At 47.1% G+C, this 57,671-nt stretch carries 55 protein-coding genes and 2 tRNA genes (1 of these 57 running past the window's edge); 26 read left to right on the top strand and 31 right to left on the bottom strand.

The features are described from left to right. The 3 genes from CIB36_RS00300 to CIB36_RS00290 all read left to right on the top strand — a co-directional run. On the top strand, window positions 1-318 hold the end of the coding sequence (locus CIB36_RS00300) for an aldo/keto reductase (protein WP_093987648.1). Its footprint begins 813 nt before the window's first position; the window shows 318 of its 1,131 coding nt (coding positions 814-1,131); its start codon lies beyond the left edge, outside the window; the stop codon is at window positions 316-318. Window positions 319-458: 140 nt separating this feature from the next. Next, a complete protein-coding gene (locus CIB36_RS00295) occupies window positions 459-1,019 on the top strand; it encodes an RNA polymerase sigma factor (RefSeq protein WP_093987647.1) in 561 nt (186 codons plus the stop codon). Further along, entirely contained in the window at window positions 1,006-1,749 is a 744-nt protein-coding gene (locus CIB36_RS00290) for a hypothetical protein (protein WP_093987646.1), read from the top strand. Before CIB36_RS00295 ends, CIB36_RS00290 begins: the two co-directional genes overlap by 14 nt. Before the next feature lie 106 nt (window positions 1,750-1,855). Here the strand turns inward: CIB36_RS00290 and CIB36_RS00285 are convergent, their stop codons facing one another. After that, window positions 1,856-2,776, bottom strand: a complete 921-nt coding sequence (locus CIB36_RS00285) for an aldo/keto reductase (protein WP_093987645.1) — start codon at window positions 2,774-2,776, stop codon at window positions 1,856-1,858. 99 nt (window positions 2,777-2,875) lie between these two features. Here CIB36_RS00285 and CIB36_RS00280 point away from each other — a divergent pair, with 99 nt between their 5' ends. Next, a complete protein-coding gene (locus CIB36_RS00280; protein WP_093987644.1) occupies window positions 2,876-3,622 on the top strand; it encodes a 5'-methylthioadenosine/adenosylhomocysteine nucleosidase in 747 nt (248 codons plus the stop codon). Between the two features lie 38 nt (window positions 3,623-3,660). Here CIB36_RS00280 and CIB36_RS00275 read toward each other — a convergent pair whose 3' ends face one another. Both CIB36_RS00275 and CIB36_RS00270 read right to left on the bottom strand, forming a co-directional pair. After that, entirely contained in the window at window positions 3,661-5,523 is a 1,863-nt protein-coding gene (locus CIB36_RS00275) for a M23 family metallopeptidase (protein WP_093987643.1), read from the bottom strand. Between the two features lie 229 nt (window positions 5,524-5,752). Then, window positions 5,753-6,214 (bottom strand): S-ribosylhomocysteine lyase, encoded by a 462-nt coding sequence (locus CIB36_RS00270; protein WP_093987642.1) that lies wholly within the window; start codon window positions 6,212-6,214, stop codon window positions 5,753-5,755. A gap of 155 nt (window positions 6,215-6,369) precedes the next feature. Between CIB36_RS00270 and CIB36_RS00265 the strand changes: the two genes are divergently transcribed. The 6 genes from CIB36_RS00265 (at window position 6,370) to CIB36_RS00240 (ending at window position 15,972) form a co-directional block, all read left to right on the top strand. Then, window positions 6,370-6,446 (top strand) — tRNA-Arg (locus CIB36_RS00265). Window positions 6,447-7,186: 740 nt separating this feature from the next. Beyond that, a complete protein-coding gene (locus tag CIB36_RS00260) occupies window positions 7,187-7,735 on the top strand; it encodes an RNA polymerase sigma factor (RefSeq protein ID WP_158662521.1) in 549 nt (182 codons plus the stop codon). Then, window positions 7,728-8,414, top strand: coding sequence for a DUF4367 domain-containing protein (locus tag CIB36_RS00255; protein WP_093987640.1), 687 nt, complete (start codon window positions 7,728-7,730; stop codon window positions 8,412-8,414). The genes CIB36_RS00260 and CIB36_RS00255 overlap by 8 nt, the downstream gene beginning before the upstream one ends. Window positions 8,415-8,494: 80 nt before the next feature. Beyond that, window positions 8,495-8,968 carry a hypothetical protein gene (locus tag CIB36_RS00250; RefSeq protein ID WP_093987639.1) on the top strand — a complete coding sequence of 158 codons (474 nt, stop codon included), beginning with the start codon at window positions 8,495-8,497 and terminating at the stop codon, window positions 8,966-8,968. A gap of 49 nt (window positions 8,969-9,017) precedes the next feature. Then, a complete protein-coding gene (locus CIB36_RS00245) occupies window positions 9,018-15,224 on the top strand; it encodes an RHS repeat-associated core domain-containing protein (RefSeq protein ID WP_158662520.1) in 6,207 nt (2,068 codons plus the stop codon). 10 nt (window positions 15,225-15,234) lie between these two features. Beyond that, complete coding sequence (locus CIB36_RS00240; protein WP_093987637.1) at window positions 15,235-15,972, top strand: hypothetical protein; 738 nt, start codon at window positions 15,235-15,237, stop codon at window positions 15,970-15,972. Window positions 15,973-16,027: 55 nt separating this feature from the next. On the opposite strand, the gene CIB36_RS00235 is transcribed toward CIB36_RS00240, so the two are convergent. From CIB36_RS00235 to CIB36_RS00215, 4 genes are all read right to left on the bottom strand, one after another. Continuing rightward, window positions 16,028-16,381, bottom strand: coding sequence for a hypothetical protein (locus CIB36_RS00235; RefSeq protein WP_093987636.1), 354 nt, complete (start codon window positions 16,379-16,381; stop codon window positions 16,028-16,030). A gap of 57 nt (window positions 16,382-16,438) precedes the next feature. After that, window positions 16,439-16,786: a DUF5412 family protein gene (locus CIB36_RS00230; RefSeq protein WP_093987635.1), complete on the bottom strand. Its 348-nt coding sequence runs from the start codon at window positions 16,784-16,786 to the stop codon at window positions 16,439-16,441. 18 nt (window positions 16,787-16,804) lie between these two features. Continuing rightward, window positions 16,805-17,350: a polymorphic toxin type 44 domain-containing protein gene (locus CIB36_RS00225; protein ID WP_158662519.1), complete on the bottom strand. Its 546-nt coding sequence runs from the start codon at window positions 17,348-17,350 to the stop codon at window positions 16,805-16,807. 596 nt (window positions 17,351-17,946) lie between these two features. Next, window positions 17,947-18,291 (bottom strand): hypothetical protein, encoded by a 345-nt coding sequence (locus tag CIB36_RS00215; RefSeq protein ID WP_093987632.1) that lies wholly within the window; start codon window positions 18,289-18,291, stop codon window positions 17,947-17,949. 239 nt (window positions 18,292-18,530) lie between these two features. Here CIB36_RS00215 and CIB36_RS00210 point away from each other — a divergent pair, with 239 nt between their 5' ends. From CIB36_RS00210 to CIB36_RS00195, 5 genes are all read left to right on the top strand, one after another. Further along, complete coding sequence (locus CIB36_RS00210; RefSeq protein WP_093987631.1) at window positions 18,531-19,190, top strand: GyrI-like domain-containing protein; 660 nt, start codon at window positions 18,531-18,533, stop codon at window positions 19,188-19,190. 40 nt (window positions 19,191-19,230) lie between these two features. Then, window positions 19,231-19,359, top strand: coding sequence for a hypothetical protein (locus CIB36_RS13585; RefSeq protein ID WP_267872640.1), 129 nt, complete (start codon window positions 19,231-19,233; stop codon window positions 19,357-19,359). A 2-nt stretch (window positions 19,360-19,361) separates the two neighbouring features. Then, on the top strand, window positions 19,362-19,787 hold the full coding sequence (locus tag CIB36_RS00205) for a hypothetical protein (protein ID WP_093987630.1): 426 nt from the start codon (window positions 19,362-19,364) through the stop codon (window positions 19,785-19,787). Window positions 19,788-19,860: 73 nt separating this feature from the next. Continuing rightward, window positions 19,861-20,319, top strand: coding sequence for a low molecular weight protein-tyrosine-phosphatase (locus tag CIB36_RS00200; RefSeq protein ID WP_093987629.1), 459 nt, complete (start codon window positions 19,861-19,863; stop codon window positions 20,317-20,319). 22 nt (window positions 20,320-20,341) lie between these two features. Further along, on the top strand, window positions 20,342-21,130 hold the full coding sequence (locus tag CIB36_RS00195) for a Cof-type HAD-IIB family hydrolase (protein ID WP_093987628.1): 789 nt from the start codon (window positions 20,342-20,344) through the stop codon (window positions 21,128-21,130). A gap of 34 nt (window positions 21,131-21,164) precedes the next feature. Here the strand turns inward: CIB36_RS00195 and CIB36_RS00190 are convergent, their stop codons facing one another. From CIB36_RS00190 to CIB36_RS00185, 3 genes are read right to left on the bottom strand one after another with little or no spacing between them, the layout of a single operon-like run. After that, window positions 21,165-21,938, bottom strand: coding sequence for a tetratricopeptide repeat protein (locus CIB36_RS00190; protein WP_093987627.1), 774 nt, complete (start codon window positions 21,936-21,938; stop codon window positions 21,165-21,167). A gap of 32 nt (window positions 21,939-21,970) precedes the next feature. Continuing rightward, window positions 21,971-22,093, bottom strand: coding sequence for a hypothetical protein (locus tag CIB36_RS13580; protein WP_267872639.1), 123 nt, complete (start codon window positions 22,091-22,093; stop codon window positions 21,971-21,973). Window positions 22,094-22,103: 10 nt separating this feature from the next. Continuing rightward, a complete protein-coding gene (locus CIB36_RS00185) occupies window positions 22,104-22,799 on the bottom strand; it encodes a sugar phosphate isomerase/epimerase family protein (RefSeq protein ID WP_229408146.1) in 696 nt (231 codons plus the stop codon). A 208-nt stretch (window positions 22,800-23,007) separates the two neighbouring features. On the opposite strand from CIB36_RS00185, the gene CIB36_RS00180 reads away from it, so the two are divergent. The 5 genes from CIB36_RS00180 (at window position 23,008) to CIB36_RS00160 (ending at window position 30,262) form a co-directional block, all read left to right on the top strand. Next, window positions 23,008-23,700, top strand: coding sequence for a YoaK family protein (locus CIB36_RS00180; RefSeq protein WP_093987626.1), 693 nt, complete (start codon window positions 23,008-23,010; stop codon window positions 23,698-23,700). Between the two features lie 70 nt (window positions 23,701-23,770). After that, window positions 23,771-24,895 carry an ROK family transcriptional regulator gene (locus CIB36_RS00175; RefSeq protein ID WP_093987625.1) on the top strand — a complete coding sequence of 375 codons (1,125 nt, stop codon included), beginning with the start codon at window positions 23,771-23,773 and terminating at the stop codon, window positions 24,893-24,895. Window positions 24,896-25,045: 150 nt separating this feature from the next. After that, entirely contained in the window at window positions 25,046-26,092 is a 1,047-nt protein-coding gene (locus CIB36_RS00170; RefSeq protein ID WP_093987624.1) for an NAD(P)-dependent alcohol dehydrogenase, read from the top strand. Between the two features lie 184 nt (window positions 26,093-26,276). Beyond that, on the top strand, window positions 26,277-29,297 hold the full coding sequence (locus tag CIB36_RS00165; RefSeq protein WP_093987623.1) for an alpha-mannosidase: 3,021 nt from the start codon (window positions 26,277-26,279) through the stop codon (window positions 29,295-29,297). Between the two features lie 80 nt (window positions 29,298-29,377). Further along, on the top strand, window positions 29,378-30,262 hold the full coding sequence (locus CIB36_RS00160; protein ID WP_093987622.1) for a hypothetical protein: 885 nt from the start codon (window positions 29,378-29,380) through the stop codon (window positions 30,260-30,262). A 114-nt stretch (window positions 30,263-30,376) separates the two neighbouring features. On the opposite strand, the gene CIB36_RS00155 is transcribed toward CIB36_RS00160, so the two are convergent. The 10 genes from CIB36_RS00155 to CIB36_RS00110 form a co-directional block, all read right to left on the bottom strand. Further along, on the bottom strand, window positions 30,377-30,817 hold the full coding sequence (locus tag CIB36_RS00155; RefSeq protein ID WP_093987621.1) for a GNAT family N-acetyltransferase: 441 nt from the start codon (window positions 30,815-30,817) through the stop codon (window positions 30,377-30,379). Between the two features lie 102 nt (window positions 30,818-30,919). Continuing rightward, window positions 30,920-31,264 (bottom strand): phenylpyruvate tautomerase MIF-related protein, encoded by a 345-nt coding sequence (locus CIB36_RS00150; RefSeq protein WP_093987620.1) that lies wholly within the window; start codon window positions 31,262-31,264, stop codon window positions 30,920-30,922. A gap of 14 nt (window positions 31,265-31,278) precedes the next feature. Continuing rightward, the gene (locus tag CIB36_RS00145; protein ID WP_093987619.1) at window positions 31,279-31,632 is read right to left on the bottom strand and encodes an arsenate reductase family protein; all 354 of its coding nucleotides are present in this window, start codon (window positions 31,630-31,632) and stop codon (window positions 31,279-31,281) included. 17 nt (window positions 31,633-31,649) lie between these two features. Further along, window positions 31,650-33,665: a ferrous iron transport protein B gene (feoB, locus tag CIB36_RS00140; protein ID WP_093987618.1), complete on the bottom strand. Its 2,016-nt coding sequence runs from the start codon at window positions 33,663-33,665 to the stop codon at window positions 31,650-31,652. Beyond that, window positions 33,662-33,895, bottom strand: a complete 234-nt coding sequence (locus CIB36_RS00135) for a FeoA family protein (protein ID WP_093987617.1) — start codon at window positions 33,893-33,895, stop codon at window positions 33,662-33,664. Before CIB36_RS00135 ends, feoB begins: the two co-directional genes overlap by 4 nt. Window positions 33,896-34,056: 161 nt before the next feature. Next, the gene (locus CIB36_RS00130) at window positions 34,057-35,211 is read right to left on the bottom strand and encodes a phosphopentomutase (protein ID WP_093987616.1); all 1,155 of its coding nucleotides are present in this window, start codon (window positions 35,209-35,211) and stop codon (window positions 34,057-34,059) included. Window positions 35,212-35,213: 2 nt separating this feature from the next. Continuing rightward, window positions 35,214-35,606 (bottom strand): zinc ribbon domain-containing protein, encoded by a 393-nt coding sequence (locus CIB36_RS00125; protein ID WP_093987615.1) that lies wholly within the window; start codon window positions 35,604-35,606, stop codon window positions 35,214-35,216. Between the two features lie 83 nt (window positions 35,607-35,689). Then, entirely contained in the window at window positions 35,690-36,922 is a 1,233-nt protein-coding gene (gene hydF / locus CIB36_RS00120) for a [FeFe] hydrogenase H-cluster maturation GTPase HydF (protein WP_093987614.1), read from the bottom strand. Between the two features lie 186 nt (window positions 36,923-37,108). Beyond that, window positions 37,109-37,507, bottom strand: coding sequence for an SRPBCC family protein (locus tag CIB36_RS00115; RefSeq protein ID WP_093987613.1), 399 nt, complete (start codon window positions 37,505-37,507; stop codon window positions 37,109-37,111). Window positions 37,508-37,773: 266 nt separating this feature from the next. Beyond that, entirely contained in the window at window positions 37,774-38,532 is a 759-nt protein-coding gene (locus CIB36_RS00110) for a polysaccharide deacetylase family protein (RefSeq protein WP_093987612.1), read from the bottom strand. Between the two features lie 231 nt (window positions 38,533-38,763). On the opposite strand from CIB36_RS00110, the gene CIB36_RS00105 reads away from it, so the two are divergent. From CIB36_RS00105 to CIB36_RS00095, 3 genes are all read left to right on the top strand, one after another. After that, window positions 38,764-39,288, top strand: a complete 525-nt coding sequence (locus CIB36_RS00105) for a hypothetical protein (RefSeq protein WP_093987611.1) — start codon at window positions 38,764-38,766, stop codon at window positions 39,286-39,288. Window positions 39,289-39,419: 131 nt separating this feature from the next. Continuing rightward, entirely contained in the window at window positions 39,420-39,872 is a 453-nt protein-coding gene (locus CIB36_RS00100) for a PH domain-containing protein (protein WP_093987610.1), read from the top strand. Window positions 39,873-39,894: 22 nt separating this feature from the next. Further along, window positions 39,895-41,379, top strand: a complete 1,485-nt coding sequence (locus tag CIB36_RS00095; protein WP_158662518.1) for a PH domain-containing protein — start codon at window positions 39,895-39,897, stop codon at window positions 41,377-41,379. Between the two features lie 34 nt (window positions 41,380-41,413). On the opposite strand, the gene CIB36_RS00090 is transcribed toward CIB36_RS00095, so the two are convergent. The 3 genes from CIB36_RS00090 to ilvD are packed head-to-tail and all read right to left on the bottom strand — an operon-like array spanning window position 41,414 to window position 45,154. Continuing rightward, window positions 41,414-42,439: a sugar kinase gene (locus tag CIB36_RS00090; RefSeq protein ID WP_093987608.1), complete on the bottom strand. Its 1,026-nt coding sequence runs from the start codon at window positions 42,437-42,439 to the stop codon at window positions 41,414-41,416. A gap of 16 nt (window positions 42,440-42,455) precedes the next feature. Continuing rightward, window positions 42,456-43,424 carry a bifunctional 4-hydroxy-2-oxoglutarate aldolase/2-dehydro-3-deoxy-phosphogluconate aldolase gene (eda, locus tag CIB36_RS00085; protein WP_093987607.1) on the bottom strand — a complete coding sequence of 323 codons (969 nt, stop codon included), beginning with the start codon at window positions 43,422-43,424 and terminating at the stop codon, window positions 42,456-42,458. Between the two features lie 14 nt (window positions 43,425-43,438). After that, on the bottom strand, window positions 43,439-45,154 hold the full coding sequence (gene ilvD, locus CIB36_RS00080; RefSeq protein WP_093987606.1) for a dihydroxy-acid dehydratase: 1,716 nt from the start codon (window positions 45,152-45,154) through the stop codon (window positions 43,439-43,441). Window positions 45,155-45,309: 155 nt separating this feature from the next. Here ilvD and CIB36_RS00075 point away from each other — a divergent pair, with 155 nt between their 5' ends. Next, entirely contained in the window at window positions 45,310-45,867 is a 558-nt protein-coding gene (locus CIB36_RS00075) for a hydrolase (protein WP_093987605.1), read from the top strand. A gap of 73 nt (window positions 45,868-45,940) precedes the next feature. Beyond that, window positions 45,941-46,558 carry a DUF4867 family protein gene (locus CIB36_RS00070; RefSeq protein ID WP_093987604.1) on the top strand — a complete coding sequence of 206 codons (618 nt, stop codon included), beginning with the start codon at window positions 45,941-45,943 and terminating at the stop codon, window positions 46,556-46,558. A gap of 42 nt (window positions 46,559-46,600) precedes the next feature. On the opposite strand, the gene CIB36_RS00065 is transcribed toward CIB36_RS00070, so the two are convergent. After that, window positions 46,601-48,514 carry an NAD(+) synthase gene (locus CIB36_RS00065; RefSeq protein ID WP_093987603.1) on the bottom strand — a complete coding sequence of 638 codons (1,914 nt, stop codon included), beginning with the start codon at window positions 48,512-48,514 and terminating at the stop codon, window positions 46,601-46,603. 191 nt (window positions 48,515-48,705) lie between these two features. Here CIB36_RS00065 and CIB36_RS00060 point away from each other — a divergent pair, with 191 nt between their 5' ends. Beyond that, window positions 48,706-49,398 (top strand): DUF2461 domain-containing protein, encoded by a 693-nt coding sequence (locus tag CIB36_RS00060; protein ID WP_158662517.1) that lies wholly within the window; start codon window positions 48,706-48,708, stop codon window positions 49,396-49,398. Window positions 49,399-49,449: 51 nt separating this feature from the next. On the opposite strand, the gene CIB36_RS00055 is transcribed toward CIB36_RS00060, so the two are convergent. The 7 genes from CIB36_RS00055 to CIB36_RS00025 all read right to left on the bottom strand — a co-directional run bounded on the left by CIB36_RS00055 (window position 49,450) and on the right by CIB36_RS00025 (window position 57,569). After that, complete coding sequence (locus CIB36_RS00055; protein WP_093987601.1) at window positions 49,450-50,391, bottom strand: transketolase family protein; 942 nt, start codon at window positions 50,389-50,391, stop codon at window positions 49,450-49,452. A gap of 4 nt (window positions 50,392-50,395) precedes the next feature. Beyond that, window positions 50,396-51,229 carry a transketolase gene (locus CIB36_RS00050; RefSeq protein ID WP_093987600.1) on the bottom strand — a complete coding sequence of 278 codons (834 nt, stop codon included), beginning with the start codon at window positions 51,227-51,229 and terminating at the stop codon, window positions 50,396-50,398. 147 nt (window positions 51,230-51,376) lie between these two features. Next, complete coding sequence (locus CIB36_RS00045; protein WP_093987599.1) at window positions 51,377-53,731, bottom strand: cation-translocating P-type ATPase; 2,355 nt, start codon at window positions 53,729-53,731, stop codon at window positions 51,377-51,379. A gap of 165 nt (window positions 53,732-53,896) precedes the next feature. Further along, on the bottom strand, window positions 53,897-54,967 hold the full coding sequence (locus CIB36_RS00040; RefSeq protein ID WP_093987598.1) for a glycosyltransferase family 2 protein: 1,071 nt from the start codon (window positions 54,965-54,967) through the stop codon (window positions 53,897-53,899). 27 nt (window positions 54,968-54,994) lie between these two features. Beyond that, on the bottom strand, window positions 54,995-55,957 hold the full coding sequence (locus CIB36_RS00035; protein WP_093987597.1) for a collagen-like protein: 963 nt from the start codon (window positions 55,955-55,957) through the stop codon (window positions 54,995-54,997). A 132-nt stretch (window positions 55,958-56,089) separates the two neighbouring features. Beyond that, complete coding sequence (locus CIB36_RS00030) at window positions 56,090-57,118, bottom strand: zinc-dependent alcohol dehydrogenase family protein (RefSeq protein WP_093987926.1); 1,029 nt, start codon at window positions 57,116-57,118, stop codon at window positions 56,090-56,092. 375 nt (window positions 57,119-57,493) lie between these two features. Continuing rightward, window positions 57,494-57,569: transfer RNA gene (locus CIB36_RS00025), tRNA-Asn, on the bottom strand. Window positions 57,570-57,671 lie beyond the last annotated feature (102 nt).

Genomic DNA, 57,671 nt, shown 5'->3' with positions numbered 1-57,671 from the left:
TTGGAACAAAAGGATTATGAAGTGATCGAGCAGGCTGTCGCCGCATACAAGGACTTTTACACGATCCCCTGCACGGGCTGCCGGTACTGCATGGAATGTCCTGCCGGGGTAGAGATACCAAAAATGTTTGCGCTTTACAACCAGTACGCCCCGCAGCACGACACCGACGGGTACAAAAAAGCGTACTTACAGACCCCAGAAAGTGAACGCGTAAACCATTGTGTAGCCTGCGGAAAATGCGCCAAGCACTGTCCGCAGTTGATCGACATTCCGGAACGGATGAAATATCTGGCGAATTACATCAAAGAACATTTTTAATATCGTCAGCGGCAGGAGACAGCTTCTGCCGCTGTTCTCATATTTCAAAAAAACAGCAAAACCGGTGTGAGGTTTTTGCTGTTCCTTTCGTGTAAAAGTTAGAATGGGATTTGACAGCGACTTTATAAAGGGGTGAGCCAATGGACAACGGGACAGCCAGCTACCGCCGGTTTCGCAGTGAAGGGGATGAAAACGGATTGGTGGAGATCATCAGGGATTACAAGGATGGCTTGATCCTTTACCTGAACAGCTTTGTGGGAAACCTCCATACCGCAGAACGGCTTGCAGAGGACACTTTTGTGCTGTTGGGGACTAAAAAGCCAAAGGACAAAGGGAAAGCCTCCTTTAAAACCTGGCTTTACACCATTGGCCGAAATATCGCGATCGACTACCTAAGGCGCTGTTCCAAGCACAGAGAGGTCTCCCTTGATGACCGGCCGGAATTAGCCGGTGAGATGGAAAGCCTAGAGGCCTCTTATCTGCGGGGAGAGCAAAAAATCATGCTCCACCGCGCCCTGCGTAAACTCAAGCCTGAATACCGGCAAATATTGTGGCTGATTTATTTCGAAGGCTTCAACAGCAGGGAAGCCGCCGCTGTGATGAAAAAAAGTGTCCACAATACAGAAATGCTTGTATCCCGGGCGCGCAGATCTTTAAAAGCACAGCTTGAAACGGAGGGTTTTGTTTATGAAGAGTTATGAAGAAATGGCAGATCATGTTTTCCGCCGCATCAACGAGTATGAAGCCGCCCGCAAACGAAGACAAGTCCGGCTGATCCGGGTTTCCGCCTCACTGTGCTGTGTTTGCCTCGCCGCCTTGGCCGGGTTCCAGATCTGGAGCAGAAACGGCAGCGGCTATTCGGCGGATCCAGAATCTTTTCATGATATGCCCTCCTATTCCGCTGTTTCCAGCTGGGAAGACAAAGGACAGCGGGAAAACACTGTTATCATCAACCAAATTGACGGGATCTCCGCCGACAAGATCAATGTCGACCTTTCTGAGGAGGATTTTGTCCAACTGGATCAAGATCAGCTGCTGGAATATTACGGGATCGACATCTTCCCCACTGTTCCCGCCGACCTTGGCCGTGAATGGTCGGAACAGGAGCAGGTCCCCTATGGCATTTACAAGCGGGACGGCGGAACCGGCGAAGCATACTGGGATGTTCAGATCCTGAACTATTCCAACGAGGATTATACCCGCACTGTCAACATCGAATTAAAAAAGGGAGGCATGCCGTTCTCAGATTACGGCACGCTGCCCGATGACTGCGCCAAGTCCCTTATCAACAACATTGCCGTTGGGATCGGGCAAACAGAAGGCGGGATCTATCTGATCGAATTTTTATACCGCAGTGTCGGTTTCCGGCTCGTGGTCGAGGGACTGACGCAGGAAGAGCTGGTTTCAGTCGTCAGCTCGCTGACGGAATAGATTTTAATCCAACAGCGTTTTAAACAGCCTGTCGGTCAGTCGAAATATGTTGATCGTTGATCAATGATACAAAAACACGCTTTCCAATATGGAAAGCGTGTTTTTGTCATGGCAGAGTGTTTCCTGCCGCAAGATAGATCTGGTACCATTCTTCCCGGGTAAGCCGCAGGTCGGAAGCCTCGCAGATCGAAAGAAGTCTGGTAAGATCCATCGTCCCGGTCACGATCTGAATATTTGCCGGATGGCGCATAATCCATGCCGCAGCAATCGCAGTACTGGTGGTTTGATATTTTTGCGCCAGCTCCTCAAGCTTTCGGTTCAGTTCCGGGAATTTCTCATTTCCTAAGAAAACCCCTTCAAAAAAGCCGTATTGAAACGGCGACCAAGCCTGAATGGTGATCTCGTGCAGTCGGCAGAAATCCAGCACACTGCCCGTCCGGCTAATCCCTCCGTCATCAAGCATGTTCACATGGATCCCCTCTGTAACAAGCCCCGCGTGGGCAATCCCAAACTGAAGCTGGTTTGCCACCAGCGGCTGGTTTAGATATTTCTCCAACAACTGGATCTGCATGGGATTTTGGTTAGATACCCCAAAATATCGTACTTTTCCAGAAGCCTCCAGCCTATCAAATGCTTCAGCGACCTCTTCTGGCTCCATCAGCATATCCGGCCGATGCAGCAGCAGTACATCCAAGTACTCGGTATTCAGCCGCTTTAAGATCCCATCCACCGAGGATAGTATGTGTTCTTTAGAAAAATCATACATCACCCCAGGGCATATTCCGCACTTGGATTGCAAAACCATCTTCTCCCGCAGGGCAGGAGTCAGTCCCAGTCCCTTTGAAAACAAGCTTTCGCAGGCCCCTCCCCCATAAATATCCGCATGGTCAAAGTAATTGGCTCCGTGCTCCATCGCTGTGCGCACCAGCTTTTCGATCTGTGCGGTTGTGCGGTCTGCCATCCGCATACAGCCAACCACGACCTGCGGCACCATTAGCGGGCTGGTTCCCAATTGGATCTGTTTCATCCTTGGCTCTCCCTTCCATCCTTTATTTCGTTTATTATAGCATTTTTTCTTTCTCTATGCTATAATAAACAGCATAAAACATGAAAAGGAGAAATAAAAATGGCAATTGGTATTATTTGTGCCATGGAGGAAGAGATTGCGCTGTTAGAACAGGATATTCAATCTGCTGACAGTACCATAATTGCAGGAAGAACTTTTATTCAGGGAACCCTGTACGGGCAGGAGGCTGTCCTTGTCATGTCCCGGATTGGGAAAGTTGCGGTAGCCGTTACAACCACCTTACTGATCGAACGGTTTCATGTAAGTCAAATTGTGTTTGCCGGCACCGCTGGTGCAGTAGCTCCTGAATTAAAGGTAGGAGACGTCGTAGTTGCAAATCAAAGCGTCCAACACGATATGCGGCCAGATGAAGAACTGACATTCCGTGTTCCTTTAATCGAAGTAGGGTATTTCCAGTCAGATCCAGAACTGACCCAGAAAGCGTTTGGAGCCGTAGAAGAATATATCAATAATTCTCTCCACAATGATATTCCTCAACAGCACCTTCAACAGTTTGGCATCCGTCAGCCTAAAGTAGTTGTTGGTACCATTGCCTCGGGTGATGAATTTGTCTGCGACCCTGCCAAAAACACATGGCTGTACGAGCATATCGACAATCTGAAATGTGTAGAAATGGAAGGGGCCGCTATGGCTCAGGTCTGCTATGAATATGGCATCCCCTTTACGATCCTTCGCGTGATATCTGACTGTGCAGATAACGATACCCCATTTACTTTCGATTCCTTTATTGAAGGCGCCGCAAAATATTTTACCCGTGGCAGCATCCGGGCTTTGCTGCAAGCATAAGAAAAGCAGGAAGGATTATTCCTTCCTGCTTTTTATTTTTATGGCAAATAATTGATCGGGTTCCGGCGCTGGCCGTTTACACGCACCTCAAAGTGAACGTGAGGCCCTGTAACACGTCCTGTCGCCCCAGCTTTCGCAATAACTTCTCCCTGTGCGACATGGTCACCGGCGGAAACCAAGAGCTGGCTGTTGTGTGCATAATAGGTCTGCAAGCCATTTCCATGGTCGATCCGGACCAGCTTCCCAAAACTACCATTGGTCCCGGAGAACACAACAGTACCAGAAGCAGAGGCCCTAACAGAAGCGCCATAGGTCCCGCCACGCAGGCAAATATCGATTCCACCATGGTTCCCCAGACTTCTGCTTCCATAATAGGAAGAAACATAACGGTTGGAACCGCTTAATGGCCAAATAAATCCGGACGCAATTTTCCCATCCCCTGTAGATCCAGACAAGGAGACCGGGCTTGCTGTTCCCTGAATCACCTCACGGGTGACCGGCTCTGACAAAACTTTTGTGCTGAGAACCTCTCTGGACACCTCAGACCCATCAACATAGGAGATCTTTGCTGTGACCTGATTCTTCCCGTTTTCCCCAGCCTTTACCGTCTTAGTAGTGCCTTTCATATAGTCAGCGGACTTTGTGGTCTTTGTACTGTAAGGCACTTCTTCAGTATAGGTTTCCGTCCGGGTCACTTGTACCGGAAGGAACGATCCGCCTTCTGCCACAGTCAGCATCTGTCCCTCTGAAAAGGTCGTAGATTTGGAATCGATTTCTATATCCGGATTCAGCTTTTTCAATTCACTAACGGAAATACGATTGGCATCTGCTACCTCTTCCGCGGTTTCATTTAAAGAAGCGGTATAATAACGAACTGTAGAATCAGTGCTGAGGACCTGCGCCACCAAATCATCGGTAGAAACAATATTTTCGGTGATATAAAGTCCCGGCACCACCTTGACATCGTTGACAAAAGAAACTGTTTCATCCTCGCTGTCAGTACGATATTGATCCAGAACCTTTTGTAAGGTCGCTTCCAGTTCTGTCCCGTCGCCTTCGGCAGCGCCGTAAAAAACATTGTCAACATACAATCCCTTTGCGGTAACGATCTCGTCACTGGACAGCTGAATCAATTCATCAGCCAACTGATACTCATTCAGCATTTCCGTGTTTTCTACAATCTCTAAAGAATAGCTTGGTGTAATCGTAATGCGTTCACTGTCATCCAAATAAACCAAACGGCCTGTTAAAATCTGTTTTGCCTGCTCTGCCACAGCTTCGGAACTGACATATCCGATCTGCTCTCCGTTATAGGAAACGGCGACGGCGAAGGACAAAGACCCTGTAAAATTCACAACACAGGCAAACAAGACGACTCCCATAACCGGAAGAATATAGTTTACCATGGTCTTAAACATATTGATATTGTTGCGGCAGCCATAATAAAAAACATCTGCAGCAGCCATCACTTTATCGCCAAAAGGCCTACCCTTTTGGCGGGCAACAGCCTGTCCCATCAGGTAAAAGCCCCGCACCGTTTTTACAAAAGGCAACGTTATAGCCAAACCAAGCCTGCCCATCAAATAGGAAAAACGGATCCCTAGTTTTTTCATTCTCCAATAAAGCCGGCGTTCCTGACGAACGAAGATCTCTTTTCTTAAATACCCTAAAATTACGCCGGCAATATAAAAGCTATCGGCGATCCCGCCCCCGACCACACTGAAAAAATACAGCAGCGGATTCTCTGTAGTCTGTATAAAAGCCTTTTTCCGAACAGCCGAACGGGATTCAGCCGCAGAATGGATAGAGTGGCGCAATGTGTTTTTAGAATAAGGAGAGCGAGTTCTGCTTTTGGGATAATAAGCTAAATCAGAACGATTTGCACTTTTGCTTACTGCCAATCTAAAACCTCCTGTTCTTAACCTTACTACGATAGAAACCGTCTGTATCTCCGCCAATCAGCAAACACACAGACGTCTAATATTCTTTTATTGAATTATTACAAATCAGTAACAACCATCTACCATTATACTTATATTTTTAATTTTTGCAACCGTTTTGTAACTAATTTAAAATTTTTTTAGAAATTATTCATAATATTATTTGTATATATTTGTCAAAAACACCAAATCAATCCTGATATTGCAGATTTTCGACAGAATAATCCCGTATCCTGTTTAAAAAAGGAAGGATATCTTTCTTTGCCAAAAACAGGTCGTGATCCTGATAGTTTCCACACTCCTCTTTGCGGCTTCCAGGGATTTCTCCCTCAAACGATTCAATAAATTCAAAAGATCTTTTTACCAAATCAATTACTTGTTCATGGGTCATAGTATCCCTAGTAAGCAGATAGCAGCCTGTGCGGCAACCCATTGGCCCGACATAAATGATTTGTTCTCCAAAGCTGCTGTTTCTGGCATAAGTCGCAAATAAATGCTCGATCGTATGCAGAGAGGCAGTGGAAAGGTAATATCCTTGGTTCGGTCTCACCAGCCGAATATCATAAGTGTTGATGTCCCCATCTACGCGCGAAAGGTACATCCCTACCTGTAATGTATCATGGTTGATAGTAAAGCTTTTTATTTTTTCCATATCTTCATGGCCCTTTTCTAAAAAATCCAAATAAGTATAATTATTATAGCACAAAACCGATGACTTGTAAAATAATAAATCTTCGTTTCAGAAAAGGCTTGACTTTTTTTCGGGGATATGCTATTATATTTAAGCATTCAGAAAATAGAGCGTATGCGCCAGTAGCTCAGTTGGATAGAGTGTTTGGCTACGAACCAAAAGGTCGGGGGTTCGAATCCCTTCTGGCGTACCATAACAGCGGGCTTTGTAAGAAGCCCGCTGTTATTTTTAGGCATAGATTCAACGAAATGTCAACATAAAATCGTGTTTGGCTATCAGTTATTTTCAGATTTACAACGATTTTGGAAAACATTGAATTTGTTGTTTTTTGTTTTTGTTGGAAGCTGAACCTTGATGAAATATTCAACGATATTCAACATGTTCGAGATGTTACCTTATCGTGCGTTCAGTGCATTTAAGATCCTTTGCTTCAGCAAGGGATCTTTTTTTATGCTCTCCAACAGATCGTCAATTTGATTTTCCTTTATTGCTTGTTCGGAATCCATATACAGGCTGTTCTGTTCCCTAAAAGTTCCCTGTAAATCCATCTGCGTACACCCTGTTTCTTTCTGTTCTTTTCCGCCTTTCTTTTATTTTTTTATTTCCTAACAACTTTCGGCTTTTTAGGCATAAAAAAGAGGGAATGGGTGTACCCTCCTAAACCATACCGCTGTTCCTGCGGAGTTTTCTCCGCAATATATTAAAAAAATCCGATAAGGATCTTCACAGATAAACCTTACCGGACGCGTACCATATGCTACTACATCTAGCACAATATATGGTAGTTATCAAGTGAACATCAGAAATATTTCAGTCCCCTGTCACAAAAAAGGGCGTGAGATTGTATATATATTAGAATGCATGGAAAGTCTTGCGAACCACTGCCCGTTTTGCTATGATAGAAGTATCATAATGGGAAAAGGACATGATCGTATGTTAGCTTTCTATTTAAGCCTAATCGACTCCCCAGAAGCAAGAACAAAATTTGAGAACATCTATTACTCATACCGCAGTGTAATGTTCCACTCGGCTAATCAAGTCCTGCACAACGCCCATGACGCGGAGGATATTGTTGCAGATTCCTTTCTGGCAGTCATCAATATATTGGATGCGATTGACAGTACAGATGAAGACAAAGCACGGAATCTGATGATCACTATTTCTAAAAACAGGGCATTGAATTTTTTAAAGAAGAAAAAACGGGCCGTGCTGATAGAGGAGGAAATAGAGATGCCCCAAGAATGTGATCACCCATCTCCTGCCATCGACAATTTGGAGCTGGCTGATGCACTGTCAAAACTAATCAGGCAACTGCCTTCAGAACAACAGGATGTCCTGCGGCTACAGTATTATTATGACTATTCCTATCAACAGATCTCACAGCTGATTGGTAAGAGGGAAGCCACGATCCGCCAGATGTCATTACGTGCAAAAAAGAAACTGCGTCAAATGTTAGAGGAAAGAGAGATACAGCATGGATAAATATATTTCAGAGCGTCTAATGAAAGCGGCCTGCATATCTGCTTTCCGTACAGAAGATCTTTCAATAGGGCTTCCGGCAGAGAAACATACTTTTTCCAAGAAATTTCAAAGAAAGATGAAACGGGTGATCCGGAAGGCCGACCAAACCGCGGCCAGTTATATACCTATGGTTCGTTGGAAGGCAGTGCTGATTATGGTATTAGCCGTACTGCTCTCTATTTCTATCACGGTAATGGCGGTAGAGCCGCTTCGGGAAGGCTTCTTCCGAATGATCCGCAGTGTATTTTCCGACCATACAGAGCTTTCTTTCGAAGCGGAAAGTAGTATATCAAATACCAAAGAGGGATTTCAAATATTTCAATTTGGATATATCCCAAAAGAATTTCATGTTGTCGATGAACAAAATCTTTCAGAGGTTGATTTCTATTCTATTAGTTATAGTGATGACAGCGAACATTCTTTTGAAATAATCCAGTTATTGCCTCAAGATGCCAACCTTAACATTGGATCCAAAGATAATAAATATGAGGAATTTGTTATCAATGATATGAATGCTTATTATAATGAGGATCAAGTGAACAATAATCTTGTTTTGTATAACGATGAATATGTCATAACGATCTCCGGCAATATCCCTAAAGAAGAGCTTATCAATATAGCGAAATCTGCCAAACTTTAGAATGTTTCCCAATATTATGTCACAATATCCCCTTTCTGATTGTATATCAAGTAGAAAACAATCAGAAAGGGGATATTTTTATGTCCAGAATGTCCAGAAAAGTTAGTTCAATTTTGTTGGCAGCGGTTATGACCGCCAGTATGTTTACCATTGGAACCGGGGTGGCTGCACAGGATATACCCTTAGACACACTAATGCCTATCTCTACGGAATCGTCTGGTATATCTGAAACACCTCCAGAGATCGTACCCTTCTATGTAAATATACGCACTCCAATCAGCGTACTAAATGTTAACGGTACAACCGGCACCGCATTGGCGCGGATCGGATCAGCCAAAGCAACTACGATCCATACGACTATGCGTTTACAGGTTTATTCCAATAGCAAATGGAGTACAGTCAAGACTTGGAAAAAAACTATTCAAAATGCTACAACCAGTACCTTATCCCAAAAATACACTTTGAAAAAAGGCAGCAAGTACAGGGTCTACAGTACTTTTACAGTCGGTTCAGAATCAGCTACTGCCTACAGTAAAACTGTAACAGTATCATAAATCACATTTCATGATCGATAATCTTATTTTCAAAGAAGGAGGGACAGAAATGTTTAAAAAGATCGTATCTGCATTCTTAGCATTGACATTCGTCACTACGCTCATGCCGGCAGGACTTCAGGCAATCGTTTTAGCCCAAAACGCCAGTTCTCAAGTTCAGGAAGAAGCAGTTCGGGAAGAGCTTTCAGATTACCTGCTGAAAATCGTTGACACCGAAGGTGTGACAGAAATTGTAACGCCTGATCCAGAACCTCCCCGAAAAAAGGCTCGTTCCTCTTCGCTTTCTTCCGAAGAGGAAGTCGACCCAAATCAGGAACTGATCCTGGAAAAGAAAGACGGTTCCCGTGTGGCATATATCTTTTCCGAGGATATCCAATACATTGATGAAAACGGTGCTGTCCATTACAAAGAAATCTCTGTTGAAAAACAGACTGATGATAAATTAAAAAAAGAGGGTTACGACTATTCTAATGGAACTAACGACTATCGGATCAACTTTTCTTCTGATATTTCCAAAGGGATCTTCGTTGATAATGAACAAGTGAAATTCTCCTTGATACCACAAAACACGAAGAATGTCAGCGGTACTCCTGAAACTATCAAAACGCTTGATGGGGATGTAGAGGCTTTTGTATATAACGGTATCTATGGCGAAGGGACAGCCTTACGATATTTCCCACAGCTAAACGGGCTGTCTGAAGCGATCGTACTAGATAAATATTCAGGACAGCATACTTTTACCTTTTCCCTCAATACCTATGACCTTGAAGCAGTATTGACAGAAGACAATGCTGTTGCTTTTCTGGCTCCGGATACAAAGGAGGAAGTCTATCGGCTAAATCCTGCCTACGCCTATGATAACTTTGGCGGAGAATATTCCGATGATGAACACTATACCGAAGACTGTACCTATACTCTGGAAAAAGTTGCTGATGGGAAATATATTCTCACCTTAGATGTATCAGAGGAGTGGCTCACAAATGACAACACACTCTATCCTGTTACCATTGACCCAACAACCAGCAATTTGTCATCTACAAAAGACGCGGCGATCTATTCTTTAAAAGCTTCTACCAGCTTTTATAAGGCAACAACAAATTGCTTTGGGCGGACACAAAGCACATATGGAAAAGGGCGTGCTTTTATCAGGGTTCCGTTACCAAGTGAAATCAAATCGGGCGCTTCTATCAGCCACGCCTATTTATGGCTGAGAGAAACAACAGGAAGAACTGCCTCTACCTATGTCAGACCATATATGTTAACAGAAGGTTTTTATGATACCACAAATTGGAATAATCAGCCAAGCAAATCTTCTACTTCCTCTATGACTCGTAAAAATATCAACTCTAATTCTACCGATGGCGGACCAAGTAAGATGTGGTATCGGTTTGATATTGCGGAAGCCGCAAACAAATGGACGCGTGGAACAACAAATTACGGGGTCGTTTTTGTTAGTGAAGAAGAGAGTAAAACAACATATAACTGGAGAGCCTTTGCCTCAAGAGAACATGCCACCTCTTCTTATCATCCTTACATGGTGGTAAGCTATACTAACGATACCAAGGCTCCTACCATTACCAGTGTCAGCGGAAACCTGACTGCTTGGACAAAAGGAGATGTCACATTAAAGATCAACGGCGCCAGCGACAACAACGGGAGCGGACTGCATGCCACCCCATACAGCTTCTCTACAACAAAAGGAAAGTACTCTTGGCAAGCAGGAAATACCAAGAAATTCACTGCAAACCAGACGGTATACATCTATACCCGGGACAAGCTGGGGAATATTGGTCTGGTAAATACCACTACTATCAATAAGATCGACAAGGCTGCCCCGACAATAACAGACGCCAAGGCTACGGCTACCTCCAACGGAAAAGCAAAAATTACTGTTACCGGTGCAAAGGATACCGGTTCCGGTTTGCACGCCACACCATACAGTTTCTCAAAAACGAAGGATAAATATTCTTGGCAGGCATCTGCAACTTCGCCGGAATTCAATTACTCTGACACCGTATATGTTGCAGTTCAGGATAAAGTCGGAAATATTGCAGTCCGTAAAACAATCGATTTAACTGACCTGACTCCCCCCACTATTTCCAATGTCTCAATTGACCAGTCTGCGATGAAAATTACAGTTACTGCCTCTGATAAAGAAACTGGGATCGACAGCTATAGCTTCGATAACGGGAAGACCTGGCAGACAGGAACTTTTAAAACATATTCTGTGCCGACCTTTGGGATACAAATCAAGGTTAAGGACAAGGCCGGGAACATTACTTCTGCTTCCCAAACGTACAATGTCGGAGAAACCCGTGATGATGCAAATCCATTCATCTATGAGGAAAACGGAATTTATAAAATTTATCATGTAAATGGTAGTACAGCCTTGGAATACAAGATCGGTGAATCCGGGACCTGGACGTCATACAAAACAGAGATCCCGGTATCCCCACAGGCAGACACTGTCATTTATGCCAGAGTCAAAGGAACCCAACTGATCACTGAGTATCCAGTCAAGGCACAGGTTGGTATTTACTCAGAAGAAATCACTGACTTTTCTTTTGATAGCAAAGGAACCGAGATCGAATTTACCCGTTACTATGATTCCAAGATCAATCAATGGGCCTTTTCCTTTGAGCCAAGGCTTCAAAAAATAACCAGAAAATCAGGTGCTAAAGAAGTATCGGTAGATTCTGCTCTTGAATTATATTACCCCGATGGGAGCAAAGAAACTTATCTTTGCGGTAAGGACGGAACATATATTTCCGCCGTATCCAATTCTGTAATCACAGCAACAGAAACCGGGTATCAGCTAACCAATGAAGAGCAAATCATTGTATTCGATGAACATGGACGTCTTCTTTCTGTCAAAGACCTAAATGGAAATACGATCCAATATCAATGGAAACTGGAACAGGAACTTGTGTCAAAACTAACTGTCACAGACAGCACCGGACGGGTTTATATCGTTTCCTATGCTGCCGGAAAGCCCATATCTATTACTGTTCCGGGGAACAAGACGGTTCAGTACAGCTGGGCTGATGGCAACCTGACAAAAGTGGTCAATTCCGCCGGACAAGAAACAGTTTACCAGTACACTGATGGTAAACTGACCGATAATGGCGAGCAGACTATTTCCTACACGGGCAATGGGCGTGTTCAAAAAATCACCCAGCGCAATAACAGTGCTGTCACCTATTCCTATGATGATGCGACCAACAAAGTCACTGCCACTGACACCTCAGATTTTACCACTTCGTTTACCTATGACAACCACCTGTGGACGATGAGTGAAACCGATGAGAACGGCGAAACAACAGAATACACCTATTCCAACCTCACCGGACTTTTGGCGTCTGAAAAGGATAAGGATGGAGAAACCAGTTATTCCTATAAGGATCTTAAACTGGTTTTAAAAACCAATCCCGACGAAACGACCGAGCAGTATAAGTACAACGAAAAGGGCTGGTTGGCAGCTCAAAAGGATGTCGATGATAAATGGACTACCTATACCTATGATGAAAAGGGAAATATTCTTCAAGAAAAGAATTGGGAGTCTGGTGCGATCCATAACGAAGATGCAAATGAGCTGGCAGCCGCCTCTATTTTAGAAAACATCAAAAGTATAGCAGAAGATCCTTCTGTTTCAGAAGAAGATTTGCTTGACATCACCGAATACACCTATTACACTGATGGTAAGGTCCATACTTCCGTGTATTATGAGAAGAAAGAGACTGAAACAGAACAGGGACGTTCCGCTTCTCTGCCCAAAATTCGCAAAGATACCTATACTTATGATCAGTATGGATACCCAACTGCTGTTGAAACCATTGACTATACAGGTGAAACAGAAAAAACCACAAAGGTTTCTTCTGTATATGATGTTGCGGGACAGCTTCTTTCCGAAACCTCTGCGGAAGGCAAACAAAACAGCTATGTTTACAATAAGCTGGGACAAAAGATCTCCGAAACATTAGACGGAAAAACCAACACCTATACTTATGATAATAAGGGGCGGCTCCTTGAAACAAAAGAGGCTGATGCGCCAAATCCCCACCGGTATGTCTATGCTGGTAATGGTAACCTGGAAAAAGAGATCGACAAAAACAATCAGGAAACCAACTATACCTATGACTCCGTCGGGAACATGACTTCTCAGGCGTTCTATGGCTATACGTTTGGCTACAATAAATCCGGCTCCGTGACTAATGTTAAGGTCGGTACGCAGGAACTGGCGAACTATTCCTATGATGCCCAAAAACATGTAACCGCCACTAACTTTGCAAACGGCCAATCAGTCCGATATGTGTATGACGGAGATAACGTGACCTCTGTTTCTTTTGATGATGAGGAATTTGAACGTTATACATGCACCTATACTGAAGACGGGAAGCTCTCTACTGTTTCTGACTCAGACAGCGACCGCACTCTTGTTATTACCGAGAACAAAGTAGAAATTCAGGATCCGGACGGAAAGGTGCTCTTCAGCACCGAGGTCAAGAACGAAAATCCAGATGTCCCCGACAGTTTTAACGGTGCAGAAACTATTTTCGGGAAAAGGATATGCAAGATGATTCATGGCGATGGGGTCGACCGATTTTTACTCACGGGCGGCAGTTCCTTTGAGAGAACCTATGAAAAGAATGCGGATAACCTAGTAACCCATGAAACAGTCAAGCTGTCTGATGAGGATTTCCAGGCGCTGGATACTTCCTATACTTATAATGATGACGGCCAGCTGACCGGGCTTACCACGGCGGTAAATACCGATTTGTACGGCAATCAGTTTTCTTATGGTTATACCTATACCTATGACGCCAATGGAAATATCCTGACCGCTTCTAAAAACGACAAGACAATCTCCTACATCTACGACAGCAATCAACAGCTTGTCCGAGTCAACGATGAGGATAACGGCATCACATCTGTTTATGAGTATGACAGCCGCGGAAATATCCTGTCCTCTAAAGAATATGCATATACGACAGGCGAACTGGGAGAAGCAGTCAAAACAGATACCTATACCTACGCAGACAGCAACTGGAAAGATAAGCTGACAGCATTTAATGGGAAAGAAATTTCCTACGATGCGGTGGGAAATCCAACTTCTTATGATGGGTGGACATATGAATGGCAGGCAGGACGCCGGCTGAAACGGATGAACAAAGGCGACTCCATTATTAATTACAAGTATGACATGGACGGAATTCGAACGGAAAAAATTGTTGATGGAGTTACTACCCACTACTATACTCGTAGCGGTCTTATTATTGCACAAGACAATGATACTGACAAGTTATTTTTCCAATACGATTCTGGTGGAAAACTTTTTGGTATAAATGTTAATGATTCAGAATATCTCTATGTGCGGAATATACAGGGGGATGTGATTGCAATCACCGATCTGTTTGGAACGGTACAAGTCGAATACACCTATGATTCTTGGGGGAAAATCGAGTCAGTTACAGGTCCGATGGCAGAGACGTTAGGACGACTTAACCCTATGCGTTACCGCGGGTATTATTACGACGAGGAGACTGGGTACTATTACCTACAATCCCGTTATTATGATCCGGAGTGGGGACGCTTTATCAATGCGGATACCATTGAAGTTCTGTCAAAAGAAAATTCTGCCATTGAATCGAATATATTTGCTTATTGTAATAATATACCTATTACCGGTATAGATCATTCTGGTTGTGCATCTTACTTCTTATCTCCCAAAAAGCCTGTACCCTCTGGTGTAATAAGTTCAGTAAAGGCAAGTAAACTGAACAAAAAGAAAAATGCTTCGGTCAATTCATTATCTTATGAAAAAAAATCAGGAAGTTATACTATTTATTACAGTACAGGAAAAGTTAAGAACTCTTGGCTACATGGGAAACATCTTTATCAGTCCAGATATTATGTTAAGTACATTACGGTAAAAGAAGTAAAAAAAATCATTGACAAAAAATATAATACTTGGTTTAAGACAGTTGCTCTACCTTTTATATCCTCTTTAAATGATGTAATATCTGTAACTGGTCCTCTATCTGCAAGTATTTATTTGATCTCCCAAATAGCAACAATATATTCTGTTAAAGTGCCTCAAGGTTACACGTACTTAACCAGCTTGATAAAGCATAAATCAAATACGACCAAAGTATATGTAACAGAAAAGTTAAATGTTAAACGGTATTTAATTCGCAAAAAGAAAACATTCGCTGAGCAACATAGTTCCAGTGCAGATGAATGGTATTATTCATATTAAAGGAGTGCATATGAAAATTAAATCTTGTAAACAAATTGCCAGAAAAAAGCTGATTCAGAATCCTTATTTATTCCTCATAGCTTTCATCTATATCGTAATAGAAACATTTGCACAATACAATAAATGGAATAGTCCTATTGTTTGGGCCGGTTGGCCCGATTTGTTTGTGCTATTAAGTTGGTCTGTTTTCTGGGGAATGATCACATTTCCGCTATTTCTTGGATTTCTTCGAATTCTCTATCTTCCTCATGGGAAACTCAAAGAATTATTTCTACCATATAAAAATCCAAAAGATTGTTTATCCAAATACATAAAAATAAAGTTGCCTGCTGATTGCCTCTATTCAGCTATTTTAAGCATAAAGCTTTTTTCTATGATCTATACGGAATATATTTTTACTTGGAGTCTGTTGTCAATTCTAATTACAGTTGGTGCTCTTCTCAGTAATATGTGGCTTATTATTATTTCCTGTTATTCTATTTCATCGGAACTTAAGCCAAATAACAATCATACACTTTTTCATACCTATTGGACATATTTAGGTAAAACTTTATTAATTGGACTGACTTTCTGGCCTTGGATAATTTTTGCTACTGTCATTATTGCTGCTTATTTTCTTCTCACTCAATCATATAGTATAGGATCCTTTTGGTTCATAAATCCTCCATTTATATGTGGTATGGGGCTTTGGGTTATCCCTTGTTTCTACTTATCTTGTTTAAAAATGATTAATGGAAAAGAGATCTAATTTAAAATCACAGAATGCGCAGAGTTAGACTGCGCATTCTGTGACTGAAAGAATATTACGGAGTATAAAATTCATATGGTCGACCGTTTAAGAAATAGTGTACTACGGAGATTATGGTCATACTTATCATAAATATAAGAACCCATAGCTGACAAGTCCCTTTTTTTACGGGATAAACCAGCGAAAGAGCGATTCCTAAATTTGTAAATGATGGCATTAGACCAAGTGCAACCGATACAAAACCTTTTAGATTTTCCCATATATCAAATGTTTCAATCATTGCTCCTAAGAAAGCAAGCGTTGTAATTAACAAGATATAAGGGATAAAAAATTTAATATCTGATAGAACAATACTAGGAGCCCCTATTACAACATATATCCATAAAGAACTAAGATAGAGAATTTTCATATCTATCACCTATTCCATGTTAATTTAGGCCGGCTGCTAATATAGAAATAAGCAATTTTAATTTTCTTCAGGGTATTCATAGCTTTCGTAAATTTTGCCATGTATTTTTATCTGAATATCATTAATTGATACTGTTTCTTCATCTACCCAGTAGACATCTGATTCTTCCAAATGATATTGTTTATAAATTATTTTTCCTTTAGAGCCTTCATTCCGAATAATTCCGTAAGTCGTATAATCGACAGTAGCATTACCAGGTTCAAAGTATATGTCTAAAATATATTCCCCGGTAGGAGATGGATAAGAGTGTATATATTTTGCTGTCTTGGGCAATGAATTACAACTTGTTAATAGGGCAATCATTATGATATTAACCGCTAACACTAGGGACTTAATGTGTTTCATAAAGACGTGTACCCCTTTCTATATCCAGCGAAGCCTTATTTTATTGAAAAAATTTTTAATAGTTCGTTTTGCTGCAACGCCAATTATACTTGATTGTCCAAAAATTTTTGCACCAAGCGCAATCATTGAACTATCACGTGGATCATCAAAAAATGTAAACCAATATTTAAATTTTGACGTACCAGACTTGATTTGATATATCCCCGCTCCAGCACGAAGAACGCTAGATGGGAAAAATACAGCACCTACATATCCAAAATGAATGTTTCCTGGATCATCACTACGTAAATAATATGTTTTAGAACCATATTTATAGATATAATCATATTTTTTATTAAATTTCCAACTATTCTGTCTTTTAAGATCCCAAGCACCATATGATTTAGCTTGACGATAAAAATACTGTATAATATTTTTAAGCGCAGTTTTTGCCGGTTTTGTTTTAATTTGTTGTAAAATATAGCTAAGAAATTTGTTTGCGTTTATTCTCATCGTGCGATTTAACTTACTCGTCCAATTTATTACCGGTTTTCTTTTATAACCCGTATGATCATCAAAATTCACTGGATCATTATTACAATACGCAAAAATATTGGACTCAATCGCAGAATTTTCTTTTGCCAGAACTTCAGTAGTATCCGCATTGATAAATCGTCCTCATTCCGGATCATAATAACGGGATTGCAGGTAATAATACCCGGTTTGACGTGTAGTTTATCACAGAATGCGCAGAGTTAGACTGCGCATTCTGTGACTGAAAGAATATTACGGAGTATAAAATTCATATGGCCGACCGTTTAAGAAATAGTGTACTACGGAGATTATGGTCATACATATCACAAATATAAGAACCCATGGCTGACAAGTCCCTTTTTTTACGGGATAAATTAAGTTAAGTGTCATACCCAGCATAAACAGTGGATAAGATAATCCGAGCATAATTGAAAGAAAAGTCTTCAGTTCTTCCCAAATCATAAAGGACTCGACCATGGCAGCCAGGAAAAAGATAATCGTAAGAAATAAAATATACAGCGTAAGAAATTTAATATCTGGACGCTCTTTTCGATGAGTAATACTTAAAATAATCATTCCGATGGTTCCAAGTATTCCCATTAATACAATGATCCATAATGAGCTGAAATAATGCATTTTCATTTTTTTCACCTATTCCATGTTATTTTTGGCCAACCGCTAATATAGAAATAAGCAATTTTGACTTTTTTATAACTCACCAGTTTTCGGCGTCGATAATAGGTTCGTTTGATTGTATACCATCTATATACCGGTTTTTTAATTGTTTTATATCCTCGGCTAATATAATAAGTGATTTTTGCTCCTTTCCCATGATTACGAGTATCTATGTAATCGTGAATTTGAGTAGTAGCACTATCTGCAATATATGAGGCTATTGTAAATATCGAAGAAAGTTGCCCCAAGCCAAATATCGTAACAACGACACTTCCAGCTATCTGTGCTCCCTGATATACTATATTATGCATTTTCATTCTAGGCTTTTTTGTTGTTTTTTCAATGATATTAGGTTGAATTTGAGTCAGTTTCGTGCAGAATAAAAATGCATCGTTTTCCGTTTACCTGCACCATTCTGGCACCTCCTATTTTGTTTCATTCTATTATGTATCATAAAAAATAGAAATCTGCCACATATTTTTTCTGGCGCGCATTGCACTCTCTTGTTTTTCTTTCTGTTTTCCCCTATAATAGAACGCAGAAAGAGGGGAATCCTATGCCGTTTGATTATAAAAAAGAGTACCGGGAATTTTATCTTCCCAAAAACCGGCCGGAATTAGTTTGTGTGCCTGCTATGAATTTTTTAGCCATAAGGGGCAGCGGTGATCCCAATCAGGAGGACGGCGCCTACAAGCAGGCGATCGGTAAGCTTTACGGAGTAGCTTTCACCCTGAAAATGAGCCGGAAAGCAGGGCATGACATCGAAGGCTTTTTTGAATATGTCGTCCCTCCGCTGGAAGGATTTTGGTGGATGGAGGATGGAAAACCCGGGATCGACTACAGCAAAAAAGAAAACTTTCAATGGATCTCTTTGATCCGCCTGCCCGATTTTGTCACGCGGGACGACTTTATCTGGGCTGTAGAGGAAGCGGCCCATAAAAAACAGGATGATTTCTCTGATGTGGAATTTTTCAGTTATACCGAGGGCGAATGTGTGCAGTGCATGCATCTGGGGCCATATGACGGCGAACCGGAAACCATTCGGCGCATGGAAGTGTTTGCAGAACAGAACGGCCGCCAGCTCGACATCTCCAAGGGGCGTTTCCACCACGAGATCTATCTTAGCGACGCGCGGCGCTGTGACCCGAAAAATCTAAAGACAGTGATCCGGCTTCCGGTAAAAGCAGCTTCTTCCCGCGAAGAGGAGCTTGTGTAAAATCCCAAGCGCATTCTTCAAAGGACAGGAGAGCTGACAAATGGATCTCAATGACATCGCGGCCAATACCAATACAATGAAAGGCCTCAATGTGATCCGGCTGGGATTTTCTCTCAATAAAAGCCCCATAAAACTGCCGGAGAGACGTTGGCCGCCCAAGCCTTTTTAAAAATGTTTCGGTGGCTGCTTGGCCTTATCCTGCTATTTTGTATCCTCCTTTTTATTTTGATCGGATACACGATATCCTCCGCGCCGAAAGGCTATCAGGGCGAGTACGAGGAGTCCCGCACCGGACGGATAGAAGCGGGGCAAGTGCGTTATGTAAAAAACACTCTGCACTATATCCCAGTAGAAGCTTTGGGGCAGCCCCAAAGCTTGTCTGACGGTACCCATATCAACCTGTATTTTGATAAAAACGGAAAAGTGGTAGCTTCGGAAAACGCGGATGAGCTAAACCGGCTGACCCAATTTGGGGTGATTTTGGCTGTAGCCGCCATGGGTGGTATGGCTTTGGCACTAATGGTCTTTGCTGTAGCAGCCAGAAAAACCTTTGGCAAGCCGTGGTTTATTTGGCTTGAGTCAATAAAATCCGGATAACTGCAGGTTTACGGTGAAAGCGTAAAAAACCTTTTGCCGCTTACCAACATTCATGAAATAAGGAGAAACAAATTTGACAAAGATACTTTTCATCTGCCACGGCAACATCTGCCGTTCGCCGATGGCGGAGTTTGTGATGAAAGAACTGGTGCGAAAGCAAGGGATGGCGGACCAATTTGTGATCGCCTCTGCCGCTACCAGCCGGGAGGAGATCGGCAATGACATCCATTATGGTACCAGAAAAAAATTAACCGAAAAAAAGATCCCGTTTTCTTCCAGACGAGCCGTACAGCTGACAAAACAGGATTATCAGACCTATGATCATCTGATCGCCATGGATCGCTACAATCTGTCAAATATCCGTCGTATCATTGGAAACGACCATCAGCATAAGGTAGCCTCTTTGCTGGAATTCGCCGGACTTAACAGAGATATTGCCGACCCATGGTATACCGGAGATTTTGAACAAACCTACCAAGATGTCCTGTTGGGCTGCCAAGCCCTGCTGCGGGAGGTCACACAAAAAAATTAAACCCTATTGAAAGGATTTTTTCATGATAAAAGCTGTATTTTTTGACATCGACGGCACACTTTTAAGTTTCCATACGCATCAGATGCCGCAAAGCACCCGTACTGCTTTGGAACAACTGCAAGAAAAAGGGATCAAGCTATTCGTGGCAAGCGGCCGATCCCCCCGCGCACTGGCAGAGGCAGAACACCTGCTGCGGTTTTCATTCGACGGCTGTGTTTTGCTAAATGGGCAATACTGCATCGCAGGCAGCCAGGTGATTCACGAACTGCCTTTGTCGACGGCAACCTTGCAAGCCTCGATCCCCTATATGAAGCAAAGACAAATTGCCTGCGAATTCGTAGAACTTGACTACACCTATCTCAACCACGTCAACCAAAAGGTGTTGGAGCTGCGCAGCTTTCTGGGACCTACCGTATCCCAGCCGCCAGTCGATGATACCGGCCGTACCCTTTCCCATACTACCTACCAGCTCTGCGCTTACATATCGCAGCAGGAGGAGAGCGGTTTTCTTACCCATGTGCCCAACTGCCGGCTTGCCAGATGGAACCCTTTGTTTGTGGATGTGATCCATGAACTGGGCGGCAAAGCGGTAGGGCTTCAAAAAATGCTGGAACATTTCGGCCTTTCCCGGGAAGAATGCATGGCCTTTGGCGACGGCGGGAATGACATCGAAATGCTTCGCTTTGCCAAGATCGGGGTCGCTACGGGAAACGCCGGCGCCCCAGTGAAAGAAGCCGCGGACTATGTCACTTCAGATACGGATCACGATGGGATCTTTTCTGCCCTGTGTCATTTTGGGCTGATCGAATAAAGAGAGAAGCGGAAATTTTTCCGCTTCTCTCTTTTTATCTGTCTTTGCGCTTATAGATCTCATTTTCCACTTCGTTCAAAAGGCTTTGCACCTTTACCAGCAGTCCCGGAGCAAAGGGATCATTGCGCAACACTTTCTGCTTATACTCCTGCTCGGAACGATGCAGGTAGGCCCGCGCCAAAAATGGGCTCTTCTGGGTCCCGATCCCATAAAGCCGGCATTCTCCCAAACGCTTATACACGTCAGCCGCAATATGCTCGGGATCGTTCTCTTCATCTAAGGCTTCTTCCGCTTTTTGATAAAACAAAAAGGCAATATCCTCATCTTTTCCCACATAGTTTCCGTAGCGGTACATATCCCCTGCCTTATAATAGGAGGTCACATCATGAAATTTTAAAGCACTGTATAAAAAGCAGTGGTAAGCCTTTGCATAATCGACGGGTATATCCCTTCCATAATAGTAGCAGTACCCTAAGTTAGACAGTGCCAGTGCCGCAATCGAATCTTCCTCCTCTTCTTCTGCCAGCCTAGCCGCCATTTGGTACAGCCCCACCGCCTTGGAAAAATCCTGTTCTACGATCACACCGGTATAATACAAGGCCCCCAAATTCAGACAGGAAAGCGCATCTCCGTTTTGTACGCCAAGGCCGTAGTATTCTACGACCCGGTCTGCCTGACGGGGAGACAGAAGTTCTTCCGGATGCTCTACGGTCCAGAATACAGCCCATGCTATCATCGCGGAAAGATCCTTTTTGCGGATCGCTTCCTCCAATTCTAAAAGATATTGCCGGTCCTCGCTTGTCAGCATAAAAATACCCCTTTCCGCCGGCAAAGGCCGGGCTACTGGCAGGACTGCCAAACACTGTGAAGATGCGCCACCGCCTGCTGGTACTCTTCAAGGGTTTCCAAATGCTCTACCAGCACCGGCATATCTTTTCCCAGCTGGTCCGCAAGCTTGAGCACAAGCGAATAATCAATCGTTCCCCCAGCCCGGCATCACCTCATGGATGTGGCAGGGTAAAACATGCTCCGCAATGATATCCTTGGCATGGATCGACTTAATAAATGGCCCCAGCAGCCGGAAACACTCTTTAATAAACGCACTGCTTTGGAAATATTTTGGGATGCTGTTGATCATATTCGTATAATCCAAATGCACACCAAGCGCTTTTCGGTCTACATCTTTGAGCAGTTTTAAACAGGCCTCCGGAGAATCAGGGACCATCCACGGCATAGGCTCTATCGTATAGCAGGTACGGGTGGGCTTTACCGCGTCGATAATCTTCCGTACCGTTTCTACAGAAAGCTGGTACACATCCGCAGACATATTTTCCGGATAGCATCCATCCCATACCGGCCCGGCTGCACCCATAACATTAACGCAGCAGCAGGCCCCCATTTCATCCGCAAGCGCCAGCTGCTCGCAGGCGACGCGGATCGCTTCTTTTCGTTCCGCCTCATCTAACGCTATGGGGTTATTCCATACGCCTACCTCGGCGATCAAAATGTCCTGCCGCTCAGCGGCCTCCCGGTAAGCCTTTCGTTCCTCCGCAGAGGCTGTGTAGTCCACCGGACAGCTAACTGCCTCGCATCTTAATTCCTTCGCCTTTCGGACCCATTCGCCGGGATCCTTCGGCGACAGGTCGCAATTTGCTCCGATCCGCATCATAAAACCTTCTTTCTAGGATTCTTTGCTTTCATCATAGTCCCTCCGGCACCTGATGTCAACCGATTTTCAAAATACTTTTCTTTTTAAAGTCTGTCACAAAAACACAGGGGAGCGTCGTTTTTTTCAAGCAACATCCCAGTTGCTATCCAACTCTTGGTTTGATACAATAAAATTAGTACTAATACTCAAAGAAGAAAGGGAAGAATCCATGCTGCAACAAAAACTTTATCCCCTGCATGAATCGCTGCGGGTCGGCATATTTTTAGCGATTGTGGGCGGAATGCTGGACGCGCACACCTACCTGTTCCGCGGAGGTGTATTCGCCAATGCCCAGACCGGAAACATGGTCCTGTTCGGTATTTCAGCGGCCGAAAAAAACTGGAGCCGGTGCCTTTACTATTTGGTCCCTATTACCGCCTTTTTTCTAGGGGTCATCGTGACCGAAATCCTAAAACGGAAGATCACCGAAGAAGCCTTTTTAAACTGGCGGCACACGATTCTGGTGATCGAGGCAGCCCTTTTGTGCGTGCTGGGCTTCCTGCCCCAAGAAGTTCCGGACGTGATCGTCAATGTTACCGTTTCCTTTGTTTGCTCCTTGCAGGTCAACTGTTTCCGCACCTTAAAAGGGAATGCTTACGCCACCACTATGTGCACCGGAAACCTGCGCTCCGCCGCAGAGCACCTCTGCCGCTTTTGGCTGGATCATGACCGGCCCGCCGGAAAGAGCGCGGCACGGTATTTCATTATCATCCTGTTTTTCTGCTTTGGCGCTGCGACCGGGGCGCTGTTTACCAATCTCTTTCAAGAAAAAACACTTTTTCTTTGTGCCATTCTTCTCGTTGGCACACTGATCCTGCTGCTCCGTTCCGACAAACACATTGCGCCCCAAAAAGAAAGCTAGACTTTTCAGCACGTTTCAGCTATACTTGATTTTAGAAAAACTTTTATAAAAGTTTCGCAGGAGTATTAAGATGATCGGGGCAAAAGTGGAAAACCAACCCATGAAACAGATGAACAAAATAAAAATATTTCGTTTTATCTGTCACAATACAGATGTCACCAAGCAATCCATTGCATATCATCTGGGGATGAGTATGCCAACTGTGTTGCAAAATATCAAAGCGCTTGTCGCAGATGGCCTGGTCGAAGAACAAAAAACACTGGCCTCTACCGGGGGAAGGCGGGCACGGACCGTATCAGTGGTGCGGGACGCGCGCTTTGCCGTTGGGGTAGAGATCACGGCCAGGCACCTGGAAACCGCTCTTTTAGATCTTGGGGGCTTTATTACCGCTTCGGAACGGGTTTCCCTCGCCTATCAAGACAGTCCGGAGTACTATCGAGCCTTTGGGGAACACATCGCCAGCTTCATTCAAAAACAGGCGATTCCTACTGACCGGCTTTTGGGCGTCGGGATCTCTTTGCCGGGCAATGTTGATACCGCGCGGGACCTCATTACCCAGTCGCGGGTATTGCGGATCGCCAATGTCAGTCTGCAAAAATTCCGCCGGCACCTGCCTTATGAAACCATTTTCTGCAACGATGCCAACGCTGCCGGACTGGCTGAACAAAAATATATCCAAAAGGATGCTGTTTTCCTCTCCCTTGCCGAAACGGTCGGCGGAGCTGTTTTTTTTGACCGCCAGCTTTACATGGGCGAACAGTATAAGAGCGGTGAGATCGGCCATATGATTCTGGTGCCGGATGGTAAGGAATGTTACTGCGGTAAAAGCGGATGTATGGATGCTTATTGTTCTTCCCGCGTTCTCTCTTCCTTAGCGGAAGGCAGCTTGGAGCGGTTTTTTCAAAAGCTCTCTCAGGGGGATCCTGCCTGCACCGCCGGATGGGAGACTTATCTGCGTTATCTGGCTATTTCTGTTACCAACCTGCGTATGGCCTTTGACTGCCCGATCATATTAGGTGGATATGTGGGGGCGTATCTTTCCCCTTATCTGTCCCGCTTTCAGGAACTGGCTTCCCTTTACAATACCTTTGATCGCGATTCCGACTATCTTTCGGTATGCCATGCGCCCGACCATGCCTATGCTTTGGGAGCGGGACTGCAATTCATCGAAGGATTTTATGATTCCATCCCCTGACCCGGCTTTTGTGGATAACTAGCAGAAGCCGGGCCTTTTTCTTGTGTAATGATACAAATCCGTCTGCCGCGGATTGACATTAGAAAGAGTCGGCTCTATAATAAAGATACTTTCATAAAACGATTAAATAAAGTTTAAGGGGGTATTTTTATGAGTGAAATGATGAAGGTTGCCGTCATGACCGGGATCGGTAAAATGGGTTTTGAAGAACGTCCGATCCCAGAACCGGCGGATAACGAAGTATTAGTAAAATTAGAGTATGTTGGTATCTGCGGGTCGGATCTACATTATTTTGAAACCGGGCGGATCAGCGACTTCGTGGTAGAACCGCCGTTTGTGCTGGGCCATGAGCCGGGCGGCATCGTTGTTAAAGTTGGGAAAAGCGTCACCCACCTAAAAGAGGGCGACCGCGTTGCTTTGGAGCCGGGCAAAACCTGCGGACACTGCGAATTTTGCAGAAAAGGCCTATATAATCTTTGCCCAGACGTTATCTTCTTTGCAACGCCGCCGGTAGACGGCGTATTTCAGGAATATGTCGCACACGAAGCCGATCTGTGCTTTAAACTTCCGGAAAACGTCAGCACCATGGAAGGCGCATTAATCGAACCGCTGGCTGTTGGCTTCCATGCCGCGCAACAGGGCGGCGCGCATGCCGGGCAGACCGCAGTCGTAACAGGGTCCGGATGTATTGGGCTTGTATCTATGATGGCGCTCAAGGCAATGGGGGTTTCCAAGGTTTATGTGGTCGACGTCATGCAAAAGAGGCTTGACAAAGCGATGGAATTGGGCGCAACCGGAGTGATCAATGCCAAGGAGGAGGATCCGGTAGAAGCGATCCTTCGCCTGACAGACGGCAAGGGCTGCGATTTGTCCATTGAAACCGCAGGCAGTGAAATTACGACCAAGCAGCTAATGACAGCCTCTAAAAAGGGCGCTACCATCGTTTTGGTGGGATACAGTGCAAGCGGAGAAATGACCCTGCCGATCGGTATGGCGCTGGACAAAGAACTTACCTTTAAGACTGTATTCCGTTACCGTCATATTTATCCGATGGCGATCGAGGCGGTGGCAGAAGGAAAAGTGAACTTAAAGGGCATTGTCACCGACCTGTATACACTGGATGAGGTACAGGAAGCAATGGATCACTGCATCAACAACAAAGCCGATGTGGTCAAAGGCGTGATCAAGATCTGTTAACAATTCCTTTGGCAAATATACAAAAACAAAACTCCGGGCAGAAGCTGCCCGGAGTCTTTTACTTTTATGACAAAAAAATACCCTTATTTTCTCTGTTTTTTCCCCTAGTATTTTTCCCGTCCCCTGCGTATAATGGAACTCGTATCAAAGGATTACAAATTCTCATCAAGGAGGTTTCTTCCATATGCCTTTTGATTTTCACCATGCTGACCGTCTGAAAAAGCAGATCGGGCAATTATCCGAACTGCGTTACCAGCCGGTTTGTTCAATCGATTCATTTTGCGTCTATCATGACAAAGGGGAAAACGGCGTCCGCCTGCCAGACCCTTCGGAACCGCCGTTTCAGTTAAATCTAGGGGATCACTGGAAAGGCTGGGACCAGTATCTGTGGCTCTGCACAGAGCTAGACATTCCTGAGGCCTGTCAAGGGAAAGAACTCGTCGGGATCTTTGACTTCGGAATTACCGGTGCTGGAAACAACAGCCATTTTGAAAGCCTTATTTTTGTCAATGACGAACCGTACCAAGGAGTGGACTCCAACCATCAGGAAGTATTTTTTCCGCCCGAGCTCACCAAAAAGCCTCTTTCCCTGCGCTTCCGCCTGTGGAGCGGTTTAAACGGGGGCGGACCGCACACTGTCATTGAACACCAGCTTCGCCGTGCAGATATCGCTATACTGGACCGGCCGACGGACGAATTTTACTTTATGACCCGCAACATGCTGGAAACCATTGAGGAATTGCCCGACAACGACCCTACTCAGGGATTTTTGAAAAACACTTTGTTGGCAGCGTTTCGAATGGTAGATTTCTCGTATCCGCGCTCAGAGGATTTTTACGCTTCTACCAAGCGTGCCAACGATTACTTAAACCAGACGCTTCAGGGGCAGGATAAGCCGAATATCAACGTTTCCCTGGTCGGACATACCCATATCGACGTAGCCTGGCTGTGGAGATACCGCCACACCCGTGAAAAATGCGCGCGTTCTTTTTCCACGGTCAACAGGCTGATGAAGCAATACGAAAACTATCAGTTCTTACAGTCGCAGGCTCAGGTCTATGATTTTATCCGGCAGGATTATCCGGATATTTACAGCCAGATCAAGGAATTGGTGCAGGCGGGCCGCTGGGAGCCAAGCGGCTCCATGTGGGTAGAATGCGACTGCAACCTGTCCGGCGGGGAATCTATCGTGCGGCAGATCTTATACGGAAAGCGCTTTTTTGAACGGGAATTTGGGTATGAAAACGACTTTTTATGGCTCCCGGATGTTTTCGGATACTCCTGGGCGCTGCCGCAGATCTTGAAAAAATCTGGCATCGATACTTTTGTTACCACAAAGATCAGTTGGAACGATACGAACAAACTGCCTTACGATACATTCTACTGGCGGGGAATTGATGGCACGGAGGTTACCACCCACTTTATCACTGCGCCGGAACGCTTCAACAGCCGTTATTACACCTACAATGGGAAAACGGATCCTTACAGCGTAAAAGGCGTTTGGGATGCTTACCAGAACAAGGACACGAACACCGACCTGCTGATCGCTTACGGGTACGGCGACGGGGGCGGCGGGGTAAACCGCGATATGCTGGAAACAATGCGCTGCGTGGCAAAAATGCCGGGGCTGCCCCACGTCCGTTCAGAACATGTGCGGGATTACTTAAAACGCCTAAACCACACCATGGCCGAAAATCCCCGCGGCGGATACATCCCAACCTGGGATGGCGAACTATATCTGGAATTCCACCGCGGCACCTACACCTCTCAGGCCTACAACAAGAAGACTAACCGCCGCATGGAGTTTGCAATGCGCAACGCAGAATTATTGGCTGTGCTGGCCAGTAACCAGGAGGCTTCCACCGCATTATACCCCGCGTGGAAAATCATTCTCCGCAACCAGTTCCACGATGTAATCCCGGGTTCTTCTATCCATGAAGTCTACGAAGACAGCCGGGAAGAATACGCACAGGCCGAGCAGATGATAAAAACGGTCAACGACCAGTCCCTGAACGGGATCACAAGGCCGGAAGACGGTGCGCTGACTGTGTTTAACACCTCCTCCTGGAAGCAATCGGAAGTGATTACACAAAACGGAAAACAGGTTTTGGTACAAGACCTGCCGCCGTTCACCGCACGCACCATCGGTGATGAAGAGTGGAGCGCTCCAGATGTTGTTGCTTTACCAAACCAAGGAAAAGTGGAAACCGAATTTTATCAGATCCTTTGGGATGAAAACGGACATCTAACCTCTATTTACGACCGTTCTGCCGGGCGGGAGCTGCTGCAGAAGGGAACTGCCGGGAACGTGTTTCAGTTATTTGAGGATAAGCCAAGGGAGTTTGACGCGTGGGAACTGGAAGCTTCCTTTGCGGACAAAATGGACTGCGTTACTGACCTGCGGGATATATCCATTGAACAGGACGCGTTTGCCACGACGGTACATTTTGTATGGAAGTATAAAAATACCACCATCACCCAGAACATGAAGCTTTATTCTTTCTCCCGCAGGATCGATTTCCAGACCGAGATCGACTGGCAGGAACGGGAAAAGATCTTAAAGGTCTCCTTCCCGCTTGATATCCGCGCGACCTCCGCACGGTTTGACATCCAGTTCGGCAGCATCGAACGGCCTATTACCCGCAACACCAGCTGGGAGGCGGCAAAATTTGAGGTGGTCGGCCACAAGTGGGCGGATCTGTCTGAAAGCGGTTACGGAGTTGCCCTGCTCAACGACTGCAAATATGGCTATGACGTGAAGGACAGTGTGCTTCGTCTAAGCCTGCTCAAGGCCTCCAACTTCCCGGATTATGATGCAGACCGCGGGTTACAAACCGTGACCTATTCCCTGTTCCCGCACGAAGAAGCATGGTTTGAATCTGATCTGGAACGGGAAGCTTGGACGCTCAACAACCCGATGCTGAAGCTGCCCGGCACATGGAATGCCCCGACTTCTTTCCTTTCCTTTGACCGTGACGGTATCTGCGTAGACGCAGTGAAAAAGGCAGAGGACAGCGACTCTATCGTACTGCGCGTCCATGAATGCAGCGGCAAACGCGGGCAGGTAAACGGTACATTTAATCTGCCGTATTCCGCTTGGCAGGAATGCGACCTGATGGAGCGGCCCTGCGGGGAATCCCAGACCGGCAGCCTTTCTTTCACAATCAAGCCGTTTGAGATCAAAACATTCTTACTGCACCCATAACAGAAATAAAAAGGCAAGGAACAGATTTTTCTGTTCCTTGCTTTATATCATGCAAGACAGCTTATTGTTGAGGTGGTTTTATGAAACGTGTAAAACTTTTTGTAATTATTGCTTTTGCTGTGTGTCTGTGTTTTGCTCTTGTTGGCTGCAAACAGTATGTACATTCTGCTGCTATCAATGATATGGCAAAAGAACTTCGTCAAACAAGCGATAGCCATCAACTAAATTTTACTGTTGAGGAGGATGTTTTTGATTCTTCCAGTAAAGACCGTTTTGCACTGATCCTTCATGACACAGTGGCTGAATCCGATGGGGAATCTATTTATGTATGGTTTTACTATGATTTATTTAAAATTCATAAAAGCTGGTGTATGCAAATAGATGAAAATGCTTCCGACCAGTTTGTCGTCAACTGCTTAGCCGGGCTTTGTTTATACTATGAACCTACTTGGAGTGGTGTGGAAGCAAAAGAAAAAGCAACCGCCTTTTGGGACACTAGAAACAAAACAGACTATGGCGAATTTCTAGACTGCGGATCATTGCGGATGGTACTCTCGCCTTATTATGATGCATATAATGCGGCATTTCATTCGGTTAGCGGTGTTTCATTGGACGAACTGGAAAGTAGCATCAACCGTTCCGAATATCGGAAAATCAATGTAAAAGCCACTGAAAACGCAGAGCGTCATGCAGGAAAACGATATGAAATGACAGGCGAGGTTCTATCAGAAACATATTTTTACGAAGGACCAACCAATGATAATGATGCAAGTACGTATAATATTTTAAGATTTGAAATCCTAGCAGAGGATGGCAATACCTATACGTTACAATATGTAAAATCCAAATTACCTTTTGACTTTCAGAAGAAAAAATCCTATCAGTTTTATTGCAAACTCTGCAATTATGAAAATCATAAAAACCATCCTGTGTTATGGGTCGAATATTTCGACGAAATATCATAATCCACCAAAAAGAACACCAATAAATTTTGGTGTTCTTTTTCTTGCTATAAATAGTCTGTCGGGAAATAATGTCCTTACTATTAATCTGCTTTTAAAAATACAAAAAATCTTTCATTACAATTTCTGCATATATATTTTTTCTTCGGAGCCCCATGGAGCTAATTTACGGTCTATTACATAAAACCCGTATTTTTCATATAAGTTTTCATGGTCGCTTACTAAATACACGGTTTCAAAGCCAAGTGACCTTAAATATCCCATTGCATATTGGATCAGCCGCTGGCTCAGTTTGTTTCCCCGGTATTCTTCTCCTACAAACAGATAGCTGATATAGGGGGTATAAGGCACATTCGGAATACAATCCTTTTTTACCACCGCACAATATCCGCAGATATTCCCCTGCTCCAACGCAACGATAAGCCTCTCCCAATCTTTAAACATATTTTGTTTCATAGCTTCGGCCAATAACTTGCCTGCCCGCCATGAACAATTTTCCGCATAAGTTCTTACACTGTCCCATAAATCGTCTGATGAGATGATCTTTTTCAATTCCATCTTTCAATCCTCTTTTCCGTTTTCGCTCCCCTATTTCGGCCCTGATAAATAATTAGAGTGGAGGGATAAGCCTCCACTCTTTCTTTATAACAGAACAACTTCTTAAAAGTTCCCGCCGTTCCAGCCCCAGTCATCCCCCGGGCTGTATTTGATGTATACCCGCGCCGGATCGATCGCAAGCTCCTCGGAAAGGATCGCCATGATCGCTTTAGTCATGTTTTCATACGCTTCTCTTGTAGAATCGTGCAGGATCCTTACCTCGACGAACGCTGACGGCGCGTCGTTCGTCCCGCCGAAGTACATCCGGCAGTTGTCCTCGAAGCGGAGCATCAGCCACTGCTCGCTTTTTCCCGGAATCAGGGAGATTGCCTGTCCCAGACGCTCTTTCATTCTTTGTTCTTTCTCTTTAGAAATGGCCACACTTACCTTGGTTTCAATATAAGGCATGTTATTTCCTCCTTTTATTTTCCTAACTTCTCTTCCCATTCTTTTTCTTTAAATCCAACCAGCACAAAATCTTCGCCGATCACCAAAGGACGTTTTACCAGCATCCCGTTGGTCGCCAGCAGGGCAAGCTGTTCTTCCTCAGACATCTGCGGCAGCTTATCCTTTAAAGCCAACTCCTTATAAAGCATTCCGCTGGTATTGAAAAACCTCTTTAGTACGAGCCCACTTTTATGATACCACTGCGCTAATTCTTCTTTTGTCGGGTTTTGTTCCACGATATGGCGGTCGTCAAAAGCCACCTGGTGTTCCTCCAGCCATTTTTTGGCCTTTTGGCAGGTAGAACACTTTGGGTATTCTAAAAATAACATTCTGTTTCCTCCTTTATTTATGAAATCAACAGTCTTCCAATCTGGTAGACAAGCATCGCTGTAACATAAGCCGCCCCTGTTTGATAGCAGGCTGTCAGCAAGGCCCCTTTTAAGGAACCCAGTTCCCGTCTGGTCGCCGCAAAAGCCGCAACGCAGGGCATATATAAAATCGTAAACACCAAAAAGGAAATGGAACTGAGCGGCGTGAAGATCTGCTGCAAGGCTGTAGTCAGCTGGAGATCGGTCGTAGCCCCTGTTAAAACGGAAAAGGTGCTTACCACTGTTTCTTTTGCAGTGATCCCGGTGATCAGCGCTGTAGAAGCCCGCCAATCATTAAAGCCCAGCGGAATGAAAATAGGCGCTATCACAGAACCGATGGCTGCTAAAATACTTTGGGAGGCGTCCGAAACCGGATTGAGATACAGGTCAAAGCTCTGCAAAAACCAGATGACGATCGCCGCCAAAAAGATGATGGTAAACGCTTTGCGGATAAAATCCTTTGCCTTTTCCCACATGTGAAGCAGCACACTTTTTCCGGAAGGGATCCTGTAAGACGGCAGCTCCATCACAAACGGGATCGGTTCTCCCCGGAACAAGGTGCCTTTGAGCAGCAGCCCGGACAGAATCGCGACTATGATCCCCAGCACATAGATGCCAAACATGACAAGCCCGCTATGATGCGGAAAAAACGCCATGGTGATCATCCCGTAGATCGGCAGCTTGGCACTGCATGACATAAACGGCGTCAACACAATCGTCATCTTCCGGTCCCGTTCGCTGGAGAGGGTCCGTGTTGCCATAATTGCCGGCACACTGCACCCAAACCCGATCAGCATCGGTACAAAAGAACGCCCCGAAAGCCCGATCTTGCGCAAAAGCTTATCCATCACAAACGCTACCCGCGCCATATACCCGCTGTCCTCCAACAAGGATAAAAAGAAAAACAACAGCACAATGATTGGCAGGAAGGACAATACACTGCTTACCCCGTTGCACGCCCCGTCTATAATCAAGGAACGCAGCCATTCGCTTACCCCAATGTCCTGCAAAAACGCAGAGAACAGCATCGTTAACCGTTCCAGCACATTCCCTAGTAGATCCTGTAAAGGCTGCCCGATCACGGTAAACGTCAACCAGAAAACCACCAGCATGATGCCAAAAAAGATCGGGATACCTAAGTATTTATGAGTCAGCAGACGGTCTATCTTTTCCGATCGGATCTGTTCGTGTGTTTCCTGATGCTTCACCACACACTCGTTGCAAAGCGCTTCGATGTATCCATATCGCATATCCGCAAGGGCGGCCTCCCGGTCGGTATGCAGCCGGGATTCCATTTCCTCAACGATATGCTCGATAATGTGCTCCTCATTTTCATCGATCTGAAGCGCCTCCATGGTGGGGCGGTCGCCTTCTACCATTTTTGTTGCCGCAAACCGCAGCGGATATCCCGCCTGCTTGGCCTGGTCATCAATGATATGCGCAATCGAATGAATTGCCCGGTGTACCTCGCCGGTACAGAAATCCAGTTTGGGAAGCGCCTTTTGCTCGGTCATCATTTTTTTGACTACTTCCGACAAATCGCCGATCCCTTCATTCTTTCCGGCTGAGATCGGGACGATCGGAATCCCCAATTTTTGGGAAAGAAGCTCGACATGGATCACATTTCCGCTGGCGCGCACCTCGTCCATCATATTCAGCGCGATCACCATTGGGATCCCCAGCTCCATCAGTTGCAAAGAAAGGTAGAGGTTCCGCTCCAAATTGGTGGCATCCACAATATTGATGATCCCTGTTGGATGTTCCTTTAAAATAAAATCCCTTGTCACCACCTCTTCCGAGGTGTAGGGGGACAGGGAGTAAATTCCCGGCAAATCGACAAGGACGGCGTCTTTGATCCCTTTGATCCGGCCCTCTTTTTTCTCAACAGTTACGCCGGGGAAGTTTCCCACATGCTGGTTGCTTCCGGTAAGACGGTTAAACAGGGTCGTTTTTCCGCTGTTCTGATTGCCCGCCAGTGCAAATAAGCCGCTCATACCTTTTCCACCCCGACCACTTCAATTTTTGCCGCGTCCTCTTTGCGGAGCGTCAGCACATACCCGCGCAAAAACAATTCGATCGGGTCGCCCATCGGCGCTACCTTCCGAACTGTGACCTGTGTATTGGGCGTCAGTCCCATATCCAACAGATGCCGGCGCAGCGCGCCTTCTCCGCCAACTACGGACAAGGTGCCGCGGTATCCGGGCTTGATCTGATCTAATGTCATAAATCTATCCCCTCAACGATGTATCCCCATAATTCTTTTCTAACCTCATTTATTGTACTGTGTTTTTGTACACCTGTCAACTTGCAGGGTACACAAAAACTTCCGGGAAAAGCGGGAAAAACGCCCTGTCTGTACAATATCCAGACAGGGCGTTTTATTTCTTAAAATAATGGATCGCCAAAACCGGCGCTGGAAAGGCCAAACAAGCTGCATACCGTTGCCGCAATATCTCCAAAACCCTTTCGGGTGCGGAAATCCTCCCCCTTGGGAATATCCGCGCCGTACATGATAAACGGCGTATATTCCCGGGAATGGTCCGTACTTGGCGTCACCGGGTCGCAGCCGTGGTCTGCTGTGATCATCAACACATCTTCTGCCCGGAGTTTTTGAAGCAGATCGCCCAGTTGTACGTCAAACTCATTGAGCGCATTGGTGTATCCAGCCACATTATTTCTGTGTCCGTACACCATATCAAAATCCACCAGATTCACAAAGCAAAGGCCATGGAAATCCTGATCTGCCAATTCTAAAGTCACTTCCATACCATGGGTATTGTTTTTGGTGCGGTAAGTTTGGGAAATCCCCTTCCCGGCAAAAATATCGTAGATCTTCCCCACGCCGATCGTGTCCAGCCCGTCCGCCCGAAGCCGGTCCAGCATCGTTTCCGCCGGCGGCTGTAAGGAAAAATCATGCCGGTTCGATGTCCTAGAAAAATTCCCAGACGCCCCAACAAAGGGCCGGGCGATCACCCGACCTACACCGTGTTCTCCGCAAAGCAGCTCCCGGGCGATCCGGCAGTCCTCATACAGTTCCTCGATAGGGACGATTTCTTCATGCGCCGCGATCTGAAACACACTGTCCGCAGAGGTATACACGATCAGATCGCCTGTTTTCATATGCTCTTCGCCGTAGTCCTCGATTACCTTGGTGCCGGAATAAGGGAGATTACACAAAATACCGCGGCCGGTGCGCTTGGAAAATTCTTTCAGCAATTCGTCCGGAAATCCATCAGGATAGGTGGGCAGCGGCTTTGGCGAAACAATCCCTGCGATCTCCCAGTGCCCGATCGTGGTGTCCTTTCCTTTAGACAGTTCTTCCAACCGCGCAAAGCTTCCCAAAGGATGTTTTACCGGTTCCCCGGTCACCCCCTCGATATTGTAAAACCCCAACCTTTGCAGATGGGGGAGAGAAAGCTTCCCGGTGCTGTAGCAGGCGCCTAAGGTGTTGCTGCTTTCATCTCCGTATGCGGCGGCATCTGGCATAGCGCCGATCCCAACGCTGTCCAGCACGATCAAAAAAATGCGTTTTACAGGCATGATCAGGTCTTCCTTTCAAATTGATGTCCGCACTTTGGGCAGGTCACCCGCAGTTTACCACGGCCTTTCGGCAAGCGTATTTTTTGCTTACAGCTTGGACAGGCCGTAAAATGGTAAATTTTACGGTCCGCATGGTGCTGCTTGGTTTTGCGAAACCACCCGCGGATTGTATTCCAAACCTTTAAAAACTTGATGTTCTCTTCCCCGCGCTTTAAAATGTTGCGGGAAAGCATCCGAAACAAGGCAAAGCCCAGCGGGATGTAGGATAGCAGCCCCAAAAACGGGACAGGAACCCAAAACAATACAAATGATAAAATAAATGAAACCACCAGCAGAGCAAGGGTCAAATGGTCAGGGCCATACCGTCCCGCCATAAAATTTCTCAGCCAGTTCATCAGTTTACCAGCCCTTTCCAGAATGATGATAGCTTTAGTATAACACTCCTATGATACCAAATCATGAAAAAATTAAAAACATTCTATCCCTTCAGCAGTGCCTGAACTTCTGGAAACGGCTCTGCACTGCGCAGTAAAATGCCCTGCAAATATGCAATTAAAATGCCGTAATTCACCATCGGGATCCCCTGCTCTTTGGCGCAGGCCATCCGGTATGCCATTTCCTTGGCATTGAGCATACAGCCGCCGCAATGGATCACCATCCGGTATCTGGACAGATCCTGCGGAAAGCCTGTCCCGCTGGAGGTCTCAAAACGGATGTCCTTCCCGGTCTTTTCCTTCAGCCACCGCGGGATCTTTACCGTACCGATGTCGTCGCACTGGCGGTGGTGGGTGCAGCCCTCCGAGATCAAAACCAAATCCCCGTCGCGCAGGGAATCCACCACCCGGACGTCCCGGACCAGGTTTTCCAGATCCCCCTTATACCGCGCCATCAAAATGGAAAACGAGGTCATGGGGATATCTGCCGGTGTAACCGCCGCCACCTTTGCGAACACCTGAGAATCTGTAATCACAAATTTCGGCTTTTTGCCCAAGCTTTGCAGGGTCTGTTTTAATTCAGTTTCCTTGGTGACCACCGAAACTGCCCCTGCATCCAAAATATCCCGGATCGTCTGCTGCTGGGGAAGGATCAGCCTTCCCTTTGGCGCCGCCTTATCAATGGGCACCACCAGCACTACAAGATCGTTTGGAGATAACAAATCGCCGATCAGCTTCTTTTCCTCTTTTTGCGGCGCCAGAGAAGCGATCTTTTCTTTGAGCTGGGCGATTCCTTCCCCTGTCGCCGCACTGACCGGAAAGACTGGCTCGCCCAATTCTTCGGAAAGCCGTTGGAGCAGTGCTTCCCGATCTTTGTCGCCCCGGTCGATTTGGTTGCCGACGATCAAATGCGGAAGATCCCGTGCCTTGATCTGATCTAAAACCGCCCTGTCAAATTCAGAAAATCCTTGGCAGAGATCAAATACCAGCAGGGCGATCTCTGTATGGTTCAGCACCCCGTATGCTTTTTGGACCCTCAACTGGCCCAAATCCCCTTTGTCGTCCAATCCGGGGGTATCCGTCACTGTTACCGGGCCTAGCGGCAGCAACTCCATCGCCTTGCTCACCGGGTCGGTCGTGGTGCCTTTTACTTCGGAAACCACTGCCAGTTCCTGCCCGGTCAGGGCATTGATCACGCTGGATTTCCCTGCGTTTCTTCGCCCGAATAATGCGATTTGAACCCGCTCCCCCTTAGGAGTTTGATTAAGTCCGCTCATATTTCTTCTCCTGTCTTTTTGTTCTTTTTATTGATGTTATGGATAAAAGCCATCTTACAACTTCCTGCAAGCGTTTATAGAAAATACTTGCGGACAAGCTGTTTATTTTTCTTTTCATACAGAATATAGCCGTTCAAAAAAGCAACAGGCGATAATGACTATGTAAATTTCCTCAAAAACAGGAGTTTACGCCTCTATTTCCTTTTTTAAATCTAAAACAAATCGTGCCTGTTGCTTTTTTAAGTGAAATTTTATAAATGGCTTTATAAACCATTTTTTAGGCATTACATTCTCGGTAAAATCTATTTGGGTTTTATTTCCCATAGAAGTAAAAATACCAATCCAATGCCCTTTCAAGCTGCCGTTTTCCATATCAAATTCCCAGCGCTTATATGGTTCTATAGCAGTAATAGTAAATGTAGTGGCATATCCATCTTTGGTATACTCAATGAATTGGTTTTGATTTACAGTTTCTGCTTTTCTTAAATCGCTTCGCCACAAACCATATTTATCAACTGCTAAAACGGTTTCCCAGACATTATAAATATCGCTATTGATCGTTTCTTTTATATTTGAAATCGTCATCTTTACACTTCCTTTCAAGTTATAATTTGCATGCTCATACTGTTTTATGTCGCTATGGGAAACTCGGCGCCAAAGAGTCAAAAAACATTGCCGCTTTGAATGCCCCGTTCTCTAAAATATCCGTTATTTACAAAACTTTTCCCAGTTCAAGCCTTGTTGACAATACAAAATCTATTATTATTTTCATTATACCACAAATCCTCCAAAACAAAAACAGAAAAGCGCAAGGTGCGCCCAAGCTCGTTCCCCGACCTGCTTCACCCTCTTCAATCCGCGAATTGTCTGCCAGTGTGGTCGATATGGGTTTCCCCGGACAAAATCAGTTCTCCCACCGGGACGATCTGATACCCGTCTTCCTGAAGATCGGTAATGATCTGCGGCAGTGCCTTTGCCGTGGATTTGGTGTCGTTGTGGAACAGCATGATCGAACCGGGGTTTAAACTGCGCTGGATCCGCTGGCGCATATCGTCTACTCCAAGGCCTTTCCAATCTAAACTGTCGCAGTCCCATTGGATCGCCTCATATCCCAATTCCCGCGCCGTGTCGATCACCAAATTGTTGTACGCTCCAGACGGTGCCCGGAACAGACGGGGCTTTTCCCCTGTTACGGCTTCAATCTTTTCGGAACAGCCTTCTAACTCTTTTACGATCTGTTCCCGGCTCAAGCCGGTCATATCTGGGTGGGAATCTGAATGGTTACCCAGTTCATGCCCACGGTCCGCGATCTGCTTCACGCTGTCCGGGTATTTTTCGCACCAATCCCCCACCAGGAAAAAGGTCGCTTTTACATTGTACTGGTCCAGCGTATCCAGGATTTCAGGAATATCTCCATTTCCCCAAGCGCAGTTGATGCCTAACGAAACCTCCCTGCTTTGAGTCTCTACCGAATAAATCGGCAGACTGCGCATACTTCCCGCCACCTGTAATGTAGTTTCCCGCACCCCGATCAGCGCAAAGCTGCAAAACGCAATAATCCCTAAAAGCCCCAGGCACAATGCCCGTTTTCCAACAATATGGTATCTCATCTTCTTCCCGCCTTTCCTTTTTCCATTTTTATGAGAAACAGGGGGAAATCATGCGGGGAAAAACGCTTGCCTTGTATTCCCATTAGGCCTGTGCTATACTGGAGGGAAGAAATGGCGGAGGGACGAGGGCGTAGTGTGAAAATCACCTTTTCACAGACCGGTTTTGTGCCTTTCCCGCAAAAAACAAAGTGCTGATCGGCACGATCCCGAAGAAAAGAGTGGTTGATTTTTATGAAACGGGGATCTTTTTTCTTGATGGCGGCAATTTTTCTTTGTACAATATTGCTTTTTTCCGGGTGCGGGAAAAGTTCCGGCACACTTCAGGCGCAAGGATATACCATTGACCGGACTGACAGCACCATCTCCCGGGACGGCATTACGTATCACTACCAAGTCATCGGGGATTCTGTTACCATTACCTACCCTGATCAGTCCACCTATCAGACAATGTACCAAAACGGCGGCTCTTTCAGTGGGTGGAGCGAGGACTACGACCCGGATAACGGCGTTCCCGGCGATGTTTTAACTGATCTTGTCTGGGAAAACGCAGTTCCGAAACGTGACATGCTTCACTGGGTATTGCCTTTGCTTTGCTGGCTCCTCGGCGGATTCATCCTCATTTTCCCCAAAGCGTCATGGTATGTGTGCTATGGCTGGCGTTTCCAAAACACCGAGCCTTCCAGCGCGGCGCTGATCTGGGAAAGGATCACCGGCGTAATTTTGATCATAGCTGGGTTCATCTGTATCTTTATCTAAAAAGGGCCGCCGCGTCAAAAGGCGGCCTTTTCTTTTTCATCGGAACAAAAAACGACGGATTTCTGTTTACATAAACCATCTGGAATGTTAGAATAATAAGATAGGATTCATCTGAGAAAAGGAGGGAGCTTTTGAATTTTCATTCTTTGCCAAAACGCAGCCTCGTGATCTGGGAGGTCTTGGCTGTAGTCCTGTTCGGCGCAGGGATCTTTGCCGCGTGGGTGCTCATCCCTCAAAGCTTTTTGATCTGGTATGCGGTGATATGGCTGTTGGGAGCGCTGTTCATTTTAGTTGCCTTTTTATACCTGCCGCTTCTTTATCTCAGTTTTTCGTATTGCTTAAGCGATACCGATATCATTGTAAAAGGCGGCGTAGTGTTTTACAAAATGCGCTTTTTAAAGCGGGATAAAGTTTCCTTTGTTTCTGTTTATAATACCCCGCTTACTCCATTTTTAAAAGTGAGCATGCTTTTGATCACGGCTCCCGGCGCCCATTTAGTGATCCCTTTTCTGGCGCAGGATGAAGCGGACCGGATCGCCGATGCACTGAACCGCCGCCTATCTTCCCATGATAACGATCATTAGCGGCCAGAAAGGAGGCGGCAGTGTGAAAAAAAGACGCTCTCATCTTATCAATATTTTAGAAAACACCTCGCGGTTTTTGATCTTGCTATTGCTGCCGCTGATCCGCGCCTTGTTTGCAACACAGGTTGGATTTTATGAATGGCTTTCCGGCGCATGGTTCGACCTGCTTGTTTTAGGAGTTATTATCGCGCTGGGTGTTTACGGCTGGTATAGCTATACTTATTTTATCAGTAAGGCTGGTATCCACATCCAAAAAGGGATATTTTTCCGAAGGGAATGGTTTTTGCCGTTTCGCAACATCTCAGTGATCTCGGTCCATGCTCCGTGGTATTACCGTCCCATCAAAGCAGTGCGCGTCCATGCCGATACAGACGGCGGGAATCCCAGAGAATCAGACTTTTCCATCACCGTAAACCGGGAGCTTGCCGCACAGCTTTTGGAGGCTGCGCAGCGCCCCTTGATCTCCCAAAAGTCATTCCGGCGCACCTATATCCCGCGAAACCTCTATATTACCATTTTTGCGGTGCTGACTTCCAACTCCTTGACCGGGGTGCTGTACCTTTGGGCGACCCTGTCTCAGGCAGAAACTGTCTTTGGCAAGTCTTTTCGCGCCGAGCTGCTGGATACCTTTGCAGAGCTGGCAGAATGGCAAAGCTTTGGTTTGCCGCCTGTTTTTGTGATCCTTGCCTATGTTGTGCTGGGCTGCTGGCTGGTATCCTTCCTAAAAAATATGGAGGCTCACCTGCGCTTTCAAACCTCCCGTTACGGGCAGACCTTAGACATCCGTTCCGGCTTGTTTTCCATCCGGCATTACGCAGTCACAGTACGCCGTATCAATTTTTTGACACTGCGTCAATCGCTGTTTACAAAGCTGTTCGGCCTGACCAGTGTGTTCATTCACTGCACTGGTTATGGCAAAAAACAGGAGGAATTATCCGTCCTGTTCCCCTCGGGGCTAAACCGGGAGATCCAGACCAACCTAAAATTATTGCTTCCGGAAATCCCTTTTGCAAAACGGCAGATCAAGCCAAAGCTGTGTAACCTTTCCCGCTTTCTGATCCCTCCGCTTTCCTTATGTCTTGTTGTGCTGGCGGTGGGTCTATTGGCGCTTTACTTCATCTCCGGCTTTGACCGGCCTATTATCTTTCTGCTGATCATCGCAGAAATCCCCTGCCTGTGGTGGCTAGCCGTGAAATTGTTTGCCTTTTTCCACACCGGGATCGGCGTATCAGATGAGGTCGTGACCATTTATTATACCTTTCTCTATCAGGTGATCACCTGCTCTATCCCAAAACACAAGATCACAAAAATAGAAACCCAGCAAACTTTGTTCCAGCTTCCTACCAAATGCTGTGATGTTTGGATCCACACTTGGGCCGAGGGAACAAAACGGCAGAAGGTCCTAAATCTTTATCTTCCGGAGGTGCTGGAGCTTTTATCCAGCGATGAATTCTTCCACACCCACGTTATTCAAATCGAGCAGGAAAAAAAGAAGAAAAAACGATAAAACAGCGTCCTGAAAATATCAGAACGCTGTTTTTTTAACGCTGCACTTTGCCGGAGCCGTCGCCGCCGGCCAAAGCTTTTACTTCTTCCGCCGATTCCATGCTGCCGTCCCCCTCGATCGAGTGTTTCAGCACCCCGGAAGCAACGGCGAATTCGATCGCCTCCTGCGCCGGGTATCCATTCATGATCGCATAAATGATCCCTGCGCTGAAAGCGTCACCGCTTCCTACCCGGTCTACCATGTGGATCAAATGGTTGCGGGAGTGGACAAAGCCTGTCCCGTCATCATAGGCCGCGCCAAAATAGTTGTCATCCCCTGATACCGAACCCCGCAGGCTCAGTACGATCTTATCGAGCTGCGGCCATGTTTTACGAAGCTGAACGCACAGACTTTGGCAACCGCTGTAATCCACGTTTGGCTCCTTGATCTCAGCACTCGCCGCTTCCATGCCAAACAGGCTTTTCACCTGCTCCTGGTTGGCGATCAGCACGTCTACATAAGGCATCAGGCTTTTCATCATCTCACCGGCCTCTTCCAGAGTCCACAGGTTTTTCCGGTAGTTGAGGTCGCAGCTTACTGTGATGTCCTTTTTCTTTGCGGCGGCACAGGCATCTTTACAGATCTGCGCGGCGTTTTTTCCCAAAGCCGGCGTAATCCCGGAAAAGTGGAACCATTCACAGCCGTCAAACACTGCATCCCAGTCAAATTCCTGTGGTTCGGCCAGCGCAAATGCAGAATTTGCCCGGTCATAAACCACCTTTGACGGCCGCTGGGCCGCACCCGTTTCCAAAAAATAAATCCCAAGGCGCGCTCCGCCCCGTATAATCCGGGAGGTGTCCACCCCATTTTTACGCAATTCATTGACTGCGGCCTGCCCGATCTCATGCTGGGGGATTTTACTGACAAAGCCGGCGTCCATCCCAAAATTGGAAAGGCCCACCGCAACGTTTGCTTCTCCTCCGCCATACACAACATCAAATTCCCCGGCCTGCACAAAACGCCGGTGCCCCTTTGGGGAAAGGCGAAGCATAATTTCGCCCAAAGCCATGATCCTAGCCATTCTCGTATTCCTCCGTTTAATCGTCTTTATCCGCTAAATGAACAGCAAACCCGCCGATCTCTTCCTTGCAGTAAATCAGCTTCATTTTGCCCTTTTGGTCGTATTCCAAGCTGTCATAATTGAACTCGATGCCTTTGGATTCCAGATAGGCGACGGCACGGCTCACATCATTGCAGGAAATCGCAATGTGTCCATGGGTTCCCCGTCCGCAGCCGCTCATCACCTCTACCAGATCCCCTGCAAAAACAGAGCGGGGATTTGGCAGCACCGGCTGCTGGAGCAACCCGCCAAATAAGGAAGCGGTCTTCATGGCGTCCTCAGTGTCCTTCGCATTGACCCCAACATGTTTTATTTTGAAATCCAGCATCGTATGCACCGCTTCTCTTGTCAGGCGAGCAATCTCGTCATACCGTTCTTCTTTCAGCAGCGTCTCATTGACCATCCAGCTCCCGCCGCAGGCTAAAATTTTCGGAAAGGCAAGATATTCGTTCAAATTCTTGGCATTGATCCCACCGGTTGGCATGAATTTTATGTTTCCATAAGGCGCGGACATTGCCTTGATCATTGCAAGCCCTCCCGCCGCTTCGGCCGGGAAGAACTTGACCGCCTCAAGCCCCAGCTCGATCGCCTGTTCCACGTCGCTTGGATTCGCACAGCCTGGCGTTATCGGAATTCCCCGCTCCACACAATATCTGACGACCTTGGGGTTCAATCCCGGGCTGACAATAAACCGCGCCCCAGCTTCTACCGCTTCATCCACCTGCGCCGTAGTCAGTACTGTGCCCGCACCCACCAGCATCTGCGGCAGTTCTTTGCTGATACGCCGGATCGCTTCCGCAGCCGCTTTGGTGCGGAACGTCACTTCCGCGCAGGGGAGCCCCCCTTCACAAAGCGCTTTCCCCAGCGGGACTGCCTGGTCCGCATTCTCTATTTTAATGACGGGTACGATCCCGATCCTTGAAATTTTCTGTAACACTTCATTCATGTTGTTCTTTCTCCTTACTCCATATAGCCGCCCTTCATCGGCGAAACGGCATGCTGTGAAAAGATTTTCAGCACGCCTGATTGGTATTTCTCCGGTTTTGGCTGCCAGTTTTTCCGGCGTTCCCGTAAAATTTCTTCCATTTCATCTTCTGTTTTTTTCTCCCCGTTCGCCCCTATCACGGCAAGCTTTCGGGCAGGGATGTCAATTTCGATCAGATCGCCCTCTTCTACCAACGCGATCGGGCCGCCTACCGCCGCTTCCGGGGAAATATGCCCGATCGCCGGCCCTTTGGAAGCGCCGGAAAAACGCCCGTCTGTCAGCAGGGCAATACTGGCGCTGAGCTGTTCGTCAGAAGAGATCGCCTCCGTGGTGTAAAACATCTCCGGCATCCCGCTGCCTTTTGGCCCCTCATAACGGATAAACACTGCATCCCCCGGTTGGATGCGGTGATGCAAAATCGCGTCGATCGCATCTTCTTCACAGTCAAACGGCCTTGCCTTGAGCACAGCCCTGTGCATCGCCTTTGGCACTGCGGAATGCTTTACTACCGCCCCCTCCGGCGCAAGGTTCCCCTTTAAGACCGCAATCGTCCCGTTTGTCCCGATCGGTTTTTCATAGGAGCGGATCACATCATGGCGGGATAGCCCGGTCTTTTTCAGATATTCATCACATTTTTCATAAAAGCCGTTCTTTTTCAGATCTTCCAGATTTTCACCCAATGTTTTTCCGGTCACCGTCATGGCATCCAAATGCAGGCGGCTCTTGATTTCCTCCATAATGGCAGGCACCCCGCCCGCATAGTAGAAATACTCAGCCGGCCATTTTCCCGCCGGACGAATGTCCAGCAGGTAATGTGCGTCCGCATGGATCCGGTCAAAGGTCTTTTCGTCAATCTGAAGCCCAAATTCGTGCGCCGCGGCAGGAAGATGCAGCAGGGAGTTCGTGGAGCCGGAAATCGCAGCATGCACCATGATCGCATTTTCAAAGGAATCCATGGTCACCATATCCCGCGGCTTCAGTCCCATTTTTGCCAGTGCGACCGCCTGTTTTCCAGCCTTCTCCGCAAAATCCTTCAGGTCTTGGCAGGTGGCGGGCATCAGCGCGCTTCCCGGCAGCATCAAGCCCAATGCCTCCGCCATGATCTGCATGGTGGAAGCGGTGCCCATAAAAGAACACGCCCCACAGGACGGACAGGCGTGGTGTTTATACCAGGTCAGCTGTTCCTCGGTAATCTCTCCACGCTGGCACATCGCGCTGTAAGCGCCGATCTGCTCCAAGGTCAAAAGGTCGGGACCCGCTTCCATCACCCCGCCGGTAATGATGATCGAGGGAATATTGATCCGCCCGATCGCCATCAGGTGAGCAGGCACCGCCTTATCACAGCTGGATATAAATACCCCTGCGTCAAACGGAGTCGCATTCGCATGGATTTCGATCAAATTCGCAATGGTGTCGCGGGAGGCAAGGGAATAGTTGATCCCGTCATGTCCTTGCGCCATCCCATCGCAGATGTCCGTAGCGAAATAACGTGCGGCTTTCCCGCCAGCCTGCGCTACGCCTTCCGCAGCACGGTTGGCAAATTCATATAAATGGGCGCTTCCCGGGTGGCTGTCCCCAAAAGTGCTCTCCACAATGATCTGCGGTTTTTCCAGATCCTCCGCGCTCCATCCCATACCGATCCTAAGCGGATCCATTTCCGGCGCGATTTTCCGAATCTCTTGGCTAATCATACTATCCTGTTCCTTTCTGTCTGGCCGATTCCAATCGTTTAGTTTTATTATAGCATTCTGAGCAAATAATTCAATTTGTTTTTTCTTCTTTTCCGTTTTTTTGCCTGTCCCAAAGCCTTTAAATTATGCTATAATACAAAAAAGGAGTGATCTCTATGGGAAAGATACCATCATTATCAGAAGCACAGGCATTGCTGGAGCAGTATAACAAGGAGCCCTTCCACTTGCAGCACGCCAAGATCGTTTCCGGGGTCATGGGATATTTTGCAAAGGAATACGACCCAGACCGGACAGAGTTTTGGGAGGTTGTCGGCCTGCTCCACGACCTAGATTTTGAAGCATATCCCCAGCAGCACTGTTTGAAAGAACAGGAAATTATGAAAGAACTGGGATATGACGAAACGTTGATCCACGCTGTAGCCAGCCATGGCTGGGGGCTGACCGTGGACATAAAACCTGAATTGTTTCTGGAAAAGGTCCTGTATGCGACCGATGAGCTGACCGGATTGATCGGTGCAGTCGCAATCATGCGCCCCTCTAAAAGCGTTCAGGATCTGGAACTAAAATCTGTGAAGAAAAAATTTAAAAACGAGAGGTTTGCAGCGGGCTGCTCTCGGGAAGTGATCCAAAAAGGGGCCGAACTGCTCGGCTGGGAACTGGATGAACTGATAGAACGGACGATCCTTGCCATGAGAACGATAGAGGGCTGTTGACGAACCTTATAAAACGCGGTATAATACAGCTATAATGTGCACGGACACGAAAAAAAGAAAGAAGGTTTTTCCTATGAAAATCTATCAGGTTACCGATCCGCAGTTTCAAAAATACGGAACTGTCCTAAAGGATTACGATTTCACCGAACTATGTAAGGCGATGATGGAAACCCCGCTTCCGGACGATGTTGCCTATGTTCCGTCTGTTCCCGAGCTGGAAGCATGCAAGGTGTTTGAGGACCTCACCGTAAAAGGATACGGGGAACTTCCGATCCAAATTGGCTACTGCAACGGTCACAACCACCTGCTTAACGCGGTAGAATACCACCGTTCTTCCGAAATGGATATTGCGGCGACCGATCTGATCCTTTTGCTGGGCTGCCAGCAGGACATTCGCGACGATCTTACCTATGATACCGCCAACATTGAGGCGTTTCTGCTTCCTGCCGGCGTTGGGGTAGAGCTTTATGCGACCACCCTGCACTACGCGCCATGCAGTGTTGACGGAAAAGGCTTCCGCTGCGTAGTCGTTCTTCCGAAAGGGACCAATACTGATTTGGAACAAAACCACGCCAACGGGGAAGACAAATTGATCACCGCTAAAAACAAATGGCTGATTGGCCATAAAGAAGGCGGTTTTTCAGGCAATGAATTCATTGGCTTAGTGGGCGAAAATATCTCTGTGGAATAAAAGGACACAAAAAAGGCTTTGTCTATGACAAAGCCTTTTTATTTATTCTTCCAACTCTTCCAGTTCTTTCATCCACAGCGCAGCCGAAGCGTCGCTTGGCATCCGCCAGTCGCCGCGCGGGGACAAGGTGACCGACCCCACCTTAACGCCGTCCGGCAGGCAGGAGCGTTTAAACTGCTGAGAAAAAAATCTGCGGTAAAACACCTGCAGCCACTTTAAGATCGTTTCGCGGGAATAGGTGTGCTGGAACGCGTATTCCGCTAAATAGAACACCTTTTTGGGATGAAATCCGAAGCGCAGAATGTAGTATAAAAAGAAATCATGCAGTTCATATGGCCCTACAATGTCCTCTGTCTTTTGGGAAATTTCCCCGTCTACCGCCGGGAGCAGCTCCGGGCTGACCGGGGTATCCAAAATATCATACAGCACATCGTGGATCGTTTGGCTTGAAGTATCGTCCGCATAATACGCTACCAGATGCCGCACCAAGGTCTTGGGGATCGACGCATTCACTCCGTACATAGACATGTGGTCCCCATTATAGGTCGCCCAGCCCAACGCAAGTTCGGATAAGTCGCCCGTCCCGATCACCAACCCGTTTTTCTGGTTCGCTACATCCATCAGTACCTGGGTGCGTTCCCTCGCCTGAGAATTTTCATAGGTTACGTCATGCTGCTCCTCATCCTGCCCGATGTCCCTAAAATGCTGGGATACCGCTTCCCCGATCGGGATCTCTTCAAAGGATACGCCCAATGCCTCTGCCAAAAGCTGCGCATTGGAACGGGTGCGGGAGGTGGTGCCAAAGCACGGCATGGTGACCGCTAAAATATCCTTCCGGGAACGGTGCAGGGAATCCATCGCCATGACGGCAACCAGCAAAGCCAGTGTGGAATCCAGCCCGCCCGAAAGCCCGACCACTACAGTCCGGGCATTGGTATGCACCAGACGTTTGCGCAGGCCCGCCGCTTGCAGGGTAAGGATCTCCTTGCAGCGCACCCGTCGTTCCCCTGCTTCATAAGGAATGAAAGGGCGCGGAGAAACAAACCTGGTCAGTTCAGTGCTTCGACACGGGAAATCAAAGGTCACAAACTCATAGCCTGCATCCTGATGGACGAAGGTATTCATCCGGCGGCGTTCCTCCGCCAGACGCATAATATCAATCTCGCTGACGATCAAATCGTTGCTGAACAGATCGCTTTCTTCCAGCAAAACCCCGTTTTCCGCGATCAGGTCATGCCCGGCAAACACCATATCCGTGGTGGATTCCCCTTCTCCGGCATCGGCATACAGGTATCCGCACACCAGCCGTGCAGACTGCCCTGTTACCAGATCCCTGCGGTAGGCACTTTTCCCCACCGTTTCATCGCTGGCCGAAAGGTTCGCAATGATAGTAGCCCCTGCCTGCGCATGCGAAACAGACGGTGGGTTCGCTACCCAAAGGTCCTCGCAAATCTCAAACCCAACGGTAAATTCCGAAAAACGGGAGTAAGAAAACAACAGCTTTGTCCCAAACGGATAGCTTTTTCCCCCGATTTCAATGGTAGTATTCTCGGCCGGGGCAGGCGTAAAATGGCGCTGTTCATAAAACTCGCTGTAATTGGGCAGGTTCGTTTTCGGCACCGCTCCCAAAATCCTTCCATTGCAGAAAACCACCGCACAGTTATACAGCTTCTGATGATTGATCAGCGGCGCGCCCACCGCTACCAGCATATCGTGCCCGGCCGTTGCTTTACGGATCTCCTCCAGCGCGGTAAACACCCCGTGCAGCAAGGTATTCTGCAAAAACAGGTCCCCGCAGGTGTAGCCTGTCAGGCAAAGCTCCGGAAGCACCAGCAATTTAGCCTGTGCGTCCCGGGCGCGCACGATCGTTTTCAAGATTTGGGCGGCATTGTATTCACAATCCGCCACGCGGATCGACGGGGTTGCGGCCGCCACCTTAATAAACCCATATTTCATGATGATTCTCCTTTAGCTGTTTGCATCCAAATCACTATAATATACTATACATGACCCGTCCTGAACTTTCAAGACTTTCCGGCTTTTTTAAAAGCCTGCTTTTATCAGTCTGCTCTATATCCTCGAAATACAAGCTGTTATTTTTTTTGATTTGTGCTATAATAAATTATCATAGACAAGGAGGGAACGTCATGGAGTTGTTTTCCAAACAGACGCTGGACTTTTTATTTGAAAACCGTTTCAATGATAGTCGTATATGGTTTGAAGAACATAAAAATACTTATCAGGAAACGGTATTCGCTCCTCTGCACGATTTGTCAGAGGCCTTGGCCCCTACTGTGCTTCAGATCGACCCTAAGCTGACAACTGCTCCGCGGGTGGACAAGACCATTTGCAGGATTAGACGGGATACCCGTTTTTCCCATGATAAGTCCCTTTACCGCGACAATATGTGGATCATCTTTAAACGCGGAAAAATGCATGGCACCGAGGTGCCGGGCATCTATTTTGAAATCTCTCAGCATGGGTTTGAATACGGCTGCGGGTTTTATCACGCTTCGCCGGCTTACATGAATCTTCTCCGGGAAAAAATCATCGGCGGTGACCGGGATTTCCAAAAGGCGCAGAAAGCGCTGGCCGCGCACCCTGCCTTTCAGATCGTGGGAGAACGCTATAAACGCCCCCGTTTTTCCGAATATCCGGAGCCGCTTCGCCAATGGCTGGAGCAAAGGGAAATCAGCGTGATCGCTCAAAGTAAAGACTTCCCTCTGCTTTTTTCGGACCGGCTCGCTGGATTTTTGCAGGCAGAGTTAAAGCGCCTTGCCCCAGTCTATCAGTTCTTCCTGAAAGTTGCACAGGAATATAACGCTGCATCCATCAAATAAAAAACCGGAAAGGGGAAAAATCCCTTTCCGGTTTTTTATTTGAGAAATAGATTATTTCCCTAATACTTCTTTTACTTTTTTTGCAATATGCGGTGCAGTCAGACCAAACAGGTCGATCAATTCGGTTGCCGGACCAGATTTTCCAAACTCGTCATTTACGCCGATTTTATAGACTGGAACCGGATTTTCAGCAATCGCGCCGATAACAGCGTCGCCAAGGCCACCGATGACTGAATGCTCTTCCACAGTTACGATCTTTCCGGTTTCCGCCGCAGCTTTCGCAACCAGCTCGGCGTCGATCGGTTTAATGGTGTGGATGTTGATGACCCGCGCGTCGATCCCCTCAGCTGCCAGATCTTCCGCCGCTTGTAAGCTTTCGCTGACAGTCAGGCCGGAAGCAACAATGGTAATATCTTTTCCGTCGCGCAAAGTAACGCCTTTGCCCAGCTCAAATCGATAATCCGGACGATCGTTGATCACCGGAACAGCCAGACGTCCAAAACGCAGGTAAACCGGGCCGTCATGCTCTAAGGCGGCGCGGACAGCAGCTTTTGCTTCCACATCATCGGACGGATTGATCACTACCATGCCCGGAATGGTTCTCATCAAAGCAATATCTTCGTTGCACTGGTGGGTCGCGCCGTCTTCCCCAACCGAGATCCCGGCATGGGTCGCGCCGATCTTAACGTTCAGGTGCGGATAGCCTACCGAGTTTCTTACCTGTTCAAAGGCGCGTCCTGCCGCAAACATGGCAAAGGAACTTGCGAACGGGATCATGCCAGCCGCCGCCATACCAGCAGCTACGCCGATCATGTCGCATTCCGCGATCCCACAGTCGATGTGGCGTTCCGGATATGCTTTCTTAAAGATCCCGGTTTTGGTCGCAGCCGCAAGGTCGGCGTCCAAAACGACCATATTCGGAAAATCAGGGAAGCATTCTACCAACGCGTTCCCGTAGCTGTCTCTTGTTGCGATCTTCTTTACATCTGCCATTATCTTAGCCCTCCAATCCTGCTGCAATCGCGTTTAAATCTGCCATTGCGATCTCGTATTGTTCCGCATTCGGAGCGGCCCCGTGCCAGCTTGCCTGGTTCTCCATAAAGGAAACGCCTTTTCCTTTGACAGTTTTCGCAATAATGGCAGTCGGCTTGCCTTTGGTTTCCCTTGCCTTAGAGAACGCGGCGGCTATTTCATCAAAATCGTGACCGTCGATGGTCAAAACCTCAAAGCCGAACGCTTTAAACTTTTCATCGATCGGATATGGAGACATCACGTCCGCAACGCTTCCGTCGATCTGCAGGCCGTTGTTGTCTACGATTACGACCAGATTATCCAGTTTGTTGTGCGCCGCAAACATCGCCGCTTCCCAAACCTGGCCTTCCTGGATCTCGCCGTCGCCCAGCAGGGTGTAAACGCGGTAATCCCTGCCCATCAGCTTGCCGGCCTTTGCCATCCCGCATGCGGCGGAGATCCCCTGTCCCAGCGAACCGCTGGACATATCAACACCCGGAATGTGCTTCATGTCCGGATGCCCCTGCAATCTTGCTCCGACCTTCCGCAGTGTTTTTAATTCTTCCACCGGGAAAAAGCCTCGATGTGCCAATGTGCTGTAATAGCCCGGCGCAACATGACCTTTGCTTAATACAAAACGGTCCCTGTTTTCTGCCTTTGGATTTTCAGGGTCAACATTCATCTCTACAAAGTACAAATATGTAAAAATGTCTGCCGCGGACAAAGAGCCGCCCGGATGCCCGGATTTTGCTTGGTACACTGCTTCGATCGCACCTTTACGGACTTCGTTGGCAGTTTTTTTCAGTTGTTTTACATCCATACTACACACCTACCTAATTACGAATTTTTACAGGAAAAGCCACTCCAGTTTTCCCCCTGCATTTCTGCTTGAATACATTGTTTATTGTACTGCAAACAGTCTAAAAAGTCAATGAAAACCCCTGCCTGCCGGAAAAAAGGGAGAGCCTTACGCTCTCCCTTTTTTCGGTATTTCCGACTTTCTGCTTTTTATAAAGAAGCGGTTCATCAGCCCGTAAAACAAACTGAACAGCAATACGCAAACCACGCTCAAAATCCCAATTACCCAGCCCATCTCTGCGGTAAAGGGGGCGATCTCGAACAGGGAGCGGAATACCGTCAGGCCAATCCCCATCCCAGTAATGACAAAGAGAAATAACGCCGTCCTGATCGGGGTAAACGGCACCGAGATCCGAAGCAGCAGCAAGATACCGGTCAGCGCGGTCAGCACGACCGCCACTGTGGACACCTGCTCATGAGTCAGGTCAAACCAGCCCTGGAACAAGTAGACCAGCCCGATATTGATAACGATCGTCAATGCGCCGGGAATTGCCCGGGAAATGATGTTCCAGAAGAACTTCCCGGTCACGCGGTCGTGGTTCGGCTCCAGCGCCAGAATAAAGGAGGGGATCCCAATGGTAAACGCCCCCACCAACGACATCTGGATCGGCTGGAACGGATAGCGCATATGAATCACTACCGTCAGCAGCCCCAGCAGGATGGAAAACAATGTTTTCACTAAAAACAAAGACGAGCTTCTCTGGATATTGTTGATGGTACGGCGTCCCTCCGCCACCACCTTAGGCATGGCGGAAAAGTCGTTTTCGATCAGTACAAGCTGCGCTACATTCCGTGCCGCATCGCTCCCCGCGGCCATGGCGACCGAGCAATCTGCTTCCTTTAAAGCCAAAACATCGTTGACCCCATCGCCGGTCATAGCGACCGTATGCCCGTGCTCCTTCATTGCCCGGATTAGCTTCTGCTTCTGCTGCGGGGTCACGCGCCCAAACACATGGCAGCGTTCCGCCGCCTCTTTCAATGCTTCATCCGTCTTTAACAGGGTAGCGTCCACAGCCTCCTGCGCGTCGGGAATCCCCGCCTGTCTGGCGATATTGGATACCGTAGTCACGCCGTCCCCGGAAATCACCTTCAGCCGCACGCCCTGCTCGGTGAAATAGCGGATCGTATCACTGGCTTCTTCCCTGATTTTATCCTGAATCAGCACCAACGCAACTGGTTCTGCCGCTCCAGCCATATCGCCGTCCTCGGTAAACCCGCCCGGCACATGGGCGACTGTCAGCACACGAAAGCACCCCGCGACCTGTTCTATCGTATCACGCACCAGAGAAAAACGGTCTTTTAGAATAAATTCACCGGCGCCCATCACATAACTTTCTCCGTTACCCAGCACGGCCCCAGACCATTTCTTTTCCGAGGAAAAATCAACAAATCGCGCTACCGGCAGGCTGTCTTCTTTTTGGTAATACTTTTGCAAGGCCTTAACGGTAGAATTTTCATCGTGCGATCCTTTGGCGATCGAGGCCAAAATGCGGGAAACCGATCCCTCATCCTGCCCGGGAAGCGGGATCACCCGTTCTACCTCCATCTCATCGCAGGTAATAGTCCCGGTTTTATCCAGACACAGTACGTCGACCCGTGCCAGCGTTTCAATACAGTATAAATGCTGGACCAAAACCTTGTTTTGCGAAAGCCGGATCACCGATACCGCCAGCACCGTACTGGTCAAAAGGATCAGCCCCTCAGGAATCATGCCGATCAGCGCGGCGACGGTATTCACGATCGCACTAGAAGCGGTTGCCCCCTCGGCGGTGTACTGGTTCCAGAACAGAATCGCGCCTAACGGGAAAATAATGATAGAAACAAACTGAATGATCCGGTTAAAGGTGGTCATCATCTCTGATTTCACCTGCTTGATATACTTGGCGCTGCTATTGATCTGGGAAGCATAGTTATCTTTCCCAACATGGATGACACGGGCAATGCATTCGCCGCCTGTGATAAAACTGCCGGACATCAAGGTGTCCCCCACCCGTTTCCGGATCAGGTCGGATTCTCCGGTCAGTAGGCTTTCATTGACCATACATTCCCCGGATACCACCTCCGCATCAGAAGGGATCTGCGCACCGCGCCCCAACCGAATGATGTCATCCAAAACAATGTCTTCTATAGGAAGTTCCACAAACTCACGGCCGCGCAGTACTTCCGTTCGCTCTAACACCACAATAGAAAGCCGGTCCACCGCCCGTTTCGAGCGGATCTCCTGAATGATCCCAATCAGGGTGTTGCAGATGATGACTCCCATAAACAGCATGTTTTTATAGGAACCGACGACCAGCAGTACAGCCGCTAGCATAAAATTGATCAGGTTAAAAAGGGAGAAGATATTCTCCACTAAGATCCGTTTGATTGATTTTGTCTTTACATCAACGTTGACATTTATCTGTCCTGCGGCCACCCTTTGGGCTACTTCCTGTTCAGTCAGCCCCTGTCCGTTCCACTCCATAGCTTCCGATCTCCTTTGAACCAGCTATTCCTTTTCTGGAATACTTCAACGAACAGTATAACATATCCCCTGTGGGGATTCAACTAAGGAAATCAGAAGAAAATCTTAAGATAACCATAATTTTAGTTTTTCCGGCCTATGACGACGCAAGGAAAAAGAGACAGGTCACCCCGCCTCTTTTTCCTTTTGCGCGAGCATCTCAAAATAGGCTTGATTGTACTGATAGATGTCAGATTCCGGGTGGATCGTACCCGAAAGATCATGGTAAAAACGCGCTACGGTGTGATTCCCCAAACGGTCATAACACACACAAAGCTGGACAGCCGGAATAAATCCATAGCAGTCCGGCAAAACAAAAGCCCCACTTTGGTCGTCCCTTGGGGTGGAAAGCGCGTGCTCATACCAGTAAATTGCCTGTTCATACCGGCTTTCCTGAAAAAAGCGCCAACCGATGTCACAGCATGTTTCCGCGCGCGGAAGGCTATAGGCAAAGCTGTGGAACAGCCAGTATAATGCCTGTTCATTGCTTTTACTGCAATTTGCCAATATCCGGCAGGCCTCTATTTTATTTTCTGTCCAACCGTCCGGGTTTTCCAAAAACTGCTCTAGCTGCCGGGCTGCCTTTTGATATTCCCGGTTATCATAAAGCTCTCGTCCATAGTAAAATTCCTCCCTCGGGGAAAAAGGCACCCCCTGGCTGCGCTTATGTTCAAAAATCTTCAGGTTGCGCGTCGGATCGCCGGGTGATGTTTTGGCATGGGTCACTGCAATATCAGAATACACAATCTCCCCAAACGGGGCGACCGCCTCATGAATAAAGCCATGCCATCTGGGATTTTTTTCACGCTTTAGCAGTCGTTCCCGGTAGTAACACAAATTGTCCTCCATCCCTGTGCGGTATTTCATCATCACGCAGTCAACCTCTTCGGAAAGCGTTTCTTTCAGGACTATCAATGCTTTCCGGTCCTCTGGTGTCAAAATATCGTCTGCGTCCAGCCACATGCAATATTCCATCTTGGCCTTGGAAAAAGAAAAGTTGCGCGCTGCTGAAAAATCTTCTGTCCAGATGAACGGGTATACCTGTGCTGTATAATTTTTCGCAATCTCTACTGTGCGGTCCGTGCTTCCGGTATCCACGATAATAACTTCGTCAAAGACCCCAGCCACGGTGTTTAAACACCGTGGTAGGTTTTCCTCTTCATTTTTTACGATCATACACAAACTAATGGTAATCATAATTCCTCCCGCCCTGTCTTGCAGACATCACGGCAAATCATACGCTGCGATACTGGTATTGGAGAAGGTAACTGTATTGGAATTGCTCACCAAGGTGATCACTGTCCCTGCAGTTACCCGTACCAGCGCCGCACCGGAAAGCGTGGTGCTGCCTCCAGAGGTCACAATATCCCCGATCGTTAATGTACCCGGGATCTGCGTTCCGTTTTCATTCAACTGCACACTGACTCGCAGCGGGACGCTAGCTCCTGTCGCCGGCGCCGCATTGGTAGTAAACGTAATGTGATATAGGCCGCCTTCCGCAAAGGTGATCGCCCCTGTATTAGCTGTATGGGTAATCGCGGTCCCCTCTGTAAGCTGGTTGTCACTGAATACCAAAGGATCCCCAACTGCCGTTGGAGTCTGGGCGGCTTCATTCGTTGCGTACAAAGCATTTGGCGTTGGAAGTGTACCGGTAGCACCGGTCGCTCCTGTTGGGCCTGCTGGGCCGGTAACGCCCGTTGCTCCCGTTGCTCCCGTCGGGCCTGCTGGGCCGGTAACGCCTGTGGCCCCCGTTGCTCCTGTCGGGCCTGTCGGACCGGTAACGCCTGTGATTCCCGTTGCTCCCGTCGGGCCTGTCGGACCGGTAACGCCTGTGAGTCCCGTTGCTCCTGTTGGACCTGTCGGACCGGTAACGCCTGTGAGTCCCGTTGCTCCTGTTGGACCTGTCGGGCCTGCTGGGCCTGCTGGGCCACCCGCTGGGCCTGTGGCTCCGGTAGTTCCAGTTGCTCCAGTGGGACCCGTAGCTCCTGTCACACCAGTGACTCCAGTGGCACCCCGGGGAATGATGAAATTCAGTGTCGGACAGCAAGGATTTCCTGTATTTACAACTCCCGCTGCAGTCCCTGGCTCCCCGGTCACAGTAGTGCCGATCCGAATCGGCGTACACGAGGGCGGGCAACTTGACTGGCAGGATTGTTCGCATGATCTATCATCAGAAGAAAAGACCATTGTTCATACCTCCTAATTGTATTGTCGTGATACGACATTACATTCTATCCTTTTTTTCTGTATTTCGTGATTCTTTCTCGTTTCTGCACACAAAAAGACCGGGCGGGATTTCCGTCCGGTCTTTTTGATTTGTTATTCTTTCCATGGGTTAATGATAAATTTTCCTGTTCGCCGCAGTTCTGCACTGGATAACACCTCTTCCAGCCCAGACAACCCCCGAATTTCTGAAACCATAGAACTTACATCTATTTTTTTAGAGTTGATCAGATCCAAAGCACGCTGTTGTGTGTATGGGTTAATAAAGGAAGCTTTTAACACGACCTCCTTTTGGAAAATCTCAAACGGCTTGATCGACACCTCGTCGTCCGGTTTTGTCAAACCGAACATCATAACGACAGAGTATTTTCCCGCTAAATCAATCGCCTGACGAATCGTCTGCTTTAAGCCTGCACATTCAATCACAACGTTGATCCGGTCAATATTCTCCTCCTTTAAAACTGCTTTGACGTCTTGGCTTATTGGATCGATACAAAGATCCGCACCTAACTTCTTGCCCAATTCCCGTTTTCCTTCAACTGGTTCCAGCAAAATAACCCGGTAGGCACCAGCCAAACGCGCTAGCTGTACCATCAGTAAGCCAATCATACCGCCGCCGATCACCATAACTGTTGAAGACGGGGTGATTTCACATAAATCTATCCCATGCAGGCAGCAGGCGACAGGTTCAGTCATGGCACCTTCCTCAAAGGTAGTGCTGTCCGTCAAATGATATACCTGTGATTCGTTGACCGAGCAATATTGTGCGAAACCGCCTTCTACAATCGTTCCAATACCAATCATATTTTCGCAGAAATGGCCGATCCCGCTTCTACAGTAATAGCACTTCCCGCACAGCTGGTTGGGGTCTACACAAACCCGATCGCCTATTTTTACTTCGGTAACCGCATCCCCCACGGCTTCTACAATCCCGGAAAATTCATGTCCCAAAACGGTTGGCGGATTTGTATCTGCCGCACCTTTATCTCCCTCATAAATGTGGACATCTGTCCCGCAAACTCCGCAGGCCATTACTTTAATCAAAACATCATTTGCCCCTACTTTGGGAAGTTTTCGTTCTTCTAGCCGCAGATCATGTTTTCCATAAAAAACCGCACTTTTCACCTTATAAATCCCCTTTACACCCGGCAACCGCCCTTATTTTTCTTTTAGTATAAGAGATTTACTATAAAAAATCAAGTAGAATTTATCAATCATTACAGGATCGAACAGTCCAAAGAACTGCTGCGCACGACAAAACTGAAAATTTATCAGATCGCAGAGCAGACAGGATTTCTGTAAGGGTTTCCGCACGGAAACCCTCATTCATTGAACAAAAAGGAAAAAAGACGACTACTGCAAAAGAACAAATACTCGTTACACTCGCATTGTTCCGACAGCCGCTGCCGTTCGGACAACTGTTGAAACACAGGGCAGGCTTTCCGTACCAGGCAAAAGAAAGTAAAAAAAGAAGCAGAGATTTTTCTCTGCTTCTTTTTTTGGCTCCCCCTGTCTGGCTCGAACAGACGACCCTGCGGTTAACAGCCGCATGCTCTACCGACTGAGCTAAGGAGGAATAAACGACAAAAACACCTTTTCAGGTGTTCCTATCGTGACGGCGTCTATCTATTTTCCCAGGCCGTCGCCAGCCAAGTATTTTCGACGCAAGTGAGCTTAA

Origin of the sequence: Massiliimalia timonensis (assembly GCF_900186585.1) — a bacterium.
Classification (GTDB): domain Bacteria; phylum Bacillota; class Clostridia; order Oscillospirales; family Ruminococcaceae; genus Massiliimalia; species Massiliimalia timonensis.
This window is presented reverse-complemented; position numbering and strand designations above follow the sequence as displayed.

Coding starts and splice junctions, on each gene's coding strand:
- CIB36_RS00295 (WP_093987647.1), top strand. CDS start 459: ATGGACAACGGGACAGCCAGCTACCGCCGGTTTCGCAGTGAAGGGGAT.
- CIB36_RS00290 (WP_093987646.1), top strand. CDS start 1,006: ATGAAGAGTTATGAAGAAATGGCAGATCATGTTTTCCGCCGCATCAAC.
- CIB36_RS00285 (WP_093987645.1), bottom strand. CDS start 2,776: ATGAAACAGATCCAATTGGGAACCAGCCCGCTAATGGTGCCGCAGGTC.
- CIB36_RS00280 (WP_093987644.1), top strand. CDS start 2,876: ATGGCAATTGGTATTATTTGTGCCATGGAGGAAGAGATTGCGCTGTTA.
- CIB36_RS00270 (WP_093987642.1), bottom strand. CDS start 6,214: ATGGAAAAAATAAAAAGCTTTACTATCAACCATGATACATTACAGGTA.
- CIB36_RS00260 (WP_158662521.1), top strand. CDS start 7,187: ATGTTAGCTTTCTATTTAAGCCTAATCGACTCCCCAGAAGCAAGAACA.
- CIB36_RS00255 (WP_093987640.1), top strand. CDS start 7,728: ATGGATAAATATATTTCAGAGCGTCTAATGAAAGCGGCCTGCATATCT.
- CIB36_RS00250 (WP_093987639.1), top strand. CDS start 8,495: ATGTCCAGAATGTCCAGAAAAGTTAGTTCAATTTTGTTGGCAGCGGTT.
- CIB36_RS00245 (WP_158662520.1), top strand. CDS start 9,018: ATGTTTAAAAAGATCGTATCTGCATTCTTAGCATTGACATTCGTCACT.
- CIB36_RS00240 (WP_093987637.1), top strand. CDS start 15,235: ATGAAAATTAAATCTTGTAAACAAATTGCCAGAAAAAAGCTGATTCAG.
- CIB36_RS00235 (WP_093987636.1), bottom strand. CDS start 16,381: ATGAAAATTCTCTATCTTAGTTCTTTATGGATATATGTTGTAATAGGG.
- CIB36_RS00230 (WP_093987635.1), bottom strand. CDS start 16,786: ATGAAACACATTAAGTCCCTAGTGTTAGCGGTTAATATCATAATGATT.
- CIB36_RS00215 (WP_093987632.1), bottom strand. CDS start 18,291: ATGAAAATGCATAATATAGTATATCAGGGAGCACAGATAGCTGGAAGT.
- CIB36_RS00210 (WP_093987631.1), top strand. CDS start 18,531: ATGCCGTTTGATTATAAAAAAGAGTACCGGGAATTTTATCTTCCCAAA.
- CIB36_RS13585 (WP_267872640.1), top strand. CDS start 19,231: ATGGATCTCAATGACATCGCGGCCAATACCAATACAATGAAAGGCCTC.
- CIB36_RS00205 (WP_093987630.1), top strand. CDS start 19,362: ATGTTTCGGTGGCTGCTTGGCCTTATCCTGCTATTTTGTATCCTCCTT.
- CIB36_RS00195 (WP_093987628.1), top strand. CDS start 20,342: ATGATAAAAGCTGTATTTTTTGACATCGACGGCACACTTTTAAGTTTC.
- CIB36_RS00190 (WP_093987627.1), bottom strand. CDS start 21,938: ATGCTGACAAGCGAGGACCGGCAATATCTTTTAGAATTGGAGGAAGCG.
- CIB36_RS00185 (WP_229408146.1), bottom strand. CDS start 22,799: ATGATGCGGATCGGAGCAAATTGCGACCTGTCGCCGAAGGATCCCGGC.
- CIB36_RS00180 (WP_093987626.1), top strand. CDS start 23,008: ATGCTGCAACAAAAACTTTATCCCCTGCATGAATCGCTGCGGGTCGGC.
- CIB36_RS00175 (WP_093987625.1), top strand. CDS start 23,771: ATGATCGGGGCAAAAGTGGAAAACCAACCCATGAAACAGATGAACAAA.
- CIB36_RS00170 (WP_093987624.1), top strand. CDS start 25,046: ATGAGTGAAATGATGAAGGTTGCCGTCATGACCGGGATCGGTAAAATG.
- CIB36_RS00165 (WP_093987623.1), top strand. CDS start 26,277: ATGCCTTTTGATTTTCACCATGCTGACCGTCTGAAAAAGCAGATCGGG.
- CIB36_RS00160 (WP_093987622.1), top strand. CDS start 29,378: ATGAAACGTGTAAAACTTTTTGTAATTATTGCTTTTGCTGTGTGTCTG.
- CIB36_RS00155 (WP_093987621.1), bottom strand. CDS start 30,817: ATGGAATTGAAAAAGATCATCTCATCAGACGATTTATGGGACAGTGTA.
- CIB36_RS00150 (WP_093987620.1), bottom strand. CDS start 31,264: ATGCCTTATATTGAAACCAAGGTAAGTGTGGCCATTTCTAAAGAGAAA.
- CIB36_RS00145 (WP_093987619.1), bottom strand. CDS start 31,632: ATGTTATTTTTAGAATACCCAAAGTGTTCTACCTGCCAAAAGGCCAAA.
- feoB (WP_093987618.1), bottom strand. CDS start 33,665: ATGAGCGGCTTATTTGCACTGGCGGGCAATCAGAACAGCGGAAAAACG.
- CIB36_RS00135 (WP_093987617.1), bottom strand. CDS start 33,895: ATGACATTAGATCAGATCAAGCCCGGATACCGCGGCACCTTGTCCGTA.
- CIB36_RS00130 (WP_093987616.1), bottom strand. CDS start 35,211: ATGCCTGTAAAACGCATTTTTTTGATCGTGCTGGACAGCGTTGGGATC.
- CIB36_RS00125 (WP_093987615.1), bottom strand. CDS start 35,606: ATGAACTGGCTGAGAAATTTTATGGCGGGACGGTATGGCCCTGACCAT.
- hydF (WP_093987614.1), bottom strand. CDS start 36,922: ATGAGCGGACTTAATCAAACTCCTAAGGGGGAGCGGGTTCAAATCGCA.
- CIB36_RS00115 (WP_093987613.1), bottom strand. CDS start 37,507: ATGACGATTTCAAATATAAAAGAAACGATCAATAGCGATATTTATAAT.
- CIB36_RS00110 (WP_093987612.1), bottom strand. CDS start 38,532: ATGAGATACCATATTGTTGGAAAACGGGCATTGTGCCTGGGGCTTTTA.
- CIB36_RS00105 (WP_093987611.1), top strand. CDS start 38,764: ATGAAACGGGGATCTTTTTTCTTGATGGCGGCAATTTTTCTTTGTACA.
- CIB36_RS00090 (WP_093987608.1), bottom strand. CDS start 42,439: ATGGCTAGGATCATGGCTTTGGGCGAAATTATGCTTCGCCTTTCCCCA.
- eda (WP_093987607.1), bottom strand. CDS start 43,424: ATGAATGAAGTGTTACAGAAAATTTCAAGGATCGGGATCGTACCCGTC.
- ilvD (WP_093987606.1), bottom strand. CDS start 45,154: ATGATTAGCCAAGAGATTCGGAAAATCGCGCCGGAAATGGATCCGCTT.
- CIB36_RS00075 (WP_093987605.1), top strand. CDS start 45,310: ATGGGAAAGATACCATCATTATCAGAAGCACAGGCATTGCTGGAGCAG.
- CIB36_RS00070 (WP_093987604.1), top strand. CDS start 45,941: ATGAAAATCTATCAGGTTACCGATCCGCAGTTTCAAAAATACGGAACT.
- CIB36_RS00065 (WP_093987603.1), bottom strand. CDS start 48,514: ATGAAATATGGGTTTATTAAGGTGGCGGCCGCAACCCCGTCGATCCGC.
- CIB36_RS00060 (WP_158662517.1), top strand. CDS start 48,706: ATGGAGTTGTTTTCCAAACAGACGCTGGACTTTTTATTTGAAAACCGT.
- CIB36_RS00055 (WP_093987601.1), bottom strand. CDS start 50,391: ATGGCAGATGTAAAGAAGATCGCAACAAGAGACAGCTACGGGAACGCG.
- CIB36_RS00050 (WP_093987600.1), bottom strand. CDS start 51,229: ATGGATGTAAAACAACTGAAAAAAACTGCCAACGAAGTCCGTAAAGGT.
- CIB36_RS00045 (WP_093987599.1), bottom strand. CDS start 53,731: ATGGAGTGGAACGGACAGGGGCTGACTGAACAGGAAGTAGCCCAAAGG.
- CIB36_RS00040 (WP_093987598.1), bottom strand. CDS start 54,967: ATGATTACCATTAGTTTGTGTATGATCGTAAAAAATGAAGAGGAAAAC.
- CIB36_RS00035 (WP_093987597.1), bottom strand. CDS start 55,957: ATGGTCTTTTCTTCTGATGATAGATCATGCGAACAATCCTGCCAGTCA.